General features: G+C 36.6%; 55 protein-coding genes, 1 pseudogene and 1 riboswitch. Of the genes and pseudogenes, 14 read left to right on the forward strand and 42 right to left on the reverse strand.

The genetic code is table 11. The features are described from left to right. Window positions 1–49: 49 nt before the first annotated feature. The 6 genes from EM808_RS17550 to EM808_RS17575 form a co-directional block, all read right to left on the reverse strand. Window positions 50–988, reverse strand: coding sequence for a ring-cleaving dioxygenase (locus EM808_RS17550; RefSeq protein WP_127739499.1), 939 nt, complete (start codon window positions 986–988; stop codon window positions 50–52). Between the two features lie 164 nt (window positions 989–1,152). Beyond that, on the reverse strand, window positions 1,153–1,773 hold the full coding sequence (locus EM808_RS17555; protein WP_127739500.1) for an NUDIX hydrolase: 621 nt from the start codon (window positions 1,771–1,773) through the stop codon (window positions 1,153–1,155). After that, window positions 1,760–2,158: a nuclear transport factor 2 family protein gene (locus EM808_RS17560; protein WP_127739501.1), complete on the reverse strand. Its 399-nt coding sequence runs from the start codon at window positions 2,156–2,158 to the stop codon at window positions 1,760–1,762. Before EM808_RS17560 ends, EM808_RS17555 begins: the two co-directional genes overlap by 14 nt. 37 nt (window positions 2,159–2,195) lie before the next feature. Continuing rightward, window positions 2,196–2,444: a hypothetical protein gene (locus EM808_RS17565; RefSeq protein WP_127739502.1), complete on the reverse strand. Its 249-nt coding sequence runs from the start codon at window positions 2,442–2,444 to the stop codon at window positions 2,196–2,198. Window positions 2,445–2,672: 228 nt separating this feature from the next. Then, on the reverse strand, window positions 2,673–3,581 hold the full coding sequence (locus EM808_RS17570; RefSeq protein WP_127739503.1) for a DMT family transporter: 909 nt from the start codon (window positions 3,579–3,581) through the stop codon (window positions 2,673–2,675). 109 nt (window positions 3,582–3,690) lie between these two features. Beyond that, window positions 3,691–4,599, reverse strand: coding sequence for a DMT family transporter (locus tag EM808_RS17575; RefSeq protein ID WP_127739504.1), 909 nt, complete (start codon window positions 4,597–4,599; stop codon window positions 3,691–3,693). 124 nt (window positions 4,600–4,723) lie between these two features. Between EM808_RS17575 and EM808_RS17580 the strand changes: the two genes are divergently transcribed. Further along, window positions 4,724–5,590, forward strand: coding sequence for a LysR family transcriptional regulator (locus EM808_RS17580; RefSeq protein ID WP_127739505.1), 867 nt, complete (start codon window positions 4,724–4,726; stop codon window positions 5,588–5,590). Between the two features lie 54 nt (window positions 5,591–5,644). On the opposite strand, the gene EM808_RS17585 is transcribed toward EM808_RS17580, so the two are convergent. The 3 genes from EM808_RS17585 to EM808_RS17595 form a co-directional block, all read right to left on the reverse strand. Next, window positions 5,645–5,959: a DUF3892 domain-containing protein gene (locus EM808_RS17585; RefSeq protein ID WP_127739506.1), complete on the reverse strand. Its 315-nt coding sequence runs from the start codon at window positions 5,957–5,959 to the stop codon at window positions 5,645–5,647. A 105-nt stretch (window positions 5,960–6,064) separates the two neighbouring features. Then, entirely contained in the window at window positions 6,065–7,108 is a 1,044-nt protein-coding gene (locus EM808_RS17590) for a bifunctional transcriptional activator/DNA repair enzyme AdaA (RefSeq protein ID WP_412973748.1), read from the reverse strand. 381 nt (window positions 7,109–7,489) lie between these two features. Further along, complete coding sequence (locus EM808_RS17595) at window positions 7,490–8,686, reverse strand: YhgE/Pip domain-containing protein (RefSeq protein WP_127739508.1); 1,197 nt, start codon at window positions 8,684–8,686, stop codon at window positions 7,490–7,492. A 169-nt stretch (window positions 8,687–8,855) separates the two neighbouring features. Here EM808_RS17595 and EM808_RS17600 point away from each other — a divergent pair, with 169 nt between their 5' ends. After that, the gene (locus tag EM808_RS17600) at window positions 8,856–9,473 is read left to right on the forward strand and encodes a TetR/AcrR family transcriptional regulator (protein WP_127739509.1); all 618 of its coding nucleotides are present in this window, start codon (window positions 8,856–8,858) and stop codon (window positions 9,471–9,473) included. A gap of 45 nt (window positions 9,474–9,518) precedes the next feature. After that, window positions 9,519–10,442, forward strand: a complete 924-nt coding sequence (locus EM808_RS17605; protein WP_127739510.1) for an MBL fold metallo-hydrolase — start codon at window positions 9,519–9,521, stop codon at window positions 10,440–10,442. A 257-nt stretch (window positions 10,443–10,699) separates the two neighbouring features. On the opposite strand, the gene EM808_RS17610 is transcribed toward EM808_RS17605, so the two are convergent. The 6 genes from EM808_RS17610 to EM808_RS17635 form a co-directional block, all read right to left on the reverse strand. Beyond that, window positions 10,700–11,056, reverse strand: a complete 357-nt coding sequence (locus tag EM808_RS17610; protein WP_127739511.1) for a VOC family protein — start codon at window positions 11,054–11,056, stop codon at window positions 10,700–10,702. A 363-nt stretch (window positions 11,057–11,419) separates the two neighbouring features. Then, window positions 11,420–12,259, reverse strand: coding sequence for a MurR/RpiR family transcriptional regulator (locus EM808_RS17615; RefSeq protein ID WP_127739512.1), 840 nt, complete (start codon window positions 12,257–12,259; stop codon window positions 11,420–11,422). Window positions 12,260–12,625: 366 nt separating this feature from the next. After that, window positions 12,626–13,321: an N-acetylmannosamine-6-phosphate 2-epimerase gene (locus EM808_RS17620; RefSeq protein ID WP_127739513.1), complete on the reverse strand. Its 696-nt coding sequence runs from the start codon at window positions 13,319–13,321 to the stop codon at window positions 12,626–12,628. 21 nt (window positions 13,322–13,342) lie between these two features. Next, window positions 13,343–14,875: a PTS transporter subunit EIIC gene (locus tag EM808_RS17625; RefSeq protein ID WP_127739514.1), complete on the reverse strand. Its 1,533-nt coding sequence runs from the start codon at window positions 14,873–14,875 to the stop codon at window positions 13,343–13,345. A gap of 242 nt (window positions 14,876–15,117) precedes the next feature. Beyond that, window positions 15,118–15,573, reverse strand: a complete 456-nt coding sequence (locus EM808_RS17630) for a nucleoside deaminase (RefSeq protein ID WP_127739515.1) — start codon at window positions 15,571–15,573, stop codon at window positions 15,118–15,120. Between the two features lie 41 nt (window positions 15,574–15,614). Further along, on the reverse strand, window positions 15,615–16,433 hold the full coding sequence (locus EM808_RS17635; RefSeq protein ID WP_127739516.1) for a purine-nucleoside phosphorylase: 819 nt from the start codon (window positions 16,431–16,433) through the stop codon (window positions 15,615–15,617). Between the two features lie 281 nt (window positions 16,434–16,714). Between EM808_RS17635 and EM808_RS17640 the strand changes: the two genes are divergently transcribed. Continuing rightward, window positions 16,715–17,929, forward strand: coding sequence for an ROK family protein (locus EM808_RS17640; protein ID WP_127739517.1), 1,215 nt, complete (start codon window positions 16,715–16,717; stop codon window positions 17,927–17,929). A gap of 114 nt (window positions 17,930–18,043) precedes the next feature. Here the strand turns inward: EM808_RS17640 and EM808_RS17645 are convergent, their stop codons facing one another. From EM808_RS17645 to EM808_RS17665, 5 genes are all read right to left on the reverse strand, one after another. After that, window positions 18,044–19,012: an alpha/beta hydrolase gene (locus EM808_RS17645; protein ID WP_127739518.1), complete on the reverse strand. Its 969-nt coding sequence runs from the start codon at window positions 19,010–19,012 to the stop codon at window positions 18,044–18,046. Window positions 19,013–19,371: 359 nt separating this feature from the next. Beyond that, window positions 19,372–20,325 (reverse strand): NAD-dependent epimerase/dehydratase family protein, encoded by a 954-nt coding sequence (locus EM808_RS17650; protein ID WP_205685873.1) that lies wholly within the window; start codon window positions 20,323–20,325, stop codon window positions 19,372–19,374. A 137-nt stretch (window positions 20,326–20,462) separates the two neighbouring features. Then, window positions 20,463–21,344: a MurR/RpiR family transcriptional regulator gene (locus EM808_RS17655; RefSeq protein WP_127739519.1), complete on the reverse strand. Its 882-nt coding sequence runs from the start codon at window positions 21,342–21,344 to the stop codon at window positions 20,463–20,465. A 164-nt stretch (window positions 21,345–21,508) separates the two neighbouring features. Then, a complete protein-coding gene (locus EM808_RS17660) occupies window positions 21,509–21,910 on the reverse strand; it encodes a hypothetical protein (protein WP_127739520.1) in 402 nt (133 codons plus the stop codon). Between the two features lie 213 nt (window positions 21,911–22,123). Then, window positions 22,124–22,414: a hypothetical protein gene (locus tag EM808_RS17665; protein WP_127739521.1), complete on the reverse strand. Its 291-nt coding sequence runs from the start codon at window positions 22,412–22,414 to the stop codon at window positions 22,124–22,126. Between the two features lie 217 nt (window positions 22,415–22,631). Between EM808_RS17665 and EM808_RS17670 the strand changes: the two genes are divergently transcribed. Continuing rightward, window positions 22,632–23,003, forward strand: a complete 372-nt coding sequence (locus tag EM808_RS17670) for a VOC family protein (protein WP_127739522.1) — start codon at window positions 22,632–22,634, stop codon at window positions 23,001–23,003. Between the two features lie 340 nt (window positions 23,004–23,343). Here EM808_RS17670 and EM808_RS17675 read toward each other — a convergent pair whose 3' ends face one another. The 4 genes from EM808_RS17675 to EM808_RS17690 all read right to left on the reverse strand — a co-directional run bounded on the left by EM808_RS17675 (window position 23,344) and on the right by EM808_RS17690 (window position 28,465). Next, a complete protein-coding gene (locus tag EM808_RS17675) occupies window positions 23,344–25,107 on the reverse strand; it encodes an ABC transporter ATP-binding protein (RefSeq protein WP_235856645.1) in 1,764 nt (587 codons plus the stop codon). A 64-nt stretch (window positions 25,108–25,171) separates the two neighbouring features. Further along, window positions 25,172–26,929: an ABC transporter ATP-binding protein gene (locus tag EM808_RS17680; protein WP_127739523.1), complete on the reverse strand. Its 1,758-nt coding sequence runs from the start codon at window positions 26,927–26,929 to the stop codon at window positions 25,172–25,174. Between the two features lie 377 nt (window positions 26,930–27,306). Further along, window positions 27,307–27,810 (reverse strand): MarR family winged helix-turn-helix transcriptional regulator, encoded by a 504-nt coding sequence (locus tag EM808_RS17685; RefSeq protein WP_127739524.1) that lies wholly within the window; start codon window positions 27,808–27,810, stop codon window positions 27,307–27,309. Between the two features lie 313 nt (window positions 27,811–28,123). Continuing rightward, the gene (locus EM808_RS17690; RefSeq protein ID WP_127739525.1) at window positions 28,124–28,465 is read right to left on the reverse strand and encodes a hypothetical protein; all 342 of its coding nucleotides are present in this window, start codon (window positions 28,463–28,465) and stop codon (window positions 28,124–28,126) included. Between the two features lie 250 nt (window positions 28,466–28,715). Between EM808_RS17690 and EM808_RS17695 the strand changes: the two genes are divergently transcribed. From EM808_RS17695 to EM808_RS17705, 3 genes are all read left to right on the forward strand, one after another. Next, window positions 28,716–29,285: a TetR/AcrR family transcriptional regulator gene (locus EM808_RS17695; protein WP_127739526.1), complete on the forward strand. Its 570-nt coding sequence runs from the start codon at window positions 28,716–28,718 to the stop codon at window positions 29,283–29,285. Between the two features lie 126 nt (window positions 29,286–29,411). After that, window positions 29,412–29,762: a DMT family transporter gene (locus EM808_RS17700; RefSeq protein ID WP_127739527.1), complete on the forward strand. Its 351-nt coding sequence runs from the start codon at window positions 29,412–29,414 to the stop codon at window positions 29,760–29,762. Between the two features lie 3 nt (window positions 29,763–29,765). Then, complete coding sequence (locus EM808_RS17705; RefSeq protein WP_127739528.1) at window positions 29,766–30,077, forward strand: DMT family transporter; 312 nt, start codon at window positions 29,766–29,768, stop codon at window positions 30,075–30,077. Window positions 30,078–30,421: 344 nt separating this feature from the next. On the opposite strand, the gene EM808_RS17710 is transcribed toward EM808_RS17705, so the two are convergent. Both EM808_RS17710 and EM808_RS17715 read right to left on the reverse strand, forming a co-directional pair. Beyond that, on the reverse strand, window positions 30,422–31,369 hold the full coding sequence (locus tag EM808_RS17710; RefSeq protein ID WP_127739529.1) for an alpha/beta hydrolase: 948 nt from the start codon (window positions 31,367–31,369) through the stop codon (window positions 30,422–30,424). Window positions 31,370–31,402: 33 nt separating this feature from the next. After that, window positions 31,403–31,660, reverse strand: a complete 258-nt coding sequence (locus tag EM808_RS17715) for an HPr family phosphocarrier protein (RefSeq protein ID WP_127739530.1) — start codon at window positions 31,658–31,660, stop codon at window positions 31,403–31,405. 308 nt (window positions 31,661–31,968) lie between these two features. Here EM808_RS17715 and EM808_RS17720 point away from each other — a divergent pair, with 308 nt between their 5' ends. After that, entirely contained in the window at window positions 31,969–32,379 is a 411-nt protein-coding gene (locus tag EM808_RS17720) for a MerR family transcriptional regulator (RefSeq protein WP_127739531.1), read from the forward strand. 102 nt (window positions 32,380–32,481) lie between these two features. Here the strand turns inward: EM808_RS17720 and spoIIP are convergent, their stop codons facing one another. The 9 genes and pseudogenes from spoIIP to EM808_RS17760 form a co-directional block, all read right to left on the reverse strand. Then, window positions 32,482–33,399, reverse strand: a complete 918-nt coding sequence (gene spoIIP, locus EM808_RS17725; RefSeq protein WP_164849701.1) for a stage II sporulation protein P — start codon at window positions 33,397–33,399, stop codon at window positions 32,482–32,484. After that, a complete protein-coding gene (locus EM808_RS17730) occupies window positions 33,389–33,928 on the reverse strand; it encodes an RNA polymerase sigma factor (RefSeq protein ID WP_235856642.1) in 540 nt (179 codons plus the stop codon). The genes spoIIP and EM808_RS17730 overlap by 11 nt, the downstream gene beginning before the upstream one ends. A 168-nt stretch (window positions 33,929–34,096) precedes the next feature. Beyond that, window positions 34,097–34,609 carry a kinase gene (locus EM808_RS17735; protein ID WP_127739533.1) on the reverse strand — a complete coding sequence of 171 codons (513 nt, stop codon included), beginning with the start codon at window positions 34,607–34,609 and terminating at the stop codon, window positions 34,097–34,099. Between the two features lie 27 nt (window positions 34,610–34,636). Further along, complete coding sequence (locus EM808_RS17740; protein WP_127739534.1) at window positions 34,637–35,494, reverse strand: MurR/RpiR family transcriptional regulator; 858 nt, start codon at window positions 35,492–35,494, stop codon at window positions 34,637–34,639. A gap of 15 nt (window positions 35,495–35,509) precedes the next feature. Beyond that, entirely contained in the window at window positions 35,510–35,683 is a 174-nt protein-coding gene (locus EM808_RS28640) for a hypothetical protein (protein ID WP_164849702.1), read from the reverse strand. A 180-nt stretch (window positions 35,684–35,863) separates the two neighbouring features. Continuing rightward, window positions 35,864–37,120: a hypothetical protein gene (locus tag EM808_RS17745; protein ID WP_127739535.1), complete on the reverse strand. Its 1,257-nt coding sequence runs from the start codon at window positions 37,118–37,120 to the stop codon at window positions 35,864–35,866. 383 nt (window positions 37,121–37,503) lie between these two features. Beyond that, window positions 37,504–39,795: a 5-methyltetrahydropteroyltriglutamate--homocysteine S-methyltransferase gene (gene metE / locus EM808_RS17750; RefSeq protein ID WP_127739536.1), complete on the reverse strand. Its 2,292-nt coding sequence runs from the start codon at window positions 39,793–39,795 to the stop codon at window positions 37,504–37,506. A gap of 90 nt (window positions 39,796–39,885) precedes the next feature. Then, window positions 39,886–41,739 carry a bifunctional homocysteine S-methyltransferase/methylenetetrahydrofolate reductase gene (locus EM808_RS17755; protein WP_127739586.1) on the reverse strand — a complete coding sequence of 618 codons (1,854 nt, stop codon included), beginning with the start codon at window positions 41,737–41,739 and terminating at the stop codon, window positions 39,886–39,888. Between the two features lie 481 nt (window positions 41,740–42,220). Beyond that, window positions 42,221–43,180 (reverse strand): annotated as a pseudogene (locus EM808_RS17760) (alpha/beta fold hydrolase). Between the two features lie 185 nt (window positions 43,181–43,365). Between EM808_RS17760 and EM808_RS17765 the strand changes: the two are divergent. The 3 genes from EM808_RS17765 (at window position 43,366) to EM808_RS17775 (ending at window position 46,456) form a co-directional block, all read left to right on the forward strand. Then, window positions 43,366–44,187 carry a mechanosensitive ion channel family protein gene (locus EM808_RS17765; protein ID WP_127739537.1) on the forward strand — a complete coding sequence of 274 codons (822 nt, stop codon included), beginning with the start codon at window positions 43,366–43,368 and terminating at the stop codon, window positions 44,185–44,187. A gap of 273 nt (window positions 44,188–44,460) precedes the next feature. Next, window positions 44,461–45,849, forward strand: a complete 1,389-nt coding sequence (locus EM808_RS17770; protein WP_127739587.1) for a Na+/H+ antiporter NhaC family protein — start codon at window positions 44,461–44,463, stop codon at window positions 45,847–45,849. 130 nt (window positions 45,850–45,979) lie between these two features. After that, window positions 45,980–46,456 (forward strand): hypothetical protein, encoded by a 477-nt coding sequence (locus EM808_RS17775; RefSeq protein WP_127739538.1) that lies wholly within the window; start codon window positions 45,980–45,982, stop codon window positions 46,454–46,456. Between the two features lie 68 nt (window positions 46,457–46,524). Here EM808_RS17775 and EM808_RS17780 read toward each other — a convergent pair whose 3' ends face one another. Further along, entirely contained in the window at window positions 46,525–47,520 is a 996-nt protein-coding gene (locus EM808_RS17780; RefSeq protein ID WP_205685874.1) for an ROK family transcriptional regulator, read from the reverse strand. Between the two features lie 84 nt (window positions 47,521–47,604). Next, on the reverse strand, window positions 47,605–48,438 hold the full coding sequence (locus EM808_RS17785; RefSeq protein WP_127739540.1) for an HAD-IIB family hydrolase: 834 nt from the start codon (window positions 48,436–48,438) through the stop codon (window positions 47,605–47,607). A gap of 421 nt (window positions 48,439–48,859) precedes the next feature. Between EM808_RS17785 and EM808_RS17790 the strand changes: the two genes are divergently transcribed. Then, on the forward strand, window positions 48,860–49,753 hold the full coding sequence (locus EM808_RS17790) for a glycine betaine ABC transporter substrate-binding protein (protein WP_127739541.1): 894 nt from the start codon (window positions 48,860–48,862) through the stop codon (window positions 49,751–49,753). 81 nt (window positions 49,754–49,834) lie between these two features. On the opposite strand, the gene EM808_RS17795 is transcribed toward EM808_RS17790, so the two are convergent. The 4 genes from EM808_RS17795 to garR all read right to left on the reverse strand — a co-directional run bounded on the left by EM808_RS17795 (window position 49,835) and on the right by garR (window position 54,559). Then, the gene (locus tag EM808_RS17795; protein WP_127739588.1) at window positions 49,835–50,377 is read right to left on the reverse strand and encodes a cysteine hydrolase family protein; all 543 of its coding nucleotides are present in this window, start codon (window positions 50,375–50,377) and stop codon (window positions 49,835–49,837) included. Window positions 50,378–50,836: 459 nt separating this feature from the next. Further along, a complete protein-coding gene (locus EM808_RS17800; RefSeq protein WP_127739542.1) occupies window positions 50,837–52,159 on the reverse strand; it encodes a gluconate:H+ symporter in 1,323 nt (440 codons plus the stop codon). A 64-nt stretch (window positions 52,160–52,223) separates the two neighbouring features. After that, the gene (locus EM808_RS17805) at window positions 52,224–53,651 is read right to left on the reverse strand and encodes a four-carbon acid sugar kinase family protein (protein ID WP_127739589.1); all 1,428 of its coding nucleotides are present in this window, start codon (window positions 53,649–53,651) and stop codon (window positions 52,224–52,226) included. A gap of 8 nt (window positions 53,652–53,659) precedes the next feature. Continuing rightward, a complete protein-coding gene (gene garR, locus EM808_RS17810) occupies window positions 53,660–54,559 on the reverse strand; it encodes a 2-hydroxy-3-oxopropionate reductase (RefSeq protein WP_127739543.1) in 900 nt (299 codons plus the stop codon). A gap of 243 nt (window positions 54,560–54,802) precedes the next feature. On the opposite strand from garR, the gene EM808_RS17815 reads away from it, so the two are divergent. Further along, the gene (locus EM808_RS17815; protein ID WP_127739544.1) at window positions 54,803–55,420 is read left to right on the forward strand and encodes a GntR family transcriptional regulator; all 618 of its coding nucleotides are present in this window, start codon (window positions 54,803–54,805) and stop codon (window positions 55,418–55,420) included. Between the two features lie 1,056 nt (window positions 55,421–56,476). On the opposite strand, the gene EM808_RS17820 is transcribed toward EM808_RS17815, so the two are convergent. Beyond that, entirely contained in the window at window positions 56,477–57,133 is a 657-nt protein-coding gene (locus EM808_RS17820) for a PspA/IM30 family protein (protein ID WP_127739545.1), read from the reverse strand. Window positions 57,134–57,581: 448 nt separating this feature from the next. Further along, window positions 57,582–57,669, forward strand: a riboswitch (cyclic di-GMP riboswitch). The last annotated feature ends 2 nt before the right edge of the window (window positions 57,670–57,671 follow it).

Raw genomic sequence — 57,671 nt, forward strand, 5'->3', positions numbered from 1 at the left:
GACTTAAATAACCTTCCGGTGAAGCCATATTACCTATGGCTTCACACGGTTAATCTAGCTGTTTTACTTCAATCGGGATAAGGACTTTCTCAAGCTGTGCACGATGCTGCTCATACTGCGCTGGCAGCTTCAAGTTTGTTCCCATTGTTTCAAGCGTTTCATCATGAGCAAACCCTGGAGGATCTGTAGCAATTTCAAATAAAATCTCTCCATGCTCTCTAAAGTAGATAGCATTAAAATAGTTTCTGTCACGAACAGCTGTTACACCATATCCTTTATCTGCGATATATTCCTGCCAATCTAGTTGGTCTTCATCATCAGTAGCACGCCAAGCAATATGATGAACAGTGCCGACTCCCATTTCACCTCTGCCAATAGTCGTTGTTTTTAGATCAATAATATTACCGATATCAGCTGTTGAGCGGAATCGGATAATTTCGTTTTCTTTTCCGACGACTTCAAGTCCCATTACTTGCTCCAACAATTCAGCCGTTTTTTCTGGTTGTGCAGACAATAATGTTGCACCGCCAAAACCTTTAATGGCCACATCTGGAGTCACATTGCCGAATGTCCAAGTATTTTCTTCTCCTTCTGCTCTTTCAACTAAATGAAGCTGAAGGCCATGTGGATCATTAAATTCAAGATATATTTCTCCAAAGCGCTCCGCTTTTTCAAAAGGAATATTGAATTTTTCTAGTCTTTTTTCCCAGAAACTTAATGCTCCGACTGGTACAGCATAAGAAGTGGCACCTACTTGACCATCTCCAATCTTCCCTTGCCTTGCTCCAGCCCAAGGGAAAAACGTAATAATTGTACCAGGCTTGCCGCCTTCATTACCGAAATAGAGATGATATGTTCCAGGATCATCAAAGTTAACCGTTTGTTTCACTAATCTTAATCCTAATACACCTGCATAAAAATCAACGTTCTCCTGTGGATGCCCGACAATTGCTGTAATATGATGAATTCCCATTGTTTTTTTGCTCATTTCATTTTTCCTCCACTCTTCTAATTAATTTATTTTGAATTCGAGATATTTATTTAAAAAAATAAAATGAAGTTGATTAACAATATCTCGAATTAATATATCTTGAATATGAGATAATCATAAAATATTTATCGTTAGATGTCAACAGCTTTTTTAAAAAAATATTAATCAAAATATACTGGCTCATTTTGATTATATAAATGCTTAAAAGCAAGTTGAATCTGTGCCTCTGTATTTCTTGGCAATGACAGCGGCGGGAGATTGCTTTCTGCAAAAAACTGAACAGCGCTTGTTTCTATCCCTTCTGCTGCAAGACCACCAATAATTTCACACTGGATCAACAGCTTATACACATGTATTGGAGATGGAGGATGGTCATGAAATTTCTTATCAAATACTGCAATCAATTTCAATGCTTTTACGTCAAAACCAGATTCCTCCTTCACTTCTTTAACAGCAACTTCACTTGGAGATAAGCCGATGTCTCCCCAACCGCCAGGCAATGCCCATTTGCCATCTGTTTTTTCCTTTACTAACAAAATCTTCTTATCTAAAAACACAGCTGCTCTTATATCAACCTTTGGAGTTGCGTAGCCTGTTTCATTTGCAAACAAGTCCTTGATGATGGAGGCATCCATATTAGTATACTTAGCCAATATCTCCACACTTATTCTGCGAATTGATTCAAATCTTTCCTTATCATATACATCCTTTGAATAAGTCAATCCTGTTTGGGCTATTGCTTGCAGCTCCTTCGCCCATTTCAGCCATTCAGACTCCTTCATTATATGCCCCCAATCGATTTGTCATTATCAAATATGTAGTCATTTCCTTAATTACATTCTTTCCTGCACTAACGAATTGGTATAAATGACAGAAGGAGAACTCACTGCCCTCTGCTGTTTTAAAGCTGCCATGAGCAGCAGCGGTACTGCCGTGTGTAATGATTTGCTGAACCTCTATTTCCGCTATTTCTCCATTGAAGCGGTCTAGTATCGCCTCAAGCACCTCTTTTTTCCCAGTAGCTGATTCTTGTCCGACTAAAATCCAATTACTATTATTAGTAAAAGTAGTCTCTAGCATACCGATGTCGTTCCTTGCTAAAGCAATAATATGTTCGTTAATAAATCTTTTTTTAGGTGAGTTACCGCAGTCTTTTGGACTTTTCACTTTTATACTGTCGATACTTCCCACTCCCTTAAATGATTTAGTTAAATGCACCTGAACAATACTTATCTATTAGCCATGCTTGTACATGTTCCCTGCATTCTGTTGATAAAAAGGTTCTTTTTGGATGAATTAAATCACCATATGGCATAGAGCCGACAAACTTGACCTCTCCTGCAAAGTTTTTGCCTGTAATGGCATCCATTCCTGAAAACTGCACAAAAATGGTTTGATGCCCTGTTTTTTCATAATCTAGTATGCTCACTTCATGTTGTTTTACATGTGACATTTAGTACCCCCGAAATAATACTTATAAAATTGCTACATACACCTTATTATTTTCTCCAGTAGGATGCAAGCATCTTCATTGAATTTATTAAGAATTTTTCCTATAATACTCCACAATTTGTTAATTTATATAAATTCCAACATTTCCGCCTCAGTAAACTTCATTTTATTGACAAATCTCCAAAAGAAAAGAGCCTTTTGTAAGCAAAAGACTTTTTTCTACAAATTACTATAATCTTTCATTTATTTGTGTTTTCACACTTCTAGGTTTTAGCTTAATATTTACAAAGCATATGCTGATAACAATACATATTAGTCCTAATACTAGCTTGAGGGTTATCGATTCATTTAAAACAATAGAGCTGCAGAAAATGGCAATTAGCGGTATGAGAAAGGTGTACGAACCAACTTTACTTGCCTCACCAGCGCCAACAAGTGTAAAGTAGACGAGCCAGCCAAATGCAATCACAAATATGGAAATGAACAACAGGTTAGCAATGAAAGGAAGCTGCCAATCAATACTGGACCAGCTTTCTGTTCCTGATCCAATCGTTAATAAGACGATTCCGCCTATCAGAAGCTGCATGGTAACCATCCATATCGAGTCAACTCGATTGCCTGTTTTTTTCACAAAAACTGTACCTAAGCCCCAGCCAACCGCTGAACCAAGGGCAAGGAATATTCCAATGACAGAGATATCGCCAGTTAGTCCGCCCATACTTATAACAGCAACGCCAACAAACCCTAATATCAATCCAACAATTTTCAATCCATACATTAATTCCCCAAGCCAAAGCCATGAAAATATACCAAGTAGAACTGGCTCTATAAATACAATTGCAGAAAATAAGCCTGCCGGCATAAAGCCTAACCCGACTGTTTGCAACCCGTAAAAAATAATAATGTTTAATACAGCAGAAATAACATATAAGTGCCATGTTTCCTTAAATCTTAGTTGCTTGATACGGGGCAATGCAAACACAAGTAATATTAATCCTCCAAGGACGGTTCGTATCCCGGCAAATAGCAGTGGTGGTGTGTATTCAAGGGCCATTTTTGATAACGGCCAGTTGACACCCCATACTATAACGAGAAAAGTCAAAAGCAATATCGTCCTTGTTTGAGATAATTTTTTCATTTTGTGACCTCTCTCCTATATCTTACTCTGACTGAAAGTCTCCATGAAAAGATTATCTCATAACCATTTAATCTACAATCAAAACGTCTTCGCTTAGCTGGCTGATTTTTTAAATCGTTTGTTTCTTTATCTTCATCACAGGCTGACTGATTGTCTCGTCTTCTTTCTTCTCAGACTTGAGACTTGCCGCTATCACACCAGCTAGTACAAGTAGTGCTCCTGCATATCCTTGCAAGCCAATATTTTCGTGCAGAAAAATGGCTGCAAATATTGCCGCAAAAATCGGTTCGAGCGCAAAAATAAAGCCTGTCACCTCAGGTGTTGTATGCTTTTGGGCAATAGGCTGCATCACAAATCCATATGCTGAGCAAATGAGCGCAAGACCAAGGATAGCAAACCAATCTAAACCGTTATGTGGCAGTGACAGATCACCAAACACGAATATCCCGATAATTGCTGCAAATAAGGCTGCAAACCCAAGCTGATATACCCCAAGCTTTAACGGATCAACATTCTTTATAAAACGGTTTGTCACGATAATATGCAATGCATAAAAAACAGCAGCTGCCAAGCAATAGAGAGAGCCTGTTGCAAGTGCAAAGTCATCGCCAATTGTCAGAAGTGCCAAGCCAATAGCAACTATAATTACTCCTACAGAAATCATGGTACTCGGCCATTTTCTATATATAAGTGCTTGCAGTATTGGTACAAGTATTACTGTCGTACTTGTGAGGAAGCCTGCAGTAGAGGCAGTTGTGGTTTTCATTCCGTAAGAAAGGGAGATGAATATTCCTAATAAAAGCAAACCTGTTACCATACTGTATTTTAATGTTTTAAGATCAATTGGAAAAATTCTTTTTGAAAATAACGCAATCATGACAAAAAATGCGATACCGAATCGAAATGCCACCATTGTCATCGGTGACATGGAATCAGCACAAATCTTCATAAAAATATATGAAGTTCCCCATCCCATTGAGACTGTCGCCAAAATTAAGTTTGCTTGCTTCTGTGTCATAGTGCCTAAGCCCTTCCCTCTACTAAATATTCTTTCGGCTTAATATTATCAACAGCATTTACATTAGTAAAACGAATATTTATAATTTAACCATTAGAATTCCTAATCTAAAGGGAGAATGCAAATGAATCAGTATTACGCATTTATTAAAGCGATTGAAACAGGCAGCTTCACAAAAGCGGCAGAAGAGCTTGGTTATACACAATCCGCCGTTAGTCAAATGATCCATACGCTTGAAAAGGACCTTTCTGCAATCTTAATCATTCGCTCCAGAACAGGCATAACCTTAACACCTGATGGAGCCGAATTGTTGCCTTTCATTCGGAAAATATGCAATTCCCATCGAGAGCTGCTTGAAAGACGGAAGGAGATGGAAGGTCTTGAAAGCGGACTGATCAGGATTGGCGCATTTTCCAGCGTCTCCAGCCATTGGCTTCCAAGATTAATGAAGGATTTTAAGGAAAAGCATCCTGCCGTTCACTTTGAATTACATCAAGGGGATTACACAGACATCTCTAATTGGATTAAAGAGGGAAGTGTTGATTTTGGCTTCGTAAATCCATACGGCATCAATAATCTGACAACAATAAAGCTGCAGGAGGATGACATGCTTGCTGTTTTACCTTTAGATCATCCATTGGCAAGTCTTGATAAAGTACCGCTTCAACAGCTGACAAATGATCCGTTCATTCTTTTAAAGGATGGGGAAATTAGCGAGGCATTAACGATTTTCAATCATTATCATTTTGAACCAAACATTCACTATCACGTACATGATGATTACACCATTATGTCCATGATAGAACAAGGACTTGGCATCTCTATCCTGCCAAAGCTCGTGCTGCAAAGATGCCCTTATCAAATTGTAACGAAGCAAATAAACCCGCCCTTTGTACGGACCATTAGCCTTGCATACAAGGACAAAAGAGTACTGCCAATCGCCTGTAGGCATTTTATTGATTTTATTTTACAGAGATACCGTAAGCAATGATATTAGAAAGGAAGGACGCCTTTAGAGAGAAAGGCGTCCTTCCTTTCTATCTTCCTAAAAAGTCGGTAGGTTATCTAAGTTATTTTCAGTAATACCATCAGGCTCACTTCGAATAATATCCCTGCCATACTTATGAAATACATCTATATGTGCTAACTTACCTGCTTTAGCTTCCTCAAGTGCAGTTAAATAATCTAACTCTCTTCCACTGCTTGTTTTAAAAGCGATAATATCTTCATCCTCGTTTTTGCGTACCGCAATAATTTGTTCAGTTCCTGATGCTGCTTCCTCAGCGGCTTCCGATCGAGCCTGATCTTTTCCTTGTTGCATGTATTCATCATATGCTTTTTGAAAGTCCTTACTTTCCATTAAATCACCTCCAAAATATTTTATTAGTTTGTACTCTAGTTAAAAGTGTTATGTATTAGTGATAATTAAAAGGACGGTTTGCATTATGAAGGCAAACCGTCCTTTTTACTTTCCAATTGGTTTTTCTAACTCGAGTAAATACTTTTTCCGCTCTATTCCACCACCATATCCTCCTAATTCCCCGTTTGTATTTATTACTCGATGACAAGGAATAATGATGGCAATTTGGTTTGCACCATTCGCATTGCCAACAGCTCTAACGAGATTTTTATCTCCTAATTTAGAGGCAATATCTTGATAGGACATCGTTTGGCCTGGAGGAATGGACGAAAGAATATCCCATACTCTCATTTGAAAAGGAGTACCACTTTTTAAAATAGGAATGGAAAATTGAAATAGCTTATTGGAAAAATATAAATTCAACTGGTGTACTAAGCTTGTATGAACATCCGTATTTCCAGGTAAGATTCTTGCATTTTGCTTCACCCGCAATTTTTCTATTTCTCTTTCAAGCCCTCTTCTATCTGTAAACTCTAACAAATATAAATAATTTGCATCAGACAAGCTAATCATATTTCCCAGCGGTGTAGAAAAGATGTTCGCATAAATAATCGAAATAGATGTCTTCTTTGGCGGATTACCCATAATTTTTGTAAATGCATCATTGAATCCGCTTGGAGAATCATAGCCAACAGATACTTGCTGTTCAATTACCTTTTTTCCAGTAAGTATCTTTTTGAATGCCATTCCCATGCGACGAGAGCGGGCATATTGTACAAATGTCATTCCATACACTTCTTTAAACTTTCTTCTGGCTGTTGCAGAATGAATACCTAATTCATGAAAATCTGCTTCCTTCCATCTTTTCTCTGGATTATTTTCAATTGCCGCAACTAATATCTCGACTTCATCTGGGATACTGTGAGGATAATGGAGCGGGTTACAGCGTTTACAAGGACGAAACCCTGCTAATAACGCTTCTTCTGCGGTTAAATAAAATTCACAGTTTTCGTATTTCGGCTTTTTCGCAGTACATGTTGCATGACAAAATATACCCGTTGTTTTAATCCCCGCAAAAAAAATACCATCGTATTGAGGATTTTTTTCTACTAAAGCTTTATAGAATTCTTGTTTCTTTTTTTCAGACATAATCAAAGTTGGCTCACCTCATTCTTGAATTATTTTTTAAAGATAAACACACAAAGGATGTCTTTAACAGTCTCTTCACCTGTTCAAATTACATATTTCTCTATCATTTCATCCATGCCCATACTTTCAGTAACTGTATAATTGCTTGTCACTACAGGCGACGCTTTTATGAGGCTTTTCCACTTTCATCCTCCCGTACTTTAAGGAGTAATTAATGGGTTCCCGTCATTTCTTTTCTTAGCTTGTATAATTCATTATAAAGACACAAAAAGAGAAATACTTTCGAAAAATGAACAAGTAATTTTTTTATTTGCTGTTTTTAGAAAGCAGAAGAAAAAAATAAAACAGGCCGTTCTCATTTAAGAAAACGGCCTGTTAAGATTATCCTTCTAAATTTTGATTTTGTGGGTTATTATTCGTTGCATTAACTCTTAATGCAGTAGCAAGCATAACAATTAAGCCACCTGCTCCAATCCAAACAAGATGTGAAACAGAATCCCAATTTAATCCTTTTCCGAAGAATAGTAGCTCACGTAATCCACCTATCATAAAGCGCATTGGCAGCCAAGAATACACCCAATCATGATAGAATGGTGACATCATTTCCGGAGCCATAGCAAGTAATGGAGCCCCAAAGAAAAGCATTAAGATAAATAAAGGCATCCCTCGAAGTCCTATCAGAGACAGAACTGCTGAAATCATAAGGAAGAAACTAAAGGATGTTATAGATAAAAACAGAGCTGTATTTGTGAAATCTGGAATATGAAGTCCTACAAGGTCACTTGCTATCCAAGTTAATCCAAATCCAACGACTAGCGTGGCAATCGCACCAATTAGAATTTGCACTAATTTTACTGCAAAGTTTCTTTTTCGATTAGCAGTATTAGCTATTTTTCTAAGAGCGACATAAATAAAAGCAGCACTTGCTAAGCTCGCCATCCAAAGTGGCTGGAATAAAGAAACCGGAGCATTTCCGTTTGCGCTATTAGTACCTGTTTCGTTAACATTAGTGACCTTACTTGTAATAGGTGCTGCTAGAATTTCAGCTTGCTTTGCTGTAATTGTTGCTCCTTGTTGTTCTAATCCTTGTAGAAGCTGTGTACGAACATTATTGTTCATATTATCGACAATTCCGTTCAATATTTGTCCTGCCAAAGTTGATGCCATTGTATTCATACCTTGGTTTACGTATATTTCAATTTCTGCTGCAGATGGTGCTGCAGTTTGTAAGGAAGCTTGCTTCGCACTTAAATCCTTCGGAATAACTAATGCTGCGTAATATTCCTGATTATCTAAGCCTTTTTGTAATTCTTCTGTGTTTTTCACTTCAACCCACTTTACTGTTGGGTCCTTTTGATCTGAAGTCGCTTTTGAGTTTTCTTTAATCATTTCCACGAGCTGTTTGCCCATGTTCATTTTTGTCTGATTAGGAAGTTCTACCCCTTCATCCGCGTTAACAATAGCAATCGGTAAGTTTTTAGGCTCTGGTTGAACAGATGGAATCAGTGTTAATGAAAAAATAAATATAATAGCCAATGCAATGATTGGTGTTAGCAACAATAATTTGTTTTTAAACATATTTGAGCTCCTCCAAGCTATTAAGTTATAATAAAAGAACACCGTGTTGTTTTATTACGTTCTAAATTATATATGTGAATGACAATCCCTTCAATAAGCAAAAATGTAAAATGTGTTGGTTACAGAACACATTCCTTAAATGTGTGGGATAAGTGGATAGGAGGAAAAAATGGCTGATAGTAAAACCGATTTACGAATAATTCGCACAAAAGAATCCATTCTTACTGCTCTAATTGATTTAATAGAGGAAAAAGGCTTTGAAACAATTACAGTAAAAGATATAACGACTCGGGCAAATATAAATAGAGGAACATTTTACGCACATTATCAAGATAAATTCGACTTAATGGCAAAATGTGAAGAAAAAGTGATGCTAGAAATTTCCAGTATTGCAAAGCAAAACTTCCCAAATGTTATCGCTTCACTTGAGATGGACTCTTCAAATGTACCACCATTCCCGCTCACTGTTTCTTTATTTGAATATCTAAATAAAAATAGTGATATTATGAGAGCTTTATTAGGTCCAAAAGGAGATTTATCCTTTCAAACAAGACTGAAAGAGTTTATGTGGGACACACTTTACGGGACAAATCCAATTGCCCTTGTAAAGGAAGAAAATTTTCTTGTACCAGGCCAATATTTATCCTCTTACATGGGAACTGCCTTAATAGGAGTTGTACAACAATGGCTTAATAGCGGCAGAAAAGAATCTCCTCAAGAAATGGCTCGTATCCTGACTATTATTAATGTCAATGGTCCCTTCTATGCTGCTGGGTTAAAAAAGTAACCTTAAGAACTATAAAGAGATAACGATTATATAGTGGAGGTAATGATGAAACAGAAACAACGCTATGCAAATTTAGATAATATTGATACGAAAAAAACATTTAATGATTTTCGACGCTGGCAAAAGGAACGCAGAACTAATAAAAAGGATTTAAAGCTCACGATTGAACAGGCACCCATTAAAGAAATAGAGAAATTACATCATAATGATAGTAGTGCTTCTATAACCTGGATTGGACATTCTACCTTTTTGATACAGATGAATGGTCTGAATATGTTAACAGATCCTGTTTGGGCTAATAGAATGGGGGTTCAAAAGAGACTAACTGTTCCAGGAATTCCACTAGCTGATTTACCTGCGATTGATGTAGTATTTATCTCCCATGGACATTATGATCATCTCGATTACTCAACATTAAAAAAGCTAAAAGGCAATCCTACTTATTATGTTCCCATCGGTTTAGGCAAAGCTTTTAAAAAGCGCGGTTTAACTAAAGTCATCGAAAGTAATTGGTATGATTCGTTCCAGCAGCATGATCTAACCTTCTCCTTTGTCCCCGCCCAGCATTGGACAAAAAGAACTATCACGGACACAAATACATCTCATTGGGGTGGATGGATTATTGAAGGTAAGGAGCATTCCGTGTACTTTGTCGGTGACACAGGTTATTTTAGAGGCTTTAAGGAAGTGGCTGAGAAATTTAACATCCAAACAGTCTTAATGCCAATTGGAGCCTACGAACCAGAGTGGTTTATGAAAGTAAGTCATATAAACCCAGAGGACGCGGTTCGTGCTTTTTTAGAGCTAAACGGAAGCACCTTTATCCCGATGCACTATGGAACATATCATTTAGCTGATGATACTGGACCAGAGGCTTTGGCAAGATTAGATGCAGAGTGGCAAAGATTAAATGTAGATGCTTCACAATTAAAAAAACTGCTTATTGGAGAAACATTTTGGCTTGAGTAGAAGAGCACTTCAAATTGAAGTGCTCTATTTATATATCATAAGGTTTCTAACAAGGGGCTTACGGACGGACTACCACACCATTTTTAAATTTCATTTGCGGAAAGCTTCCTCCGGCAAACATCCTATCTCCGCCTGCAAACCAGATATATTTAAAAAGGACTTTCTCATTTACAGAAAGTCCTCGTTTTTTATATTCATTTCCTTCTAACCCTATCCTGTCATACCTTATAATTAAGAAGCTGACTGAGTTTGTCTAATTACAACTCGCTTTTCTCCCATAGCTCAATTAGCCTGCCTTCAGGATCTTTAATCCAGATAAACTCACCAAATTCGCTAGTCTCTTTATTTTTTTCAAGCGGAACACCAATTTGTTCAAGATGCTTTATCGTCTCGTCTAGATCAAACACTTGAAAATTCAGCATTACTTGCTGTTCTGTTGGAAAGTACTGGTCATCTTCAGCAAACAAAGAAAAAATCGTTTCATTTCCTGATTGCGGTTTAATAATAGTCCCGTTCCAATCTCCTATATCCAATTTCAACGCCTCATTGTACCATTTTTTCACGACATCTATATTATTAGTCCTCCAAAATATCCCGCCAAAACCTTTTATCATAAAAACATCATTCCCTTCTCCCATGTACTTCATTTTTTAATTCATAATAGAAATTCAAGAAATAAATATAAATTCCTTCTTCAATAAAAAGATGTTAATCTGTTTAGATTAACACCTCGATTCCTTCACTATGTTTACCAAAATTCGCTTTTAATATTTGGTATTTAAAGTAATTATTACCCAATTACTTTCTAAAGCCGATTATTCTGTCTGTTGAAAACAAACAAATTATTAACATTAAATTACACTTTTCATAGTAATTTAAGCTTCCTTTCTTTCTACCACTTATAACTTCGTTTTTGACTTAAGTCTTAAAGCAATTATTTGTCTAAGTATTGCTAACAATATGTAGAAAGTGACTGCTTAAATATCTTTCAAAGCACTTAACGTCTTATTGCGAAACTGAATACGGTTCATATAGTCCTTTGCCACTAGTTCTGTATAAATTAAATCAAAAAGTAAAAATAGAGGTAAAGTTGGAGAAATATTTTGGCCCATATGCATATTACTTTTATTTGTGACTAAAAGTGTCAGATCTGCTAACTGAGAAAGTTGCGATTTTTTATCACTTGTAATTGCAAGAATAGACGCCCCCTGCTTCTTGGCAATATTAATAGCATCGGTAACTTCTCTCGTTTTCCCAGAAACAGAAATGCCAATGACGAGACTTTTGTTTGTGCATAATGCAGCATCCATTACAGCTTGATGTGGATCTGTAATCGATTCAACATGTATACCGATTCGAAAAAATTTCCATTTAAACTCTTGAGCAGCAATCCCTGAATTACCGATCCCGTAAACATGAACTTTATGTGCACTGTTTATAAGTGACACGGCTTCTTGAATATCCAAAACATTCATTTTTCGGAAGGTTGTTTCGATAATCCCCAAATGATTTTGATAGAGATTAGAAAAGTAATCAATCTCTTTAATATCCGTATTCCTCGTAGGTTTGTTTCTTAAGTCGATATACCGTTTTAACTCATGTTTAAATTCATTAAATCCGGAAAAAGATATCTTTTGACAAAAACGAGTAATGGTAGCAGGTGATATGTGAATTTTTTTTGCAATTTGACTGATTGTTAATTGACTGATTTCATCAGGATTTTTAATAATATAATTTGCTAAGTCTGCCTCAGAGCTTGTAAATTTCTCCATGGTGGCAGCTATACCATTAAGAAGGTTCTCACCGAGATATTCCATAATGATTTCTCCTCTTTTAGATACAATATTCGTTCTATAAACACACTTTGATCTAATTCTTAGTTAAAGTACTAGAAGCAATTAGAATGCAGCACTAGCAATCGATAATAATGAACCCCATAAACCTTGATTACATTAAGTTTTTTAGTTGGTGATTATTCATTATAACTTACTATTGCCTGAGTGGCATTCACCATTATTGTTTTATTAAACATGATTTCTTATGATGGTTATGTCTGAAAAAGCCAGAATTAGATATAGTTTTTATATTTAGAAATAAAAAGGCAGCAGAAGGTTTAATGGTAATAAACCTTCTACTGCCTAAATAATTTCCAGACTTTTTAGTATTCGCGAAACCGCTTAAGTTTATTGTTTTTGCAAAGCATCCACAAATCTTTTCGTAATTAACTGTGGTCTTGTAATCGCACCTCCGACAACAACTGCATGGACGTTCATATCTAACAAGGAGCGGGCAATTTCCGGGGTTAAGACATTTCCTTCTGCGATAACCTTTGCATTTTTCACTTCTTTGATAATTTGTTTAATAACAGCATATCCATGATCATCAATTTTTAAGCCCTCTGTCTCTTCCGTATATCCATATAACGTCGGTGCCACAATATCAAATCCTAACTCATCAGCGAAAATCGCTTCATCAACTGTTGATACATCAGCCATCAGAAGTATATGAGGATACCTCCTTCTAACTTCTTGATAAAATGATTGTAAATCACTACCATCAGGTCGGATTCGATTCGTTGCATCAGTCGCAATTATTTCGACACCTGTCTTGGCTAATGCATCGATCTCTTGCATGGTTGGCGTAATAAAAACAGGCTGGTCCCCATACACTTTTTTGATGATGCCAATTACAGGAAGAGATACTTGCTTCTTTATCTCGATAATGTCAGAGACAGAGTTTGCCCGAATTCCAACTGCACCGCCTTCCTTTGCGGCTATTGCCATACGGCCCATAATAAATGAACTATGCAATGGCTCCCCTTCTAAAGCTTGACAGGAAACGATTAATCCTTTTTTACATTGTTCTAGTACTTGATACATTCCAAACACTTCCTTTATTTATTACTGACCTAAATACTCCTCTACTTCGTTTTTAATAATAGTAACTTGAGGCCCATAAATAATTTGGACACCTGTTCCCTTTTTCACAATTGCTTTTGAACCAGTCTGTTTAATGACATCATCATTCACTAAGGATTCATCCTTAATGGTTATACGTAAACGAGTCGCACAGCAATCGACAACATCAATATTTTGTTCACCGCCTAATCCTTGAACAATCGTTTTAGCACGCTCTGTCGCTGCTACTTGCTCAGTAACCTGCTCCTCATCTTCGCGTCCAAGGACTTTAAAATTCCTTTTTCTTATCAAAAACTTGAATGTAAAGTAATATAAGAAGAACCATGGAATACCTACCAATAACACATATGGCCAATTTGTTTTATCGACACCTTGCAATACCCCAAATAAAATAAAATCGATAAATCCGCCTGAGAAGGTTTGACCGACAGTAATATTAAATATATCTGCCATCATAAAAGCAAAACCATCAAAAATGGAATGTACTAAATAAAGAAGCGGTGCCACGAATAAAAAGCTGAATTCTAGTGGTTCTGTAATTCCTGTTAAGAATGAAGTTAGCGCCGCTGATAACAGTATACCCGCTACTACTTTTCTATTTTTCTTTTTAGAACAATGATAGATAGCTAGTGCGGCACCTGGCAGACCAAACATCATCGTAATAAAACGGCCAGACATAAATCTTGAGACACCTTCATAGTATTGTTCAGTCGAAGGGTCACCTAATTGGGCAAAGAAGATATTTTGAGTACCGCTTACAATTTTGCCGCTAATCTCTAATGTTCCGCCAAGAGCCGTTTGCCAGAATGGAAGATAGAAAATATGGTGCAACCCAAGCGGTCCCAGCATACGTAAAAGAAATCCATAGAAAAGGGTTCCAATTTCTCCGGTACTTGTTACAAGTGATCCTAATTGGTTAATAAACGCTTGGAAATACGGCCAAATTAGAAAAAGAATGGCTCCTACAAAAATGGAAGCAAACGACACAACGATAGGAATAAAGCGAGAGCCACCAAAGAATCCCAATACTTGAGGCAGCTGAATTTTATTGTATTTATTGTGCAAAGCAGCTGCTACAATACCAACAATAATACCGCCGAATACCCCAGTTTCTAATGTTTGAATTCCGACTGACATTCCTTGTCCTGCCCCAGTTAAATTTTCGTGCACCAGGTCACCAGTTAAAAAAAGTAAGGCATTGATGGTACTATTCATGACAAAATAACCAATCATTGCGGCTAAACCGGCTGTTGCTTTATCGGAACGAGCTAACCCGATCGCTACACCTACTGCGAATATAATAGGCAGGTTACCAAATACAATGGAGCCTGCAGCACTCATTATGGTAAAAATCGCTTGTAACCAACTAATATCTAAAAATGGATATGCTGAAACAGTATTTGGATTTGACAGCGCACCACCTATACCTAATAACAAACCTGCTGCTGGTAATACAGCAATCGGTAGCATAAACGATTTGCCAAATTGCTGAGCTTTTTCAAAAGCTTTTTTCATTGCTGTTCCCCTCCCTTATCTTGATTTTTGTTCTGTCTATATCGTTATCATATATCCACAAATAGACTGTTTCAATGGGGTTTCAAACGCTTTCAAGCATTTTCATCCATCTCTTCTTAACTATGAAAATTGTTTCAGTTAATTCGCTCCCCACCACCAAAACAAAAAAAGCCCAATAAAAACTCATTGGACTTTTAAAAATATTACTATTTATTTCTATCAATGCAGGATGGCCTCTATGTTTAAAACGTATAACCTTCAAAAACACTTATGCCTTCTTCATTTAATATTTTTTCTACTACTAATGGTATATTCGGGCTTTTTTCGAACACTTCGCTGCATGAAATCATTATATTACTGCCAGCTATTTCTGCCAGCTGATCGTGTGTGACACTGAATACTAATCTTCCTAAATTCGCCCAAACCATTGCCCCAGAACACATCACACATGGTTCACAGCTTGTGTATAACGTGTATTCCCTCAAATCAAAGATATTGTTCTCAGAGCAATACCTTCTGATTAGCCCAATTTCGGCATGATGTGTAGGATCACAGAAAGTATTTATTTTGTTTTCGCCGACCATTACAATTTCGTCGTCTTTGACTAAAATAGCTCCAAAAGGTTCATTGCCTTCCTTTCGGGCTTGTTTAGCTAAATCAATTGCTTTTCTCATAAACAATTCATCTTTATTTGTCACAGTTAGAAGCTCCAATCACATAACTTTTTATTGATTTACACTTACATTTTCTCGATAATCCCTTTAACTAATTGAATAAACTTCTCCCTCACCATTGCTGCTGTTTCAATTACCTCGTCATGGCTTAGCGGCTGATCAAGAATTCCACATGCCATATTTGTTAAGCAGGAAATACCAAGCACCTTCATTTGTCCATGAACAGCTACTATCGCTTCTGGAACAGTCGACATACCAACAGCATCTGCTCCTAATGTACGAATCATGCGGATTTCAGCTGGTGTTTCATAAGCAGGTCCGCTCCACCATGCATAAACTCCATTTTGCAAAGTCGTATTTTGTTCATTAGCAACCTCAGTAGCGATCGTTCGCAAATTGCGATTATACACTTCTGAAACATCAGGAAAACGAGTGCCTAATTCAGCATTATTTGGTCCGATTAGTGGATTTGTACCGACCAAATTAAGGTGGTCTGTAATTAGCATTAAGTCGCCTGGGTTAAAGCTTGTGTTAATGGCACCGCAAGCATTTGTAATAATTAACTCCTCTACACCAAGAGCCTTCATAACACGTACAGGAAAAGTTACCTCATCCAAGGTGAATCCTTCATAATAATGAAAACGTCCCTTCATCGCCAAAACAGTTTTCCCATTTAAGCTTCCAATAACTAATTCATTTGCATGCCCTACTGCTTCAGATTTTGCAAAGTGAGGAATTTCACTGTACGGAATGATAAAAGGGTTTTCTATTTCATCTGCCAGATTCCCTAAGCCAGACCCTAGAATTAAACCAATCGTCGGACGATAAGCCGTCTTAGTCATGATAAAATCTCTTGCTTCGAAAATTTCATGTGTTTTGTGCATTACTAATTCCTCCTTGAATGAAATATCTAAATTCTTATTGTTTAAAATACTTCTGCTATGGTCAGTTTAATAGGTTAGTCTTGAGATGTAAATGACTTTTTATCATTTTTATAAAAAGTATAATAAATAATCTGATTAACTAAGATAAAACGGAACTTATATTTAAACCTTTTCTTTTTATATATTAAAAGTATTTTGCAGATTACCTTTTTCTTTATGTTAATTTTAGATAAAATGAACATAAGCGATAGCCTTTACAGGGCAAATTATGGGGGAAACACATGCTAAAAAAATTTACCGAATTATCTTCGCCAAAAGCAAGAAACCTAAAGCTTTTATATAGCCTGGTCCGTAAACTGGGGCCAGTTAAAATAAATAGATTAACGGAGCTCACAGGCTTTAAACATGTCACTTGTGCTCGTTTACTGGAGGAGCTTGTTGATGAAGGGCTTATCTATGATAGTGGTATAGGCAAATCAAGTGGTGGTCGTAAGCCGTTAATGTACGTCATCAAGCCAGATGCTTATTACTTAATTGGTGTCGAAATCACCAGTTTTTACACAACAGTATTACTACTTGATTTAAAACTGAATATTGTAAGTGTTGAAAAGCTAAAAATGACTGCTGAATGTACGGGGGAATATACCTTAAACTATATAACTGCCTGCGTTAATCAACTGCTGATCCAAAATAACATTCCAAAGGATAAATTATTAGGTATTGGCGTTGGGCTGCTTGACCGTTTTGATGCAGAAAAAGGAATGATTACATCTACTCATTCCTTTCCTGCAGGTGGATGGGACATAAATTTAGTAGACTATTTAACACAAACTAATAATGTCCCTGTTTTCCTAGATAATGGAACAGATTTAGCAGCATTAGCGGAATATAGGATGAATTACTGGCAGGATACTGAAAATATAGTTTTTGTATCAAGTGATATAGGCATTCGTTGCGGTACTATTTCTCAAGGCAGATTGGTTACTAACAAGTTTGAAATGGAAGATGCTTTTGGACATATCATCATAGATATTGATGGGCGCCGATGTTCATGTGGGGCATATGGATGTCTGCAAGCATACAGTAGTTTGCCAGCCATTCGCGATGAAGTATTACGACTATTAAAACGTGGGAAAGCTTCTCTTCTGCAAGAAAAGCTAAGTAACATGGAGGATATTAATTTTCACCATATTTTAAACGCGCTAGAACAAAATGATTCACTTTGTCTAGAAGTTGTGGAGGAGGCTGCTTATTATTTTGGTGTCGGTTTAAGTAACCTAATCTTCCTGTTACGTCCGGAAATTGTCATCTTCGGTGGAACTTTAGTTCCGAAACCTCTTTTCTTTGAAGCAGCTGCTAAAGCAGCAAGCAACCGACTGATACACTATTCAAGTGCAAAAATCAAAATGGTAAAATCATCTGATGCATACAATATTGTCGCACAAGGCGCAGGCTGTATGGTATTAGACTATTACACAGAGGAAACACCTGTATAATGGCATTAATTAGCTGCCATTTTAAAGGATATTATCAATAAAAAAGGATAATATCCTTTTTTATTGATAATTTGCAGCTCTGTTTCTCTGAGTCAGATAATCAAAAAATTCATGTCATTGAATTTTCAAAAACTCGTTAACAGTTTTACTCATTTCCTTGAAATATTTCCAATGTAAATAATGATGGCCATCTAAGCTAACTAATTTTTTATTAGCTCCATTGTTTAGTTGGTCTTTATAAAAGGTGATATTTGACTTACCGTGATTATTCATGTCCTTCTTCGTAGTGAAAATCAGAACTGGTATATCAGCCGGAAAAGTCATTTTTTCTGTTTTTTTGATGTTATCTTTAATCTCGTTTGCTTCACTCACTACATTCTTATTGTAGCCTTTCCAGGCTGTGACAGCTTTTGTTGTTTTTAAGTTTGTATTGGAATATGCACCATCTTCCGCAATCGGCAGAAAGTTATCTGGAGTTATATAGGAAGCTAACCTTGCCACACCTGTTGGGACTAAATAACTCATATATTTTGGCATAGAAGGAGCTGATTCATCGAAATAATTTAATGCCTGAGGTAATGTGGGATCAATTCCAATAATTGCTTTAACTTCCTCAGGATATGTATTGGCATAGTACATACTGTAAATACCCGATATAGAGTGTGGCATCAATACATATGGCCCATTTATATTAGCTGCCTGTAAAGCTGCTCTCAACTCCCCAATTATGTTTTCAACGGTTCGCTCTTTCCCTGTTAAATCGCTCCAACCGTATCCAAAAGCTTCTACTACCACGACCTTGTTTTTCTTTGCTAATTCATTAACTAACGGCTCGAAGTCAAGAACTGGTGCGGTCGTTCCAAGTCCACTTAATAAAACAATTGTATTTTTTCCTTCCCCTTTTGTATAGACATGCATATTCTTTCCGTCTATTTCTACTAGCTCTCCTATTGGAGGATATTTGTTCTTCTCGTAAATAGTTAGTAAATTACTGCATACAAACCAAATAACGAGAGCTGAAATTACCACTAACAATATGGTTTTCAAAACTGTTGAAAATCTTCGTTTCTTTTTTTTACTCATACCTCACTCCCCTTTTCTTATTTTGCTTTTCAACATATGGTTTTTACATTATTTTCTAAATAACTCTTAGTCCATATTACTTTACATCGTAAATACAGTAATCAACCTAAAGTAATATATCCTTGTCAGCCTTAAGATGTATTAATTTGTAAAAAGTTATTATTTCAGTACGTTGTTTAATTCAAACCCTTTTTCTTTTCATTTCAATTACGGAATAAAGAGAAGCCCTAACAGTTAATAACGTTCTTTACATAGCCGCAAAATTTTTGATACAAAAAAGGCTGCCAATGTAAGGCAGCCACTGATAAAATCTCAGATTTTCTTCTAGTTATATCAAAGCTTTAATTAAGCTTCCCGCACTAATTAATAACAAGATTTCTTTCCATATAATTTTTAATACTTTCTTCAACTGTTTCTAATGTAGTATATCGTGGTTGATATTCAATAAGCCTTTTTCCCTTTTCGATACTAAATTGACCACTGCGTGCAAGGTGGTAATATGAAGAGTTAATATCATCTTCCTTTTCGACATGCTCACACCACTTGTCCCATGGAAGAAAACTGATTTTCGGTTCTTGGCCAAAGAATCGATACATCGCTTTTGCATATCCATATATGGTCATGGAATCTGCAGCAACTGCATGGAAGCTTTCACCTAAAGCTTGGTTTCTATGTGTAATCGCATTCAAAAAAACTTGTGCAACATCATCTGCATGAACATGATGTAATGTTTCCATCCCCAAATTAGGAAGGAAAATTTCCTTTCCATCAGCAATTGTTTGGAAAATGTCAGGATTTACATTTCCTAACGGACTAATGATATTCCATCCTGGACCAGAGATTTGACCTGGCATAACCGTAGTTGCAGGGAAGCCATTTACACGATATTGCTCCTGCAAAAATTGTTCACATTTGTACTTTTCGATTCCATACTCACAAATCGGATTTTTAACACAATCCTCCATTACAGGTAGCATTTCAGCCCGACCATGTGCCCAAATAGAGGAACAGAATAAATAATGAGACAATCTTGTATTTTGAAGTGCTTCTACCATTTGCTTCGTATCTTCTAAAGTGAAATTGATTAAATCGATGACGATATCTGCTTCCATCGCTGCGATTTTTTCAGCAAATGCTTCATCATTGCTTCTATCTAAAATAACATTAGTAACTTCATTCCATGCATAATCACTTGTATATGGCTTGCTTTTTCCTCTGCTTATATTAAAAACATTGAATCCCGCTTTAACTAGCTTAGGAACTAAATAAGATCCTATATGCCCACAACCACCGATAACTACGACCTTCATCATTCATTCCTCCCTTGAAATTGAATTTAACAGAGATTAACTAAAAATGAAATGGCTTTCAATCATCTTTGAAGTGTTTTCTATTATTTTCTGTGTTAATAACGATAAAACGTAAAAAGCTTTTCAATATTTTCTTAATCTTATTGCTCATCCTCTTTAATAATCTGATTATTAATTTGTCGTGTTTCCGTTCGTTGTGCTAATTTCACTTTAAAGTCATAGTTTTTATCATATGAAACAGAAAATAAGCAAGAGTAAAGAATATCTAAAATAAGAGAAATCGATTCAAGTGAGGCAAATCCAGCAATTTTAGTATATGATTTTTCTCGTGTTGTGATATGTAATGTTACATCCGCAAGTCTGGACAAACTGTTTTCTCCAATACTAGTAATAGCGATAATAGGGACCTTATTCATTTTTAAGTAATTCGTTGTTTCCAAAATGGATGCAGACTCACCTGAATAAGAAATACAAATTGCACAATCATTTGCAGATGTCATAACTGCTTCCTGATACATCATGCTTTCTGTAGGATTTGTGTCTGCCTTTTTGCCAATATGCCTTAATTTATAGACGAATTCTTGTCCTAAAAAAGTTAAATTAGATATGGTAAAAACCTTTACTTCACTACTGTTACTTAATAATCTTACTGCCTTTTGCAGGGAGTCATGGTGAATAAGGGATAAAGTATCTTTCGCACTTTCAATATGTATCTGTGTAATTTTACTGGCAATATTCATCATAGAGTCTTGTTCCGTAAAAGGAGTATTTGCATCTAAATCTGTGAAATTTGTCTTTAAATAATCCACTTCTTTAAGAAAGGCTTTTTTCAACTCATTCCATCCGTTAAAGCCTAATTTTTTTGATATTCTTACTAAAATGGATGGGGAGGTATATGTCTCTTCAGCAATCATTGTTGTCGAGTAATCATCAATAAGTTCTTGTTTTTCTAGAACAAAGTCTAAAACAATCCTTTCATTAGGTGAGAACTTTAAAGTTTTCATTTTTTCTTGTAGTAACACGGCGATCACCTTTTCTAAAACTGTTTGGTAAATTCATTATTTAAAATAAAATAGTTTTTGTAAAGAGTCTAACTGGAAATTCTATTGCTGTCGGAAAAAGGTAATTCGCTGCAAAGATACTTTCTCCCTTTGTTTATAAGAAAAAGGAGTTCTGACATCAATGTTCACTGTTTTTTTTCAATTGCCATCCGCAAGTTTGCGATAACTCCAAGAAGCAAAAGGATGGAACAAAACAGCCTTTCAAATGTCGTTCCAACAAGCTGCTGTGCGAATCCAAAGGACCATAGAGCAACAAAAAACCAGCAGACAACAATTATTCCCTTTTTATGCTTAAGCAGATTCCCTCCAATAATTAGCGTAAAAATCCCGCCAATTAAACTAATAATGATATTGAGAATAGAGATTGGCACTTGAGTTTCGAAGTCTTGGGAGCGTCCGCCATTAACAATCGTGAATGGAATAACACCACACAGAATAAGAACATGCAGCAGCAATGTCAATGTATAGAACCAAATCCCCATATTTACAGCTGTTTTCCATTTGATTGTCCTTATTTTTTCTAACATATCTCTACCTCACTTCTTCATTTGCCAATATGGAAAATATATATGAGTACAGTATCGATATTAACTTTATGCTTTGATAGATACACTAATGCAAACTAAAATGAATACCTGGATGTAAAAAAACACAAAACACCAATCCGCACCTTTAGCGTGTGGGTTGGTGTTTTGTGCAGGTTGATGGGTAAATTCAAGTTTCTAAAGTCAAACTGTTGATTAAACTGGCTTGTTCATTTGATCGGTTAAATTAGTCAATATTGCACTATTTTCCTGGTCTGCGTCAAACTGGACAACATCATCGTAATCAAAGGTGTGTAAACTCTCAGGAAATGTTTCCTTTAAATAATCAACAAATGCCTGAATGTCGTTGCCAACATTGTTATTTTGACGGAATTCCATCAGGATTTGACGGAATTTATGCGGAGGTAAATCGCATTGAATATGATAGGATTTACTAATGCCTAAATGGTTTTCGTCTGAACTATAAAGATTATAAATGTTAGTCAAATGAAACTCCCCTTTTAGTTGGAATGAACCCTTTTATTTTACCCTGAAAAGGGAAAAATATAGCAGAATTGCTGAATTTTATTCAGTATAGAAACTATTCAGCTGCAGAAATGATGCTTTTACATAAAACTTTTGACCACGCTAGTATTCAATCATTCCTTTATAGTAAAATGAAATAAAGTTTTTCCGAAAATTCACAAAAAAAGGAGAAGAACAAATGAAATTAGGTGCATTTTCTGTAAGTTTAAACGTAAAAGACATTCATGTTTCCAAAGCTTTCTACGAAAAATTAGGATTCCAAGCTTTAGGTGGTGACATAGCTAATAATTGGCTGATTATGAAGAATGAAAATAGCATCATTGGCTTATTTCAAGGAATGTTTGAAAAGAATATACTAACGTTTAATCCAGGCTGGGATCAAAATGCTGAAAATCTCGAATCGTTTACAGACGTCCGAGAAATTCATAACCAACTAAAGACTGAGGGAATAACCATGCTTTCTGCAGCTGTTGAAACGAAAGAGGGACCTGCTCATTTTTTCATTGAGGATCCAGACGGGAATCAAATTCTTGTTGACCAGCATCGCTGAAAAGGTTTACTGACAGAGCCTAGCTATTAAATTATGTTCGTTCCATTGTGCGCACGTCCTCGCGCTTACCGCGGGGAGGAAGATGAGCCTCCTCAGCTTCGCCTGCGGGGGCTCATCCTTTCCTCTATTTCCCTTAGTAGTCGAGCTCCATTCCACTTAGATTTCTTATGATAAGAGGTATTCTGAAGCTACAAACTTTATTGAAAAAGATAAATAAAGAACCCTAACTAAACCCTACTTTTGAAATGAATTTCCAACTATTAGTTCCAACTTATCTTAGAATAAATCTTATTTTCCAACCTCTTACTCTATGTTGCCTAGCATTTTATTCTTATAACTATTAAGAGGCTTCTTCAAACTGACTGTTATACAGTTCTGCATAAAAACCGTCTTTGCTGATTAATTCTTGATGGTTGCCTGCTTCGATAATATCTCCATCTTTCATTACTAAAATTAAGTCTGCATTTTTTATTGTAGAAAGCCTGTGGGCGATAACAAAGGATGTTTTTCCTTCTGTGAGCTTATCCATCGCTTGCTGGATGAGTACTTCTGTGCGTGTATCAACCGAACTAGTTGCTTCATCCAGAATAAGTAATGGTGCCATTTTCACCATAGCTCGAGCGATTGTAATCAGCTGTCTTTGTCCTGCTGACAAACTTGATTTGTCATTTAAGATGGTATCGTATTTATCTGGCAGCGTATTTATGAAGTGGTCCAGTCCTACTGCTTTACAGGCTGCGACTACCTCTTGTTCTGATACGTCATTCCTTGCATAGACAATATTATCTCGGATTGACCCTTCAAAAACCCATGTATCTTGAAGCACCATACAGAAGAGATCATGTAAGCATTCTCTCGTCATATGATTAGTAGGGATACCGTCAATGGTAATTTCTCCTCCATTTAATTCATAAAAACGCATCAATAGGTTGATTAAGGTTGTTTTTCCTGCTCCTGTTGGACCAACAATCGCTACTTTTTGGCCTGCTTCCACCTTGACAGAAAAATCCTTAATAATTAATTTGTTTTCGTCATAACCAAATTGAACATGCTTAAATTCCACATCACCTTTAACATTTTCCAATATTTCTAACTTATTGCTTTCCTTAACAAGCTCTTCTTCATTTAAAAATTCAAAGACCCTTCCACTTGCTGCTGCTGTAGACTGCAGATTAGTCGCTGCTTGGGCGAGCTGCTGAAGTGGTTGTGTAAATAAGCGGATATACAGCATAAATGCGACGATTACGCCAAACGATATTGTTCCATTGACTGCAAGGGCAGCACCAACAATACAGACGACTACATACCCAAAGTTACCAATAAACATCATTAATGGCATCATCAGGCCTGACAAGAACTGCGATTTCCATGCACTATCATATAATCTTGTATTAATTAGCGAAAAATCATGTTTTGCCTGCTTCTCCCCATTATATGCTTTCACCACATTATGCCCTGAATATGTCTCCTCAATATGACCATTTAGCTTTCCTAGTTCTGCTTGCTGCTGTGCAAAGAAACGCTGTGATTTTGAGATGATAAAAGCCATCAATATGAATCCAATAAAGGTTGACAGCACTGCTGATATGGCCATAATCCAGTTTGTGTAAAACATCATAATTAATGATCCCACAAACATTGTAATTGCTGAAATCAACCCACTGATACTCTGGTTCATTGTCTGTCCGACCATATCTACATCATTAGTTACTCTGCTTAGGACATCTCCTGTAGTAGTAGAATCGAAGTATTTTAAAGGCAGACGGTTTATTTTCACGGAAATATCATGTCGTAATTGCTTAGAAACTCTTTGAGTAACAGTAGCCATTATAAAGCCTTGAATGTAGTTAAATATAAAACCCAATCCGTATAAAAATACAAGTAAAATGGCAACATCGAACACAGCATCTAAATCAATGCTTCCCATTAATCCTTCTGTGATAAGATCCGTCATCTTGCTTAGCTGATTCGGGCCAACAATACTAAAGATTGCTGCAGCCATAGCAAGAATTAAGGCGATGATTATTGCTGGAAAGAAAACCTTGGAATACATTGCTAAATCTTTTAAGCTTTTAACGTTCATGCCTTTTTTAGGGCCTTTAATGTTAGCATCCTTTAGATTTTCATCAGGTTTTCTGTTAGTATGCTCCTGATCAGCTTGACGTTTTTCATCCAATTTCCAGTTCCTCCTTTGACAATTGTGAATACGCAATTTCTTGGTAAACATCACATGTGTGCATTAATTCTGCATGTGTGCCTATTCCGACTATTTTACCTTCATCTAATACTAGGATGCGGTCAGCGTCTTTAATCGTACCTATTCTTTGAGCAACAATAATAGAGGTTGCATCCTTTATTTCTTGCTTTAATTTGGAGCGCAGAACACGGTCTGTTTTATAATCTAAGGCAGAGAAGGAATCATCAAATAAATATATTTCAGGCAATTTATAGATGGCACGTGCAATGGATAATCTTTGCTTCTGTCCACCTGAAAGATTTGTTCCTCCTTGAGATATAATGGACTCGTATTGCTGATCCATATTTTCAATAAAGTCTTTTCCTTGCGCAATTTCTACTGCTCTTTTAATATTGTTTTCTTCTGCTGATTTTTTGTCGGCTTCACCAAAAGCAATATTGGAAGAAACGGACCCGCTGAACATAACTGCTTTTTGGGAGACGTAACCAAGCTTGTCTCTGAGTGATTCTAGCTTATAATCTTTAACATCAAGACCATCCACTATAATTTCTCCTTCTGTTGCTTCCATAAAACGAGGGATTAGATTTACTAGCGTGCTTTTTCCGCTGCCCGTAGAACCAATAATGGCCAGCGTTTCTCCCTTAGATGCTTTAAAGCTTATATCTTGCAAAACATATTCTGTCGCGCCAGGATATTTAAAGCTGACATTTCGAAATTCGATTTCAGCTTCTGATATGCCTTCTGTTGCACTTCCATCCTTTATGCTTACTTCCGTATCGAGGACCTCGTTAATTCGTTTTGCAGACACAGCTGCACGAGGGAGCAAGACAAAGGTGATGGAAACCATCATAAAGGCCATAATTACCTGCATCGCATATGATGAAAATACAACCATATCAGAGAATATAGTCAGCTTACTTGTTATCGGTGCATTATTTATTAAAACAGCACCAATCCAATAGATAGCAAGACTGATTCCAGACATTATCAAAGAAATAGTCGGCATTAAGATCGCCATTGTTCTCGTTGTAAATAGATTTGTTTCTGTCAGTTCGGTGTTTGCTTTTTCAAATTTATTCTGGTGGAACTTAGTAGAATTGTAGGCATGAACTACACGAATTCCTGTTAAATTTTCTCTTGTAACCATATTAAGATTATCTGTTAATGTTTGGATCACTTTAAATTTAGGCAATGCCACTAAAACGATGATAGCAATTAATACTAACAGCACGAAAACAGCGACTCCTGTTGCAGCTGTCCACTGCCAGCTTTTCCCCATGATTTTTAAAACAGCCCAAACTGCCAGTATAGGTGCTTTCAAAACAACCTGCAAACCAAGAATAATAAGCATTTGAACCTGCATAATATCATTGGTAGAACGAGTAATTAAACTGGCTGTCGAAAAACCAGTGAGTTCCTCCATTGAAAACGAAAGGGTTTTGTCAAACACCTTTCCTCTTAAACGGTTTGAGAATTTCGCCGCTACTTTTGCAGCAAAATAGACAGTGATAATAGATGCTACCATACTTCCAACCGCACATAATAGCATAAAACCACCTTGGGAAAGAACATCACTAATTTCACTGCCTTCTGTTTGAACAAGCTTAGTAATTTCCGCCATATAATCAGGAAGCTTCAAATCAAGCCATACTTGTATAACAATAAATACCAATGCACAAAAAACTAACAGCCAATCCTTCCTTTGAAAATGGCTAAATATTTTTAACATCGAATGTCCTCCTTTTTGCATGACCCGCTTTTTAAGGTCCGTATAATTTCAAGTAAAAAATTATCTTATAACACATAATTATCCCCGTACGTCTCTATTGTTAGAGAGAGACATTAGTTTACAATTCACAAACTACATCGTACAGGATATATCGTATAACATGCATCTTATACGATATATTTTACCTTGTCAATTTTTAATAAATGGTTTTTTTCTGCTTCAAAAATAAAAAACGGAACCGCTTTAGTTTCCGTTTCTAAATCTATATATATTCAGCTTAGTAATCTCTCAGTTACTTATTCCTCGTAAAATTAATCAATAAAAGTATCATAAATAACATAACAATAGTTTATTTAGATACAAAGACGTTGATCATTTTATTGATTATTATCTTTATCAGGAAAAAGCATTACATCAAAGGATTCATTGTAATTTATACCTTCTGTTGTCATTTTATCTTTTACTGCGCCTACGAGAAGCTGCATGCCCTTCATAACGATTTCTTGCTCTTCTGCATGTAACTGATCTAGTGCACCAGTTATCATTTTATTTAAGTAAGTGTAATCTTTTTTGTTTATGCCTTCTTCTGCAGCCTTTGTTAATGTAATAACAACCGAGCGCTTGTCTTTAGGATTAGGACTTTTCTCGAGTATGCCTTTTCCTACAAGTCTATCTACAATATCTGAAACAGTACTTTGCGTCATTTTCAAATTATATGTTAATAATTTAATGTTTGTAATTTTATTTGTCACTACTTCAGCAATAACCCTAATTTGCGGGACTGTAAGGCCATATCCCTCAGCTTCTGTCTGCATACTTTTTGCTATAAATCGTTGTAAAAAATCTATCGATTCGCGAAGATAATCAGCTCTTTCTAACATTTTTTCCATTCCTCTCATTAACATCGGTTACGATACATCGCATTAGATATATTAATTAAAAAACATCTTACACGATGTATTTGTTCATGTCAATTGACTGCCAATAGTGGAAACCGTGAGAATGTTTAGGAAGAACATATATATCTTTCCTCTAATTGTATCAAACTGCTAAAAAAAGCTGTGGATGATTTTATAGCTAACTTAAGTGTAAGGAAAGGAAATTCTTGTAGTAAATATAGAAATTTACATAATAAAGAGCCTTTCCCAATCAAATAGATCTAGATTGGACGCAAGGCTTATACATCAGATAAAACTAAGAGACTCTTTTAATAGTAGAAATACTAAATCTCCATGCTTTATTTATTAATTTAAACGTCCAATAAAAAAAGAAAAAGTTAAAAGCTAAGCCAAATGATCCCAAAGAAAACAACCAATCACCTTTGTAATAAAAAGCATCAGCAGGATATCCAAAGATATAGTTGTTATTATCAACTCTATATCCAATACCAGGAATTATAGCAATGATAATAGTTGCTATACTACTTAATATAGTTATCTTTACCTTTAGTTTATTCATTTTTTTGATGTTCAATAAAACTATTATTAAAATCACATTGAAAAATAGTTCCATAAGCAGACTTAACAATTCATCCAACTAAAACACTCCTTATTTGTTAAAAACTATTTCACGTCATTATAACAAACATTTCCAAAATTAACATAATTAATCTGACCATTATTTAACTTTGCTTCCCCATAGGCATGGGCGTAACTTTGCATACTTTTACCCACATTCCTGCCAATTTGTTATAAACATAGTTAGGTTAACACACTATAAATGATGATTGACATGTTCTGATTTCTCACATATACTAACTTACGAACGTTCGTCAGGGAGGTTTATCATGAAAGCAACCGAAATTAAAAAAAGTGCTTTAGCACAGTTTGTTAACAAAGGGTATGAAGCAACATCTTTAGACGATATTGTGGCTGGAATAGGTATTAAAAAGCAATCTGTTTATTCACATTTCAAGCATAAGGAAGATATCTTTCTTCAAGTAATGAAGGATGTCGTGGATGAAGAAATATCTTTTTTGAAAAACTTTTTTCAAGAGCGTAAGCAGGCTGAACTTGAAGAGGTTTTATTTCAACTGTTAGTAAAGTATAAAGAAAGGTATTTGCATCAAGAAGACAAAAACATTCAATTTTTGCTGCGGATGGCATTCATCCCGCCGTTTCATTTGCGTGATTTTGTCATAGACCAATTTAACTTTTATAACCATCATTTAGAACAGCATTTGCTCGAGGTATTTATAAAAGCAACAAATATCCATGTAACTGCCGAAGAAGGCACTGTTTCATTCTTGAATTTTCTCGATGGAATACTTGTGGAATTAATTTATGCAAATAATGTTGAGAATAGGCTGAACATCTCTTGGAAGATATACTGGAGAGGAATTTCAAATGTTATATAAATGATCTGCCTATACATAATAGAGTTAACTTGTAATGTGTAGGCATAGCAATGACAATATTACTGTCATTGCTAACTAAACCTTACGAACATTCGTAAGGTAAATATTTAAGAGAAGGTGATTATATTGAATCGAAATTGGCTGTTCGTCCTGATAGCAGGAGTCTTAGAAATATTTTGGGTATCTGGTCTTAAGCACGCAGATAACTCCCTTGAATGGATAGTAACCATAGCAGCAATTGCTACTAGCTTTTGTTTGTTAACATATGCCTCAAAAAGTTTACCTGTAGGTACGTTATATGCAGTCTTTACGGGAATTGGTACAGCAGGTACTGTTTTAGCCGAAATGGTAGTTTTTGGAGAACCCTTTAATATGTACAAAATTATCTTTATTGCAACACTTCTCAGCGGAGTCGTTGGCTTGAAAATATTAAGTAGTTCAAAAGAAACAACAGAAATGGAAGTAAAAGGAGGCTGAAAAATGACTTGGTTAGCATTAATAGCAGCAGGTGGTTTTGAGGTTGTTGGTGTTTTAAATGTAAAAAGACTTGGTGAAAAACAAAAAAATGCACTTTATTACATGATCTTTTGTTTTGGTTTGAGTTTTCTCTTGTTATCATACGCTATGACAGAAATTCCAATGGGGATGGCTTATGCCATTTGGACTGGAATTGGAACAATCGGTTCTGCACTATTAGGAATGCTTTTATTTAGCGAACCAAAGGATTGGAAAAGATTAGTATGTATCGGTGTTATATTGTTTTCTGCGGTAGGGTTGAAGCTTGTTGCTTAACTACTATCAAGCTACAAATTTTTATAAGCCAGCTGTGTCATAAAAAGAGACTGGGACATAAGTATGTGAACCAGCGTAAAGACCGAACTACTTAATCAACTATTGATTAAATAGTTCAGTTTTTTGTTTTTAGTTTAAATACAAAAAATTGGAAATTTTAGTGGAGTGGAGCGGAGGCCCATCTTCCTCCCCGCGGAAAGCGAGTGGGTGCAGCGCAATGAAACGAACTAACTTTAACTCAACATTCTATTTAGACCCAACCTTCATTTTTCAAATTGAGTTGTAATTCTATTATTCGTGTTTAGAAAGCTTATCTTTTGTTTTGTCCCAGCGTTTTTTGGCTATTATTTAAAATTCTCCGTAAAGAATGATTCCAACTTATCAAAAGGAATTACATCTGTTTTATCGTACAAATCAACATGTCCTGCATTTGGAATGACGTAAAGTTCTTTTGGCTCTGCTGCCATCTCAAAAGCATCTTCACTGAAGTATCGTGAATGTGCATGTTCGCCAATGATAAATAACAGCGGACGTGGTGAAATGGATTTAATATGTGTTAGCAGAGGAAGGTTCATAAATGACATACTGCTTGTTATCGTAAATTGAGTAATCGAATTTGGATGGTAACCACGCGGTGTTGAATAGAACTCACCAAACTCACGGCCAATAGGGTCAGTATTTTCGTCAAATCCGATTGGTGCTCCACGCTGAGCAAGCGCTGGCTGTGCTGCCTCAAAATCTTCATAACGTTGCTCTGCAACTGAATCGAGGATATTGTTTCTTTCTTCTTCTGTAAATGAGTCTTTCCAACCGTTAGCCGCAACGCGAGAAATATCATACATACTTACAGTTGCAACAGCCTTAATTCGTCTGTCCACCTGTGCAGCACTTATTCCAAACCCACCGCTACCACAAATTCCAATTACGCCAATTTTATGTCTATCTATGAATGAACGAGTACCGAGATAATCAACAGCTGCACTGAAATCTTCAACAAATAAATCAGGTGAAGAAATATGTCGTGGCTCTCCACCACTGTATCCGTTATAGGAAGGGTCAAATGTAAGTGCTACAAACCCTCGCTCTGCCATGCTTTGAGCATAAATACCAGGACCCTGCTCTTTTACACCACCATATGGCGCCCCTATAATAAGACCTGCATATTTTTTTGTCTCATCAAAATTAGTTGGAATGTAAAGATCTGCTGAAATGTTAATGCCGAACCTGTTTTTGTATAAAACAGACTTTCTTGTAACATTACTGCTTAACTCAAAAATATAGTTATCTGACATTTTGTCTTTCTCCTCCTTCTTCTTCTGCTATTTTTATTTATTTAACAGGAAATCTTTTAATGTATGAATGGCAGCCTGTTCATCTGTCCCACTTACTAGCAAGGTTATATCATCACCTTTATTTACATTTAAATCCATTACCTTCATAATCTCTTTCCCATTAGAGGATTTACCATTTTTAGTTAGGATTACATCACTGCTAAACGTACGAGCTTTAGCAACAAATATGGTCGTATTTCTTGCTTGAAGTCCACGGTGCAGCCTAACTTTTTCCTTTGCTACAAACACCATATTCACCTTCCTAATGTTAAACTTGTTAATTCTTCAGGATGATACTTGGCTGAATACTTTTCCATGGTACGAGTGAGAAATCTTCCGTTTTCAACTTTTATTCTCTTGCAAAAGCAATCTTAACCCTTATAGTTAACTCTAAGTCAAGCGATTAATTAATATTTATTTTAGGCAGGAAACCACCATGATCCGTTTTATTTAAAACTAGTTATTTATGATTTTGACATACGCCGAAACCCGTGATACTATTTTCGCATATGTTAGAGTTAACTCGAAATTTATCTTTTAGGAGAATTGGAGAGGAAAAGATGAGTACTTATTCTATTAGTGAAGTGGCAAAGGAATTGAACCTAACAACTTATACATTACGGTATTACGACAAGGAAGGGCTTTTGCCATTTGTGGAACGGACACCTAACGGAACACGACTTTTTAAAGAATCTGATATTGGTGCTCTAAGAATTATTGAATGCCTTAAATCCACTGGAATGCCTATTAAAGAGATTAAAAGCTTCATTGATTGGTGTCAGGATGGAGATTCCACCTTGCAGCAAAGATTCGATATGTTTTTAGAACGAAAGGCGGCTGTAGAAGCACAGCTGGCAGAATTGAACAAGACAATGGAAATCATTAATCATAAATGTGATTATTATAAAACTGCTTTAGATGCAGGAACGGAAGATATTCATAAAGACGATAAAATTGGTAGCCTAAATTAACATAAAGCCGCCTATCCATCTAAAATTTTGTTCTGGATAGGCGGCTTTATATTTTTCTCCTGTTTATGAACCTTAAATTCCGTATAAATATTCACTCAAAATCTACTTAACCAATGTTTGAATCACATTCGCCAAGGCCTCCACCGTGTTATACTCTTCCTCTAACGTGTTTTCAACACCTCCTATTTCAATGACGGCAGATTGATTTAATAAATCCTGATTATAATGATTTTGATAAGTGTCATAGCTTTTCGAGAATACACCTCTTGATATTCTAGGATATTTGTCATTTATTTTCTTATGAAGCTGTTTCGCAAACTCTTGGTTTTTTTCATAATCAGGATTTCCTGCCTCTCCTTCTGATACTACAAAGGTAATTTTCGCATAAGCTTTGCCATCAATCTCCACGGTTGTTACTTCTCTGCTTGCAGAATCTCTATGTAAATCGAATGCCATTTGAATGCTTTTATTCTTCACAAGTGCGTCTTGCATGTTTTTCCTCGATATTTTATAGGCATCTTGGTAAGGTAATTCCTTTTCCTGGAGCTCCTTTGTATTATCATTAGTATCAAGAATATTATTGATATTCCTTTGTTTTAAAGCGTTGCTAAGCCTTTGGCCAACTAATGTCATATTAATTGTTTCATGGATACTATCGTTTACACTAAAAGTTTCTTCAGGGTAAATTGCCGTTAGTTCAGGCAAAAAGGATTCGTAATTATGTGTTTGGCTTATATACACAAGAGGATCGTCTGTTAGTATGGTGGAAGGTTGATACTGATTCGTATTTGTGGAAAGCTGGATTGCTGGTTCTTTTGTCTGCTGATTGAATGAGGTTATAGCCAAGAAACCTAAGATAAAAACACTTACTGCAACTGTTAGAAATCCAACAGCCTTTTTGCTGCGAGTTCTTCTTGCTTTAAGTCTTAATTTTTTTTCTGTTTCTTGAATGAAATCTTCCCTTGGCTCAAGTGAATAGGAGCTTTTTATTAATTCCATTAGCTCTTTATCAGTTCGCATTAATAAACACCTCCACATTTTCAACATTCAGCTTTCTTCTAAGCTCCTTTAATGCTCGATGATAGTTTACCTTCACTTTTGATTCACTGCATTGAAGTATCTCTGCAGTTTCTTTAATAGAAAACTCATTAATTCCTCTTAAAATTACAACTGCTCGAAATGGAGGCTTTAATTTTGAAATAGCTGCATGAACATATTTTTTCAATTCATCCTGCTCAAGCATTACATCAGGTTCCTTTTCGGCTGTTTTTTCATTCCATAATACTTTTTCGCTAAGATAAACAAGCCAGCGCCTCTTTCGATAATGATCAATCGCTACATTCTTTGCTATCGACATAACCCATGCTTTTAAATGGCTGATTCGATTTAGCTCGGATAAATGATGAAGTACTCGAATAAATACCTCTTGTGTAAAATCCTCTGCATCACTGCGGTTGCCTGTAAAAACAATTAAGAAACGGTATACATCCAAATAGTACATATTATATATTTCTAGTATCTTTTCTTCTTTCTCATTTGATTGAAACACATTATCCCCCCTTTTTATTTCATTTATTAATCGTATGAGCACAATAAAAAGTTACACTTTTTTTCAAAACAAAAGGCCGTCCAGCAAGGACGACCTTTACAGTATTATGTATTATTCCTTCAAGAGGAATTATTTACCTTCTACTTTCAAATAAAAAATAAAATGGTGCTATTCCTTTAATTGAGTTAATATTAGCTCCATTATTTCTGTACGTGTCATATCATTAGTAAACTTGCATTCTCCATCAACACCTAAATAATCCTCTGAAATCCACCATGAGCGTAGTGCATCTTCTCCAAACTCCGTCTTTTTTGAACGAGTATTGTGACGTTTGACTGTCTCTTCAAAGGTTAAATCAAAATAATAACTAAATGCCCTTCCTTCATAGAAATCAATCAAGTCAGAAAGCATGCCGCCATAACGCTTATTATATAATATACCTTCCACTATTACATATTCGCATTTACCCTTACCATATTCGGCAACTTGACGGATTAAATCAATGGAAAGATTGCCATCTCTATCTTGAACCTTTAATATATCGCGACGAATTGTATCCTGAGAAACCAACAAAGTACCTGCACCAAAATGGTCTTGAAGACTTTTGGCTATCGTGGTTTTCCCGCTGCCTGAATTCCCGCGCAGAATAATTAGCTTTGATTTCGTATTTGAGATTGTCATACTTCGCACCTTAACATGCCTTATTCTTTACTTTTTTTGTGAAAATTTTAAGACAGCGTTTCGTGAATTAACGATTTTTTCCATACTATCTTCATAATACTTAGAAACATAGGCATAAAAGATAATGTCTACAGTTGTAAATTGTGCAAGGATAGAGCTAGTGGCAGCACTGCGGAATTGCGCTTCTGGTGCCCGAACGTACTGGAGCGACAATCCGACCTTCTGTGAAAGGCTATTTTGTCCAAATCGTGATAATCCAATTGTTTGGCAGCCAGCTTCTTTTGCAATATCAACTAAGCTTAAAACCTCAGATGTTTCTCCCGTGTTGGAAACACAGAAAAAGATACAGTTCTTTGCTACGCCAGAAAGAATGGAAGCATATATATGTGCGTCTTGGATAGCAACAACAACTTTTCCAAGGCGAGACCATTTTTGCATAATATCATCGGCTACTAGAGAAGAGGCTCCTAATCCATACACATAAATAACATCAGCATTTTTAATACTTTCAATGGTTCGATCAATGATTTCCTCATCTAACTCTATTGCTGTTTCCTTGATTACCTGTACGGAATTTGAAACAATCTTCCCTTTTATAGATTGGATTGTTTCATTATGTTCTATATCGTAGAAGCCACTTTTTAAAGAATGTGATAATTGAGAGGATAAGGATAGCTTTAATTCTGAGTACCCTTCAACCCCAATAGAACGGCATAAACGTATAACAGCAGCACTACTTGCATTTGCTTGCGTCGCTAATTCGTGAACGGACATTCTAACAATATGGTCTGCATTTTCTAATATGTATTGAGCAACTTTTCTTTCTGAATTAGGCAGTTCATCAATTACACTCTCAATTCTCACTAATATATTAACGGAAACCATTATTCTACCTCCTTCCTAGTACTCCTTTAACTTCTTCAATGCTAAATAATAACCCCCTAATGTTGATGATACATCATCTGTAATGAATTTTGTTTTAGGAAGTTTTTCTTTTATTTTATCAATAAATACTGACTGGACAATAGGGATTTTTGTTAAAATACTGCCTTTTACTGCAATTTCAGCGGCCATCCTTTCACCTGCATAGCTTCTTCATTTCGGAAATATCTGTACAATTAAGATAAGACAATATATTTTTTGTCAGCCTGCTAGTTTCTAAATGCCTATCATTAAACTGCTACCGACCAACACACATAACATAAAAAAACTGCAGTCACCTGCAGCCATAAAACAATTTTAAAATTACTTAATTTAAACATCTATCCGTTGTGGAACAACTAGATACCCCATCGCTTTCCCTGATTTAAGGATTTTAATCAGTTGTTCCTGAAGTGTGTCATTGCATGTTACCTGTATGATAACCTCGCTTTTTTTGGGGGAAAAGAGTTTTAATTGCCCTTTACTTATGGCTATTTCAATTAACAGACCCAATGTAAAACCGCCGATAAGTCCAAGCAAGCCCCAAATTATCGGCCCTAAGTATAAAACAAATCCGTATATTGATCCTAAAACCATTCCTATTGTTCCTCCAAGCATTGCTCCGTCCAATAGACTTCTGCCATCAACGCTATGAAGGGAATCGAGGATATGAGTTGATGCCTTAAGATTTTCTAATGGCATTGCGACTATATTCTCCTTTGGCACCCCTATTTTTTCCATTTCGTGAATGACGATTTCTACAAATGGCGAGTGTTCAAATGTAGCTATTATTTGGACTTTATTGTTCGCAACTGTTTTTTGCTGTGACAAGTTTTCATCCCTCACTCTTAAGTAACGAATTTGCTCAATATCGTAAAGTGTATTACTTTCAATTACGGCCGTATATGCCTGATAAATAGCAAAGGCGTACATGGAAGGCATAAATAGAAACCATTGCCAATCTACCATTTCAGCTACTGCATTATAATCACCGAGGAAAGAATAAAGCCACATCCGAACAGCCTCTGCTTTATATGCGACATATATCCACCATGCTAAAACAAGTGTCCCCACAACAGTACTGCCAGCATATAATTGGCCAAGACCAGGAGATAATAGGGACCAGATAGCACCTATCCACGGGTTCTTTTTGTCGAGAATAACCACATCAAAAAATGTTACTTCTGAGGGAGTTACCGGTGCATCTTCCACTTCTGCTAAAACATGACTTTTAGCGACCTCAACAGCACAGCGATAACTGTCCCAGATACTATATACATAAACTGCCATATAAAGTAAAAACCAGTCTTCATTTATTTGAATCTTGGCTTCTTCAAACCTGCCAAGCATTGATAAGGCAATACCTTTATTTAAATTGGCTTGACTATTTACAACAAGCTCCCAAATAATCAGAATAAATCCATGTAGATATTTTCCTAAAAACATATGACCAAAACCTGGGAATGCTGCAGACCACCATGCCGCAATCCAAGGGATTCGGGGATATGCCGAGTTTACTCCTAATGCTGAAATTAGGCCCTTTGTATAGCGAGGTTTTATATTAGCTGACTGGAACCTTTGATGTGGCATAAATTATCCTTCTCCTCTGGCTAACTCTCTACTTAATATTACCAACAATTGTCTGCATCATTCGGTTTACTTCTACAACTGCTATATCCCCCGTTTTTAAGACTATTTTTCTTCCTTGAATTACAGTACGGTTACTATATCGTTACTTTTCTTCGTAAATCCTTTTTTTCGTGTTTTTATTGATATAATAGTGTTCTGATAAAATGGTTTAGCAATATAATAACCAACCCAAACAGGGAGCCTACTATGTTGTTGGTACATAGTAGGCTTTTTGTCTGGCTATCTATATCAGTTCTGCTTTTCATAATCTTTAATATGTATAGTAATTACTAACAATAACCACCTTAAAAAGGAGCAAACCAGTCTGGTCTGCTCCTTTCACCTTATACAGTCTGTGACAGCTGCTCGCGTAGTTTCTGTGTTGCGGCCACCATGTTTTTCAACGATTTAACTGTTTCTTCCTCACGGCGTGTTTTCAGGCCACAGTCTGGGTTAACCCAAAATTGTTCCTTTGAAATAACTTCAAGACTATCATTAAGTATATTTTCCATTTCTGCTACACTCGGTACACGTGGACTGTGGATGTCATACACGCCTAAACCAATGCCAAGCTCATAGGAATTTTGTTTAAGTGAATGAATTAATTCACCATGGCTTCTTGATGTTTCAATTGATATAACATCAGCATCTAGTGCTCGAATTGTATCAATAAAATCATTAAATTCACAATAGCACATATGAGTATGCACCTGCGTTTCATTTTGCACACTTGATGTCGCTAGCTTAAACGCGTTAACGGCCCAGCGCAAATATTCATTCCATTTTTCTTTTCGCAATGGCAGCCCTTCACGCAGTGCCGGCTCATCTACTTGAATAATGGCGATACCTGCATCTTCTAATGCTTGAATCTCTTCTCTTAAAGCTAATGCTAACTGATTTGCAACTTGTTCTCTGGAAATATCATCACGGACGAAAGACCAATTTAAGATTGTGATAGGACCTGTCAGCATTCCTTTCACATATTTTTCCGTTAATTCTTGGGCCTCTACTATTTCCTTCACTGTCATCGGAGATGTCCATTCTACATCTCCATAAATAATTGGTGGTTTTACACAGCGTGAACCGTAGGAAACAACCCAAGCGAATTTAGTAAATGCGATTCCACTTAGCTTTTCGCCAAAATATTCTACCATATCTGTACGCTCAAACTCACCAGTTACTAACACATCCAAGCCTATATCCTCTTGAATTTCAATCCAGCGAGCTGTTTCGTTTTTTACAAATTCTGCATAAGCAGCATCTGTAATTTCCTTTTTACGCCAAGCAGTTCGTGTCCGCTTCACTTGGTCGGATTGAGGAAAACTTCCGATTGTTGTTGTTGGGAAGTCAGGTAAATTCAATGCTGTTTGCTGAAGTGACTGGCGCTCCTTAAATGATAGCGGGCGTGAGAAATGTGCTGCCTTCACTGTAGCTTCAAGCTGCTTTACATTCGTATTATTTCTCGTTTTATGCTGTGCTAGTGCTTCAATTGCTTGTTTGCTTTTCTTGAGGCTATTTTTATTAGACGTTCCTGCACCAACACAATAAGCTGTTACTTGTGTCAGCTCCTCTATCTTTTCATCAGCAAATGACAGCGCAGCATTTAATGTTACATCAAGCTCTTTTTCCGATTTCGTTGTAACAGGTACATGCTGCAGACTGCATGATGACTGAATCCAAGCCTCCTTAACACCACTTAATAGTAGTAATGATTGTGTTGCCGCAGCTTTTTCTACTAAATCAGCCTTCCATATATCTCTTCCATTTATTAGACCTATTCCTAATACTTTATCCTGTGGGAAGCCGTATTTGCGAATAGAAAGGATGTTTTCCTCTGCCCCATGGACAAAATCAAGGCCAAATCCAGCAACAGGGAGCTGTGTTAGTTCTTTGTATGCTGATAGTGCTTCGAAGTATGTTTGCAGCATCAATTTTGCTTTAGGTAATTCTGATGCCAAGTATGTGTAAGCTTCCTGTACAAGTTTTATTTCTTCCTCATTTAGAGACAGGCATAATGCAGGCTCTTCTACTTGAATCCATTCAGCTCCAGCTTCAAGCAGCTCTTGAAAAACCTGTACATACAGAGGCAATAATTTAACTAAAAACGAATTTTTTGATTTACCATCATACCCTTTTGCTAATTGTACAAAAGTAAATGGACCGATAATAGTCGGCTTAGCAATAACACCTAATTCTTCCTTTGCTTCAATGAAATAATCTAATATATAGTTTTTTGTTAGCTGTGGCTGCTTGCCTTCATACTCAGGTACAATATAGTGATAGTTTGTGTTAAACCACTTAGTCATTTCACATGCCACTGCTTCATTACCGCCACGAGCCATTGTATAGTATGTTGCTAAGTCTACTTCATCTCCTGTCCAATTATAGCGGTTTGGGACCAATCCAAACATTGCCGCAACATCAAGCATACGATCATAAAAGGTAAAATCCCCGACAGTCAGTAAATCCAGACCAAGAGCTTGCTGGTGCTTTAAGTTATTCAAACGGATTGATTTCATCTCTGCCGTAAATTGTTCCTCAGCTATTTTCTTATTCCAAAAGGATTCCACACAACGTTTCCATTCACGATTTTCACCAATATATGGATAGCCAATCACTGTACTAACTAAATTCATTATTTGTTCCTCCTTAAAATATTTAAAGTTTTCCTATACTTTTAGTCGGTATTAATGTGCTATTATTTCCTCTACATGCTTTGCTCCTTCTTATTGCTCGTTTGCTGTTAGTTCCACAACACGTTTATTATCCACTTCTCTAATATATTTTGACAGCTCCTCTGTCAGCTCAAACCGCAGAAAAGGTGTTATTAAATATATCCCTTTAAACCTCTCTGCTGCTGCGTCTACTAACTCTTTAGCAATCGCAATACCTTCTGCTCTAGCCTTTATTGGATCATTACCTGCCGAAGCCATTGCCTTTCTGACAGTATCAGGAAGCTTGATTCCAGGAACCTCATTATGAATAAATTCGGCATTTCGTGTGCTTGTTAGTGGCATTATTCCCATAAATATCGGTGTGTCGAGATGCTTTGTTGCTTCATATACGTCTTCTATTTGGCTGGTTGAAAAAACTGGCTGTGTCAAAAATGACTGTGCGCCACAAGCAATTTTCTTTTCCATCCGCTCTACCGCTTTGTGCAAATGGCGAATATTAGGATTGAAGGCAGCTGCAATCTTAAAATTTGTTCGCTTACCAAGACTTTTTCCTGAGTAGGATAGCCCTTCATTAAATTGCTTCACAAGGCTGATTAAATCGAATGAAGAAAGATCATAAACGCTTGTCGCACCTGGAAAATCACCGATCTTAGAAGGGTCTCCAGTCACGACTAACACCTCATTTAAGCCAAGTGTCTGCAAGCCCATTAAGTGAGACTGCAGGCCAATCATATTTCGGTCACGACAGGTGATATGCATCAGTGGCTCTGAGCCAATTTCCTTTTTTAAAATCGTTCCAAGAGCAACATTGCTAATTCTTGGGCTTGCTAAGGAGTTATCAGCAAGTGTGATAGAGTCTACTCCTGCCTTATGCAGTGCTTTTGCCCCTTTCATAAACTCCTTAATGCCCAATTTTTTGGGCGGATCTAATTCAACTAAAATGGTTCGTTCCAATTTAGCCTTTTCATAAAGGCCCTTTTTCGTTTCCTTTACTGCTACTTCTATCACTTCAACCTTGCGTTTGATTATTTTCTTTTCCTTTATTGGAGCTATATTGCCAAGTGCCTTCTTAACTGCAGCGATATGGTTTGGTGTTGTGCCACAACAGCCTCCGATTATACGTGCTCCTTGATTACGCAAATTAACTGCGCTATATCCAAAATAATCAGGAACAGCTTCATATACGAAGCGCCCGTCAACATATTCTGGAAGACTGCTCGCATTTGGATAAACAGACAGGAACGCTTTCTTTGGCAGCGGAACCTCTTCAAGTGAGCGTATCATATGGTGTGGACCTAAATGACAATTCACACCAACCGCATCTGCACCTAACGCTTCTAGCCTGAGTAAGGCTTCATTTAAATGAATACCTTCCTGCAAATAACTCGTTTCATGTAAGGAAACATTTGCAATTATCGGCAAATCTGTTTCATTTCTGGCAATCTTTAATACCATTTCTAGTTCTTCTAAATCATAATAGGTTTCTAATATCAACCCATCAGGATTTTCAATAAGCTGGCTGTATAATTGCTCGCGAAAGCATCTTTTAATCTCATCCAAATCGAGATCAGATTTCCGAAAGCTTCTAGAAGCACCAATCGTTCCGAAGACGAAGGCTTTCCCGTTTGCTGCTTTTCTGGCAATAGCAATGCCTTTTCTATTAATAGTGCTAACCTCTTCCTCCAAACCATATCGCTTAAGTTTATAATAGTTTGCCCCATACGTATTGGATTGGAGAATATCAGCACCAGCCTCTAAATACGCTGAATGGATTGTTTCGATTCTGTCTGGGTGGGTAATATTCAACTCTTCATAACAATTATCAATTCCATTTGAATAGAGAAGAGTTCCCATCGCCCCATCACCGATTAAAATGCGCTTTTGCAATTCATCTCTGAAATTCATCATTTCCCCTCCTTCAAGAGCCTTACTTTCATTGTTTTAAGAACAGGAAGTTAAATGGCAGTAAAAGCAGGACTGCAGCTAGCATTGGGTCATTTCTATACTCCCAATATTAAAAATACTAATTTATATATATCTAAACTGCCTCCTTTTTTTCTTATCTCTTACTTTGTTTGTAGCTTATCATGTTTAAAGTGCTATAGTGTAACGGATAAAAGTAATCAGTGGTTATAAAGAACAGTTGTAACGGATAAAAGTAATTAGTGGCTATATAGAACAGTTATAGCCACTGTGAGGAAATCATTAATAAAATATGTACAGCAGCAAAAGGCATAAACTAAATAGGCATGTTTCCTGTATATCGGATTCATGCCTTGGTGACTATATTTATATCTTAAACTGAGAAATTAGTTCCTTCAGCTTTTGTGACATGCTTTGTAAATTAAGAGGACTACCAAAAAAGGCAGTCCTACGCAATCTAACTTTATCCGCTTTTGATACGCTCCTGAATAAAAGTAATCGTATCTTCCGCTATTCTTTTTTGCTGTAACACTATGCCAGAATGACCACAATTATATAACTTTCTTGGCGGTTTCCCCCATGACTGCCATAAATAATCGGCATCTTCCAATGAGATATACTGATCATATTTACCAGAAATCAACAGAATATTATCCTTCTTTATCTTAGGAAGTACAAGACTTGGATCAGTTATTTCCCAGTGTTTTAATAAAGCTTTATAATCTATCCCGTTCTGCAATAAATCCTCTTTAATATACCTTCCAGGAATAGTGTTCCAAATGGAATAGGCTAGCCTATTTGCATAAAACACAGAAACAACTGCATTAAGTTCTGATTCTAATGTTGCGATTAAATTTGTAATCCACCCACCTAAACTTACCCCAACTAAAATAATCGGCCCATCATTATTTAGTTTGATTGAATGGATTAATGTCCTTAAATCAATGATTGATTGTCTAGCCGCCGCAACTGTTCGATCGATATTTGCACTTATCATTTATTCACCATTATAAAGGGAGTGTGGCGGAGTACGTTCCATATGATATGCCAGTGGAAAGTAATACATATTCCAACCTAACTGAGACATGCGGCTATGATACATACTTTTTAACTTACTGTATGAGTTCATTCTCCAGCCATGAACAAAGATAACATTCGGATTAGCTGCCCCCTCGGCATGCAAGTATACCTCGCCACTTACTAAATCATTTATAGGAAATTCCGATGTAACGATTGACTTAAAGCGATAAATGTCTTTGTCATAATCAATATTCACCTGTACATCCTTTGTATTTACCTGATAAAAATCCTCTCTCTGTATAGGTTCCATTATCTCTTTCGGCTCAGAAAACTGCGATATTTTGCTTTTCTTTTTATGTAACTGATATAAAGCATAGTGGTCAATGAACTTAGAAAAAAGCACTTTACATTCCCCTTTTAAATACATTTTGCAAGCAATACTATTTAGCTCCCTGCATTCCTACCAGTCAGTCACCATCCTGCCTAGATAAAACTTCTTTTTTTTACGAAATCATGATATTGTTAAATTTTATTAGGAGTCTTTTCTCCTAGACTTTAATCCTCTGCATAAAATATTGGGGTGAAAAAATGAATGATATTTCGAAGCTGCTTGAAAAGTTTCCTATTAAAATCACTGTAGCAGCATTGCTTATTATACTAATTGTTTATTTAATCCGTAAATTTATCAAGATTTTCTTTGATAAAACAAGCTTTTTAGATGAAAACCGTGAAGAGACCATTATCCATTTCACCAATCAGGCGACAAAGGTAATAGGAGTAGTCTTTTTCCTCCTTTATTTACTTAGCCATTTCTTTAATCTTGAAAAGCTTGTTACTGGCTCCGTTGTTGTGGCAGGTGCCTTGGCTGTTATTCTTCAGCATATTATCAGGGATTATATAATGGGGCTAACATACCTGTTTGAACGCCAAATTAATTACGGCGATTATATTATTATTAATGGAGAGCGGCAGGGGAAAATTGAAGAAATCAGCATGCGCCATCTCAAAATCCGCCAATACGATGGCTACCTGTATACTGTTTCCTACAGCAATATAACAGAGCTTCAGAATGGGACAAGAGGCAGACGCAGGGTAAATGAAAGCCTTATCCTCAATTACAGACAAAATCCAGATACTGCCTTTAAAGTAATGGAGGAAGTAGCTCGGATTTGTAATGAAAAATATGGTGAATATTTATTAAAGGATGAAAACGGTGTTTCCGTTGAAAGATTTCAATTTAACCAGATAACGGAGCTAAATGTGGATTTCATGGGCCATAAATATTCTATATCAGGTCTTGTGAAGGAAGCTGATTATGTGGAAGCAAGTAAAAAGTTGCGGTATGAGCTCGCACTTGCTGCCTACAATAGCGATTTAATAATGGCAGAGAGCACAAGCACCAGCCATTAATGTAGAAAAGAGCAAGGGTCATATACCTTGCTTTTTTGTTATTTATTTATTATTCATCCTCCAAAAAACGGTAAACACCTTTCTCTTTTTTTGGTCAATACCACCTTTTTTCCTTATTAGTTAAAATAAATTATTTTGACATAAGAAAAAAAATCGTGTAATGTAATGCATGTTCGCTTTAACGCTTAAAAGCGTTTGTTTAAAAAAGAGTGGCGATTTAAACAATCTCTTTTAAGTAAGAACGAAGTATTTAAGAGTTTTGGAGGAAAAATGATGGAGTTAGAAAAAAACACGCTGACAGTCCGTCCGATTGAAGCAGCGATTGTTACTATATTATTAATGGGGATACTTGGATACCTCATCATTGGGGTTCAGGTTGTTCCTCATATTGCGATAATGACAGGAATTGCACTTTTATTAACTTATGGCGCAGTTAAAAAAGTTGGCTTTAGTGAACTAGAACAAGCGATGGTAGATGGAATTAAACCAGGATTAGGTGCTGTAATGATTTTCTTTTTCATAGGAATGCTGATAAGCAGCTGGATGGCAAGCGGCACAATCCCAACATTTATCTATTTATCTGTTGAACTAGTTACTGGAAAATTTTATTATGCAATAGTTTTTGTTGTTACAGCGATTATCGGTCTTTGTATTGGAAGCTCCCTCACTACTGCAGCTACCATTGGTGTTGGCTTTATCGGAGCAAGCATTGCATTGGACATTTCGCCTGCTATCACAGCTGGAGCAATAATTTCAGGTGCATTCTTTGGGGATAAAATGTCGCCATTATCTGATACTACTACACTAGCAGCAAGCGTTGCTGATACTGATTTATTTGAACATATTAAGGATATGGCATGGACAACCGTTCCTGCATTTATTATTTCATTCTTTGTCTACTTATTCTTATCTCCTAAGACAACAAGCGAAAGCATTCAGAAAATAGATGCGATTAAAGGGACACTGCTGGATCAGAACCTTGTCCACTGGTACTCTATCATCCCATTTATTATTTTAGCAGTGCTCGCACTTAAAAAGGTATCTGTTATTGCCACATTATTCGCTGGGACAATTTCTGCCCTTATTATTTCTTTTTGGGTGAATAACAGCTTAGGATTTAAAGGGATATTAGAATTACTATACTCTGGATACAAATCAAATAGTGGAATTACAGAAGTAGACTCCATGCTATCAAGGGGTGGCATCGAAAGCATGATGTTCAGTATTTCCATTATTCTCCTTGCCTTAAGCATGGGAGGCTTGTTATTTAAGCTAGGTATCGTTCCAGCCCTTATATCTGTCGTGCAACGCATACTTAACCGCGTTTCCTTATTAGTATGCTCTGCTGCAGGAATGGCGGTTGCTGTTAACTTTATAATTGGTGAACAGTATTTATCCATCCTGCTGCCGGGGAATGCTTTTAAAGAAAACTTCGAAAAGGCAGGTCTTAAACCAAAGCATCTGTCACGTGTTCTTGAAGATGCAGGAACAGTCGTTAATCCACTTGTTCCTTGGGGTGTATGTGGCGTATTTCTGTCAACTGTCCTCGGTGTTTCTGTAACCGAGTATGCTCTATTTGCATTATTCTGCCTTTTATCACCATTAATTACGTTATTTTATGGTTTTACAGGCATATCATTACCTAAAACGAAGAAGCTTTAAAATAGCTTATATTTAGAGCGCGGTTATCATCATGATAATTGCGCTCTTATTTTGCCACCCTCAAAATACCGCTGAATATTTTTAGGTAATTACGCAAAAAATAAGAGCAAATGTCAAAGGTGGTTACATAATGCACGAATTTTTTACTAATTTGGATTTACATGCAAAGGGATTATGGTTCCCAGTTTCAGTGAGCATCTTATTAGCACTCACAGTACTTTTTATCCCTAAAAATATCCCACGGAAAGAGATTTATATTACATTTGGAGTTGTCGGGTTAGCAACATGGCTTAGCGATGGTATTCTTTCAAGAGCATTAGATTTATTTGATATTGGAGATCCTAAAAAAGCTGGCCTTGGCGACATTTTAAGCTATACCTTCATCCCAACTTCCCTTGCTATCCTTTTCATAAATTACTTTACTAGGAAAAACCGCTGGATTTTAACTTCCTGGTTCACTTTAGCTGCCTTTTTAATTGAATTTGGTATGGTTCAGCTTGGGTATTTAAAATTTAAAGGGTGGAATGGCTATTTTTCGATCATTGCGTTTGTAATTGCCTTTGGTTTTTTATTGCCATTACATTTGAAAATTATTAGAAGTGACTAAATAGGTGCTCCTGCCCTATTTTGCTCAAAATGGTTAGAAGCAAAAATAGCAGAAGCACCTTTTTTTAATTATTCCTTCATAATTTGCTCAAGGGCAAGACTCTGCAGCCCGTATAAGTAATCCTTTTTCCAATCGCTCCATGTAAGCTTTGGAAGATGTTCTGCAGGTACATATATTGAGCTGTTCTTTACAATTTTATCTAATAGCTGTTGTTCAACCTCAGCTTTGTTGAATATGATGACATGTGGATTAAGAATGGATACAAATGAGGCTACTAACCTGCTGATTGCATCAATCTTAATAGCATCATTATTTAATGCCTCTTGAAAATTCTTATCATTATACTGTGGAATCAACGAGATTTCACCTGAGAAAAAAGTACTTCCTCTAACTACATCCCCATTAATCATAATGCCGGCTCCTGGACCATTTTGACCAAAATACAAATATACGAGCGAGTGTTTTTCTGTCATGCCCATATTGAAATGGTATCCAAGCACAGCTGCATTCATATCATTTTCCACAACTACAGGGATAGAAAAACGGTCCTCATAATACTTTTTCAAGTCGAAATTTTGAAGGGAATCATAGCCTGGTATATAAAATATTCGGCCATTATCAACAGAACCCGGAACTCCAATAGCAATAGAGCTTATTTTCGGGTATTTAGCCATGATGCTTTCGATACAGCCATTCAAGGATGTTAAGTCATCATCTTTTAACACACTTTGAACAGTTCCTGTTTCTTTTATTTCACCCGTACAATCGAATATTGTATAATTCGTTTCGGTTCGTTCCAAAAATATCGATAAGCCTAACATATATTCCGCGTTATATGAATATCTTTTTGCTCTTCTTCCACCACTAGAATCATCTAGCCCAACTAAATAAATCTCTCCGTCCCTTTCCATCTGGGACAAAAATTTGCTTATAGTCGGAAAACTGATATCTAGTGTATTACTAAGTTCAACCTTAGTAGCGCTCCCCAATTCCAACAATAATTTGCGGATTCCAGTATGGATAACTTTTTTCATAGATTTTGGAGTAGCTGATAATTCATTCATTTCTTTCACCACCAATAAACCTTTTTAAATTACTTAAAAAAGCATGGTGCTAATATAGCATAAATACATTTTTATCACAATATTTTAAACATCCTTGACCGTAGCTAATTCTTCCTTATCACTCTGCAAGGAAAGAAATTGGATAATTGTTTTCATAACAGCCTCCTCTTCATTTGATCCAGTAATGAAATTAGCTGCTGCCTGTACTTCTGGAAAAGCATTTCTCATCGCAAAGCTGTAAGCCCCAGAGGCCATTAATTCTAAATCATTGTATCCATCTCCAAAAACCATTGTTTCCTCTGGTGTCACATTCAACAGCTTCTGCAGATGAGCAATCGTCGTACCTTTATGAACATTCGCATTCGTAATATCAATCCATGCCGCTTCTGATGCAACAATATAAGCATGGTCAAAAAATGTCGCTAGCTTTTCTCTTGTTTCCACACATTGCAATGCTGGATCATGTACTGTTATTTTTATAAAGTCCTCAGAAATACTATGAAAATCCTTTACACAGTTAAGCTTAGCAAAGGAACGGCGTACAATCGCAAACTCATCAGCAGAAATAGTTTCTTTTACATATGCCCCTGTTTTTGTACAAGCAATTATTGTATGATCTAGATTTATTTCCTCTAGAAGGTCAATTATTTTCAAGCCCAGTTCATTTACAATTAGGGATTCATACACAAAAAGGTTGTTGTGCTTTATACGCGTAGCACTATCACCTAATATCCACAAATCACTCGCATCTTCACCAAATAGTTCTTCTATCCGTTCACATTGCTTTCCAGTACATGGAGCAAACACGACTCCTTTATCCTTCATGATTTTTTTTGTTTTTTTAAATAAATCCCTGTTAAAGTCCCCATTATTATTTAAAAACGTTCCATCCATATCAGAAATAACTAATTTAATCATTTGAGTCCCTCCAAAATATTTAATTTATTTAACTCTAGGTAACAGCACTTATTAAATTAGTTTAATAAGTGCTGTTACCTACTTAACCTCCTGTCTATTATACTATTCTTTAGTGAATGAAACTGGTCTCATTTGGAGCAGCATTATTGGTTTTAATGCTCTTTTTTTTCCTCGCATAATCATAAGCACATTAAATTTTATTAACCGATAAAGAGATAATAAATACACTGACTATTTTAAATTCTCAGAAGGAATTCAGAGGAAACAAGAGGATTACTACGTATACTGTACATATTGAACATACAGTTTTGTCTGTACATAGTATACAGGCGATTAACCCCCATTACGCACTTTGTATTCAATTTGTTATACAGTTACACTTTATTTAGCATAAAAAATAAATGCAGAGGGGAGTTTTTTGGTGCTAAAAAAACTTAGCGGAGTAACATTAGCAATGGCTGTAACAATTGGATTAACTGCCTGTGGAGGAAGTGAAACAAGTGGGAGCGGGTCACTTGGAGAACAGTTAGATTATGAAATTGTTGGTATAGACCCTGGATCTGGTCTTATGAATGCAACCCTAAATAACGTATTACCTGGATATGGACTAGATGAAAAATGGAAAGTAATCGAAGGATCAGATACTGCCATGACAGCTGAATTAACAAAAGCTATAAAAAATGAAGATCCGATTATTGTGACTGGTTGGGTTCCACATTGGATATTTAATGAGTTCGATTTAAAAATGCTGGAGGATCCAAAAGAACTTTACGGCGGGGAGGAATACATACATACACTTGTTAGACATGGCTTGCAAGACGATTTACCTGAAGCATATAAGTTCCTTGACCAATTCGAATGGGGCCCTGAAGAAATGCAGGATGTAATGGTAAAAATTCAAAGTGGAAAATCTGAACAGGAAGCAGCTGAAGAATGGGTCGCTGAAAATGCGGATTTAGTGAATTCCTGGACAGAAGGTGTCAAGCCTGGTAATGGTGAAGAAATAAGTATGACATATGCTGCATGGGCGGATTCCATCGCAAGCAATAATGTCGTTAAATACGTGCTGGAAAAGAAGTTGGAATATTCCGTAAACTTAATACAAGTAGAGCCTGGCGCAATGTGGGCAGGTGTTTCTGACGGCAGTGTCGATGCGATGATAGGTGCTGCATTACCAACTACACATGCTGCTTATTATAAGAAATTTGAAGGTGACTTCGTTGACTTAGGACCAAACTTTACTGGTTTAAAAAATGGTCTTGTAGTTCCGGCATATATGGATATAGACTCTATTGAAGACTTACAGGATTTATAATAAGGATAAAACAGGGACCAACCGCTACATGTGGTTGGTTCCTAGCTTTACTGTGATGATTACTACATTACATTTCATACGCTATAAACTCTTTAACTCACTGATAATCTCATCTGTTGTTAGGATTGTCGCAAACTCTTTTTGAAGCATCGCTAACTCATGATTATGTATTGCTTCTGCACTATATAGAACTCCGTTATGATCGGTAATTTCAAATGCAGCAGTAGCATCCGCTACGAGGAATGTTGTATACCCTAAGTTCCCACACATTCGTGTTGTCGTTGAAACACAATGCTGTGTTGATAAACCTGTTATTAATAATTCTTCTATTTGTTGCTCTTGCAGATAGGTTTCCAGACTTGTACCAATAAAGGCACTGTTTACATTTTTTTGAATAATTTTTTCAGTGCTTTTAGGCTGTACTATTTCCTTAAACTGTATACCAATCTTATTCTTATAGTGGAGTGGAGATTGCGGTTGAACGGACAGGTGTTGAGAATAAATAATCCTCCCGTTATTGTTTCGCCATTCCTTCAAAAGCCGAGCAATATTTTCTTCTGCTTGCTCATTATTCCTGCTTCCCCAATATGGGTCATCAAATCCCTTTTGTACATCCAATATCATCAGTGCCGGGAGACCTTTAAAATTTGCCAATACAACTCTCCTCACATTTCATTTAGCTATCTTTATTATTCCTATTGTTTTCCCGAGCATACATAGCTTTGAACCTATCACATATGCATACACAAAAAGAGGCTGGGACAAAACAAAAGATAAGCTTTCTAAACACGAATAATAGAATTACAACTAAATTTGAAAAATGAAGGTTGTGTCTAAATAGAATGTTGAGTTAAAATTAGTTCGTTTCATTGCGCTGCACCCACTCGCTTCCCGCAGGAGCCGAGTGGCCTCCGCTCCATTCCACTAAAATTTCTAATTTTTTGTATTTCAACTAAAAACAAAAATCCGAACTATTTAATCAATAGTTGATTAAGTAGTCCGGTCTTTACGCTGGTTCACATACTAATGTTCCAGCCTCCATATGAATATTTACCTTTAACACCAATTTTATAGTAGAAACTATTAACTAATAAAGAAGTTAATAATTAGCACTCCAGCGAGTCCAACTAAGGAAGCTATTGTAACCATAACAGACCATGTACGGATTGTTTTTCCAATGGAAAGGTTGAAATATTCCTTGTAAATCCAAAATCCTGCATCATTAACATGGGAGAATGTCATGCTTCCTGCCCCTGTTGCTAATACCATCAGCTCTGGACTCACATGTGCCGCTCCGACTAATGGTGCTGCAATGCCGGCTGCTGTCAAGCCTGCAACTGTTGCTGAACCTAGAACCACACGCAGGATTGCAGCGATAAGCCATGCCAGAATTAATGGTGACATTGTGGAGCCTTCCATCAGGTTAGCGACATATTGATCTACATGTGTATCAATCAGAACCTGCTTAAATGCCCCGCCCCCTGCAATAACTAACAGAATCATCGCAATGCTGCTTACTGACTCAGAAATGGAATTCATAATTTCCGGCATTTTTCTGCCTCTGTTTAAGCCAAATGTAAAGATGGCAACAATAACCGCTACCAATAAGGCAAAGCCAGGATCACCTAAAAACTGTGCAACAGGCAGCAATGATGAGTTAGGCATCGCTATTTCAACTATTGCCTGGAATGCAATAAGAATAACTGGAATAAGTGCAGTAAACACACTGATACCAAAGCTTGGAAGCTCACTTTCTTTAAAATGCTTTGGAGTGAATAACCCTTTTGGTATTTGGACTTCTAAATCTGCTTTCTTAAACGTCTTCACATAAAGTGGACCACTTAAGTAAATAGCTGGTATTGCGATAAGCACACCATATAATAATGTTCTGCCAATATTAGCATCATAAACAGCAGCAACTGCTGTTGGTCCTGGATGAGGTGGTACAAAGCCATGCATTGTGATTAAAGCAGAAATGACTGGCATTCCGATATAAAGAATTGGCACACCTGCTTGTGCTGCAATTGTAAATACAAGCGGAATTAATACAACTACACCTGTTTCAAAGAATAATGCAATTCCAACTATCCCTGCTGTTAGAACTGCAGCAAGCTGGACTCGTTTTTTCCCGAATGAATTAATCAACGTTGTTGCAATACGCTGGGCTCCACCAGAATCGGCCATTAATTTACCGAGCATACCCCCAAAACAGATAACTAAAACTAGATGGCCTAATGTACTGCCGAGACCAGTTGTAATAGATTCCATTGCTTCGGTTGGTCCCATGCCTTCCATAACACCTACTAGCAGTGACACAATTACAAGTGATATGAAAGCGTTTAACTTAAAGACCACCATCAATAAGAGCAAAAGCGCTACCCCTATACATATATATACAATCGGCATATTTCTCCCTCGATTCCCTTTTGAATTTTGGAATGCCATAAAGGCATTCCATGACTATATTTGATTAATCCTTACTGCTCAACAGCTCAACAACTGTTTTTAAATCATCTACTGATCCAACATTTCCCGGGAAGATTACATAGGACATACCAGGGTATTTACTTTCTTCTCCTGTAATCCACACTGGAATTCCTGGTCTAATTTGACCAGCAACAGTTGCTCTTTTTACGGCGAGGCCTTTAGTACCAACGTCACTAGAAGTTATGCCCCCTTTTGCTACAAGGAAGTTCGGTCGCACCTTTAATTTAGTGACAATGGACGTAACAGCATCTGAAATGGAGACAGACAGCTTCAATTCTTCTTCTTTTTTGTTTTCTCCAAGATCCAGCCTTTTTCTGCTTGTATAAACAGCTACAGTCCTGCCTGCAGTGATGAAATCCTCTACTGCTCCAATTACCCGTTCACACTCTTCTTTAAATTTATTAGGTTCTAACACTAGGTTTGTATTAAACTCAATAAATTCAATGGAGGATAATTCTTTTAATTTTTCTAATTGCTCTGTCGTCTTCTTCACATGAGAGCCAACAATAATTAACCCGCCGTTTGTTGTCTCTTCGTTCACTAGCTCTTTCCTTGTTAAAAGCCCCTTGTCTTCAACTCCACCTATAACCTTCGGCAGTGCCGCAGCTGTGCGGAACAAGAAGTTTTTTCCTGACTGAATTGCTTTTACAAGTGCTGCAGTAAAGACCTTCACATCTGCTTCATCAGCAGCGTTGACAACTATTTTATTAAAATCCTGTACATTAGTAAGCTGTTCAGCAATAGCTTCTACTTCCATTGCACGAAGCTGTTCAATCGAAATATATAAGGTGTTTTTTGCTAAAAATGCCCCATTTGACTTTTCTTCGACCCATTCTCCAAGATGTGAGCTGGAATAGCCAAATGTACGGTCTTTTGCGAATTCCGTTTCTCCAGCAGGAACAAGCTCTGTACCTGTTTGGACATAATGGACATTATTCAGTGTAAACCGACCGCCTTCTTTGAAATATGGCAGTATTACTTCTCCATCTATCTTAAGAGCAGAATTTGCTTCAAGTGTATCGCGAAGGACAGCAGTCTCAAGAGGATAATGTCCTCTTAGTGTGGAGTCTCCTCTGCTTATGATCAAAAATTCCTTATCTAATCTTGTTGCGACTGCTAGGATATTTTCAGCAATTTCACGATGAACAGCCTCTGTTTCATTTTCTGTCAGCCCTCTTGAGTTCGTCAAAATGAAGAACATGGAAGCAGCTTCTTGGAAACCAGCCTCTATTGCTTCTTCTGACCAATCCGTGAAGACAGAAATATTATTCACCGTCTGCACACCTGTCGGATCATCATCAAGCACGATGATTTTTTTGTTTAATTCTTTGAGTGCCTCTGCTGCTACCTTATCTGCTTCCTTCTTATCTACCGCTGGCAGCTGCTTAAGGTGTTCTGCATTTAAACGCATGCTTTCCATTATTTTTCCGCCTTCTTTACTTCAGTATTAGCAAGCTTCTCGTAATATCGAACAATACTTGAATGGTCATCATTCACTTTTCCGTCTGTTTTTAATGCATGGAATATTTCCAGCAGTTGACTAGATAAAGGCAATGGCACGCCAATTTCATGCGCTGTGTCCATCACATTTGTAATGTCCTTCATATTAATAGCGATACTGCCGCCAGGAGTGAAGTTTCTTTCCAGAATAGTCGGTACCTTAGCATTCAATACTGTACTGCCTGCAAGTCCGCCACGAATTGCTTCATACATCTTCTCAACATCAATACCTGCTTTTGCTGCAAGAACTAACGCCTCTGACATTGCTGCAATGTTAAGGTTTACAATTATTTGATTAGCAAGCTTTGCTGTTACGCCACAGCCATTGTCTCCAACTAAAACGATGTCCTTGCCCATTCCACTTAAAACTTTTTTAGCGCTTTCAAAAACCTCTGGCTTTCCTCCAACCATTATCGATAATGTTCCATCTATTGCTTTCGGCTCTCCACCACTTACAGGTGCATCAAGCATGTCTACGCCCTGTTTTGCGGCAGTTTCAGCAAGTTCACGCGACACATTTGGTGTGATTGAACTCATATCTATTATTACAGTACCTGGCTTAGCACCTTCCAAAATTCCATTTGCGCCAACAATAACTTCCTTTACATGTTTTGACGCCGGTAGCATGGTGATAATAATATCTGCTTTTTCTGCAAGCTCCTTTGGAGTAGAAGCAGCTTCCGCTCCAGCAGCTGTTAGCTGTGCAACAGCCTCTTTATTAAGATCCAATACAGTCAGAGAATGTCCTGACTTTATAAGGTTCAGCGACATTGGCTTCCCCATAATTCCTAATCCAATAAAACCAACTTTTTGTTCCATCTATATTCCTCCTCAGGCTTGTAAGCATTTGCAAATTTGTATACATATGTTTTTTTAAAAATATTGAAACTAATGCAATCGTTTTCAACTTTCTACAAACTCATTGTACACGATTACATAAAAATTGTATACATTTTTTTATTTTTTGTATACATTTTTATTATCAGCTATTTTTCTATATATTATTTTTAGCTTTTCTTTGGTAAGATACAGATAAATAGCTATTGTACTGGAGGTGAAACTATGTATGGAAGTGAACGTTCACGTTCTGCTTCGCATCAGTCCTATGAAATGTTACGGGACAAGATACTAAATGGTGAGCTGCAAGGTGGTACTAAGATTGTCGAGGAAAAAATTGCAGCAGAGCTGGGTGTGAGCAGAACACCAATCAGGGAGTCTATTCGGAAGTTGGAGTACGAGGGACTAATCGTTAACAAACGAGTTGTAAAACCGACAGAGAAAGACTTACGTAATATGTTCCAAGTCCGCATTCTTTTGGAAGGATATTCCGCTCAATGTGCAGCCTCATACATAAAAGAAAAAGAACTCGAGGAATTATTGGCATGTGTTGAAATCGGAAGAAATGGTGAGGTAGAAGAAATCATGAAGGCGAACGAGCGCTTTCATGAAATTATTGTGCAATCAAGCAATAACCCTGTCATGATTGACATTATTGACCGCATGCAATCCACTATTTATCTTTTCAGAAAAACAGTTGTTTTCTATAACCGCCCACATCTTATTGATGAACATGAGCAAATATATGAAGCTATTAAAGAAAGAGATGGCCAGAAAGCAGAACAGCTGATGAAAAGCCATTTACAAGCAGACCTCGAGTTTTGCCTTCACTTAATCGGATAAATAGAATAAGGGTGCGCTCTCTTTTAGAGTACACCCTTTTTACATTTGCCCATTAGTCAGCGTCAACTTCTAGAGTACAAGCATAGTTCATTGCAAGCTGATCAGCAACAGTCATTTCTGAACCGTCGTAATAACATTATATGGCATTCAATGATTGCATTAATTTCACCAAGAGAAACAGTGATGAAAAAGGATGAACTTGCTTAAATATATTAATATGTAAATAGAGAAAGGTGCACTCTTTTTATGAGTACACCTTTAAAGTAAGTGAGGAGGAGGTTTTAATGGTATTATAGGGGATTGTATTAAGAGGTGCTTTTGGTAATGAGCCCAGTCACTTTATCGAAGAAAACATAAATGAAGAAGATACCTGCGATAACCTGTGAAGACAAGCAATTGGTATGCACAATAAGATTTCTTAAAACTAATAATAGATTTTGATTACGTCGTATACTGGTTCAACCTGTTATGGTATTTTTTTCTTTCAATGCCCTGCTGGTTGGCATTTAGATACATCATCATATTTTTAGTTTCTATCTGTAAACATCTCCCTATCACAGGCTTTTACACCATTATATTTTTTCCGTTATCATGGTAATAACAGCTTGTCCTTCTCGATTACGATTGCCTCCAATCGAACTGCCGCCTCCCTTGCCAAACTTGATTTCTTAATACCTTATAATATATTAGTGAAAGTACTTAACAGAAACCGCTTCTCCCCATGGACACACCTATTTTTTTTGAAAATAAGAAAAGAGCGTAAAAGGCTGAAATTTTCAATCCTTATGATAGACTTGTCATTTATTTGCTATCTAAGCAAAAATCTCGTAAAGGCAATATTTCTGTTAATTTTATCCGAAACACTTGGCTTTATTTACGAAAGCAATAATCAAACTCGTTCACTAATTCGCTCGACAAAGCTTGCCGCTATTATCATCCCTGTTTTATTTCTGTTGTTCTATTAAAGAACCGTTCTTTGGATTTCCGTCTGTTTATTAAGCACTTTCTCTCTTCATCGCAAAAAGAAAAAGCACCAAACCAGGTGCTTTCCCTAAATTATATAGCATCTTTTTCTCCCTTTAGCTTATTCAGCTCATCAGCGATCGCCTCTTCACTAACAGTGGTGTCAGTACTGTTCAACGGATTTAGTGGATTTCCTCCGACTTGGACTTCGGCTTCCAAAAAGAGTATTTTCTCCTCCATTCTAGTAACACCTCGAAAAATACTATCTGCACCAAAGGATACAGTAATGTTTTGTATCTGCTTAGAGTTTTTCGCAACATTTGCACGAGACACCAGCACAGTTTTCTTTTGCTTGAGTTCATTAAGTGTGTTCTGCAGCTCACTAAACTTGTCCTGCAGTACAATCGTCTGCTCCTTGATCGCATCAAGCTGCTGTTTATACAGGCTAAGCTGTTGTTCAAGATTGATTTTTTCCTGGATTGCCAATTTAGCAGCAGCCTCATCTCCCTTCTGGAGAGCCAATGCTGCTTGTCTTGTTCTTTGACCAATATATTCTGTCGTTTCTGCTATTAATGCAGCTTGTTTGTTTTCAGCAAATAGCTGTTTGGAAATGGCAGATTGTGCTTTGTTTAGCTCTTGTTCCATTTCTCGTAAATATTCATTTAGCATTACAATTGGATCTTCGGTTTTATCCAATAGTCCATTTATACCTGAAGTTGTAATTGTTTTAATTCGCTTGAAAATACCCATTTTTATTCGCTCCTTGTTGTTCGTATTATTTTTTCCTTTTATTTAAGTAAGCTTGGATTCCTTGAATTTATTGTTGGTTTAGTTGGAATGGAACTATCCAAACAAATCTGTATTCTTCCTGCCTAATTCCTTATACCTGAAAGATGATAACGGGTGCTATAAAAGAAAACCTAAACCCTAAAGTTGACTGTTTTTCCCCTCCTCTCCTTTCGATATTTGCAGTTTAATAATGTTTAGTGAAAACATGGTGAAATGTTTCTAATAAATAAAAAACTATAAAAACAATAATTGAGTTTTTTAAAAAGATGTATGTACATAGCGAACTATTTAAGTGTTTAAGGATACTTAAAAGTGTCGAACTTTCAGAATTTAACAACTTTGGATATTCACTAAAAAAATAGGAAATTCGACCGATAATTTGGACATAGGTTAGTAGGATAAATTCTTTATATATCTTTGGCAAACTCACTGAAAAGTGAGGACGCAAAGCTTCGGGTCTAAGGCATTTTGATAGCTATGATGGCTGAGCTGCAACATA

The sequence above is a fragment of the Niallia taxi genome, assembly GCF_004005475.1.
Classification (GTDB): domain Bacteria; phylum Bacillota; class Bacilli; order Bacillales; family Cytobacillaceae; genus Niallia; species Niallia taxi.

Bases quoted from the DNA above. Each gene is read 5' to 3' on its own strand.
- EM808_RS17550 (WP_127739499.1), bottom strand. From the start codon at position 988: ATGAGCAAAAAAACAATGGGAATTCATCATATTACAGCAATTGTCGGG.
- EM808_RS17555 (WP_127739500.1), bottom strand. From the start codon at position 1,773: ATGAAGGAGTCTGAATGGCTGAAATGGGCGAAGGAGCTGCAAGCAATA.
- EM808_RS17565 (WP_127739502.1), bottom strand. From the start codon at position 2,444: ATGTCACATGTAAAACAACATGAAGTGAGCATACTAGATTATGAAAAA.
- EM808_RS17570 (WP_127739503.1), bottom strand. From the start codon at position 3,581: ATGAAAAAATTATCTCAAACAAGGACGATATTGCTTTTGACTTTTCTC.
- EM808_RS17575 (WP_127739504.1), bottom strand. From the start codon at position 4,599: ATGACACAGAAGCAAGCAAACTTAATTTTGGCGACAGTCTCAATGGGA.
- EM808_RS17580 (WP_127739505.1), top strand. From the start codon at position 4,724: ATGAATCAGTATTACGCATTTATTAAAGCGATTGAAACAGGCAGCTTC.
- EM808_RS17585 (WP_127739506.1), bottom strand. From the start codon at position 5,959: ATGGAAAGTAAGGACTTTCAAAAAGCATATGATGAATACATGCAACAA.
- EM808_RS17590 (WP_412973748.1), bottom strand. From the start codon at position 7,108: ATGTCTGAAAAAAAGAAACAAGAATTCTATAAAGCTTTAGTAGAAAAA.
- EM808_RS17595 (WP_127739508.1), bottom strand. From the start codon at position 8,686: ATGTTTAAAAACAAATTATTGTTGCTAACACCAATCATTGCATTGGCT.
- EM808_RS17600 (WP_127739509.1), top strand. From the start codon at position 8,856: ATGGCTGATAGTAAAACCGATTTACGAATAATTCGCACAAAAGAATCC.
- EM808_RS17605 (WP_127739510.1), top strand. From the start codon at position 9,519: ATGAAACAGAAACAACGCTATGCAAATTTAGATAATATTGATACGAAA.
- EM808_RS17610 (WP_127739511.1), bottom strand. From the start codon at position 11,056: ATGATAAAAGGTTTTGGCGGGATATTTTGGAGGACTAATAATATAGAT.
- EM808_RS17615 (WP_127739512.1), bottom strand. From the start codon at position 12,259: ATGGAATATCTCGGTGAGAACCTTCTTAATGGTATAGCTGCCACCATG.
- EM808_RS17620 (WP_127739513.1), bottom strand. From the start codon at position 13,321: ATGTATCAAGTACTAGAACAATGTAAAAAAGGATTAATCGTTTCCTGT.
- EM808_RS17625 (WP_127739514.1), bottom strand. From the start codon at position 14,875: ATGAAAAAAGCTTTTGAAAAAGCTCAGCAATTTGGCAAATCGTTTATG.
- EM808_RS17635 (WP_127739516.1), bottom strand. From the start codon at position 16,433: ATGCACAAAACACATGAAATTTTCGAAGCAAGAGATTTTATCATGACT.
- EM808_RS17640 (WP_127739517.1), top strand. From the start codon at position 16,715: ATGCTAAAAAAATTTACCGAATTATCTTCGCCAAAAGCAAGAAACCTA.
- EM808_RS17645 (WP_127739518.1), bottom strand. From the start codon at position 19,012: ATGAGTAAAAAAAAGAAACGAAGATTTTCAACAGTTTTGAAAACCATA.
- EM808_RS17650 (WP_205685873.1), bottom strand. From the start codon at position 20,325: ATGATGAAGGTCGTAGTTATCGGTGGTTGTGGGCATATAGGATCTTAT.
- EM808_RS17660 (WP_127739520.1), bottom strand. From the start codon at position 21,910: ATGTTAGAAAAAATAAGGACAATCAAATGGAAAACAGCTGTAAATATG.
- EM808_RS17670 (WP_127739522.1), top strand. From the start codon at position 22,632: ATGAAATTAGGTGCATTTTCTGTAAGTTTAAACGTAAAAGACATTCAT.
- EM808_RS17680 (WP_127739523.1), bottom strand. From the start codon at position 26,929: ATGTTAAAAATATTTAGCCATTTTCAAAGGAAGGATTGGCTGTTAGTT.
- EM808_RS17685 (WP_127739524.1), bottom strand. From the start codon at position 27,810: ATGTTAGAAAGAGCTGATTATCTTCGCGAATCGATAGATTTTTTACAA.
- EM808_RS17695 (WP_127739526.1), top strand. From the start codon at position 28,716: ATGAAAGCAACCGAAATTAAAAAAAGTGCTTTAGCACAGTTTGTTAAC.
- EM808_RS17705 (WP_127739528.1), top strand. From the start codon at position 29,766: ATGACTTGGTTAGCATTAATAGCAGCAGGTGGTTTTGAGGTTGTTGGT.
- EM808_RS17710 (WP_127739529.1), bottom strand. From the start codon at position 31,369: ATGTCAGATAACTATATTTTTGAGTTAAGCAGTAATGTTACAAGAAAG.
- EM808_RS17715 (WP_127739530.1), bottom strand. From the start codon at position 31,660: ATGGTGTTTGTAGCAAAGGAAAAAGTTAGGCTGCACCGTGGACTTCAA.
- EM808_RS17720 (WP_127739531.1), top strand. From the start codon at position 31,969: ATGAGTACTTATTCTATTAGTGAAGTGGCAAAGGAATTGAACCTAACA.
- spoIIP (WP_164849701.1), bottom strand. From the start codon at position 33,399: ATGCGAACTGATAAAGAGCTAATGGAATTAATAAAAAGCTCCTATTCA.
- EM808_RS17735 (WP_127739533.1), bottom strand. From the start codon at position 34,609: ATGACAATCTCAAATACGAAATCAAAGCTAATTATTCTGCGCGGGAAT.
- EM808_RS17740 (WP_127739534.1), bottom strand. From the start codon at position 35,494: ATGGTTTCCGTTAATATATTAGTGAGAATTGAGAGTGTAATTGATGAA.
- EM808_RS28640 (WP_164849702.1), bottom strand. From the start codon at position 35,683: ATGGCCGCTGAAATTGCAGTAAAAGGCAGTATTTTAACAAAAATCCCT.
- EM808_RS17745 (WP_127739535.1), bottom strand. From the start codon at position 37,120: ATGCCACATCAAAGGTTCCAGTCAGCTAATATAAAACCTCGCTATACA.
- metE (WP_127739536.1), bottom strand. From the start codon at position 39,795: ATGAATTTAGTTAGTACAGTGATTGGCTATCCATATATTGGTGAAAAT.
- EM808_RS17755 (WP_127739586.1), bottom strand. From the start codon at position 41,739: ATGAATTTCAGAGATGAATTGCAAAAGCGCATTTTAATCGGTGATGGG.
- EM808_RS17765 (WP_127739537.1), top strand. From the start codon at position 43,366: ATGAATGATATTTCGAAGCTGCTTGAAAAGTTTCCTATTAAAATCACT.
- EM808_RS17770 (WP_127739587.1), top strand. From the start codon at position 44,461: ATGGAGTTAGAAAAAAACACGCTGACAGTCCGTCCGATTGAAGCAGCG.
- EM808_RS17775 (WP_127739538.1), top strand. From the start codon at position 45,980: ATGCACGAATTTTTTACTAATTTGGATTTACATGCAAAGGGATTATGG.
- EM808_RS17780 (WP_205685874.1), bottom strand. From the start codon at position 47,520: ATGAATGAATTATCAGCTACTCCAAAATCTATGAAAAAAGTTATCCAT.
- EM808_RS17785 (WP_127739540.1), bottom strand. From the start codon at position 48,438: ATGATTAAATTAGTTATTTCTGATATGGATGGAACGTTTTTAAATAAT.
- EM808_RS17795 (WP_127739588.1), bottom strand. From the start codon at position 50,377: ATGATATTGGATGTACAAAAGGGATTTGATGACCCATATTGGGGAAGC.
- EM808_RS17800 (WP_127739542.1), bottom strand. From the start codon at position 52,159: ATGCCGATTGTATATATATGTATAGGGGTAGCGCTTTTGCTCTTATTG.
- EM808_RS17805 (WP_127739589.1), bottom strand. From the start codon at position 53,651: ATGCGTTTAAATGCAGAACACCTTAAGCAGCTGCCAGCGGTAGATAAG.
- garR (WP_127739543.1), bottom strand. From the start codon at position 54,559: ATGGAACAAAAAGTTGGTTTTATTGGATTAGGAATTATGGGGAAGCCA.
- EM808_RS17815 (WP_127739544.1), top strand. From the start codon at position 54,803: ATGTATGGAAGTGAACGTTCACGTTCTGCTTCGCATCAGTCCTATGAA.
- EM808_RS17820 (WP_127739545.1), bottom strand. From the start codon at position 57,133: ATGGGTATTTTCAAGCGAATTAAAACAATTACAACTTCAGGTATAAAT.